The following is a 57,671-nucleotide window of genomic DNA, read 5'->3' as shown; positions in this document are numbered from 1 at the left end:
TTGTTTACTGTTGGTAGTGCTAACTTAAATTCGCTTGGTTTTTTCCAGCTGGCAATTTCATCATCGCTAATGTCATTGATGCGGTATTTACCGTCGTAAAAGTGTAGTTGTGAGTCTGTCTCTTCTTGCTGCGATACATACCAAATACGAAGGGTGTCGGCATTTAACTGCTCAAGTACATTGTTTACAGCGTCAGCGTCAAACTTTGCATAATAATAAGGTGCATTAATAGCGTGATTTAACGGATAGTCTTGCATGCTTTGCGTAAGCGAGCTTACATAATTAAACTCATCACCTTTTTCTAAAAACTTAAACTGGTTATTAAGGGAAGTACGAATTTCGTTGAAGTACTTGCTATCAACGCCTTCTTTTTTAATTAAATCGATGTACTGCATAATAGTCGCAACTATTTCGTCACGATTTTTCATGCCTTCATCTGTAAGCTCTACATTTACATTTAACGAACCATAGTTGCCATATTGATTTGGTGCAGCTGAAGCTGAAAGCTGAGACACCCATCCTTTATCACGAAGAAGTTGCGCTGGGCTGCCCGGCATTTCATTACTTAGTAAATACGCTACAAATCGGTTTGGTTTAAGTGCAAATTCGCTATTATTATTAGCAATGGTGAAATCAAGTTGCAGCTGTTTTACATCTTCATTTGGTGCATAAAACACGCGTTTTCCGCCAGCGTTATCAAAATCAAGTTTTGCAGTCACTGTTGGTTTTTCGATATTTTTATTTTTTATGTCAGCAAAGTATTTTTGCGCTTTTTGCTCCATTTCAGCAATAGGTAAATTAGAAATAAGCGCAACTTTCATAATATTTGAAGAGTAGTATTTATTATAAAAATCAACCGTTTCTTTATGAAGTGAACTGTTTTCTTTATCGCCAAGGGTTTCTAGGTTACCAATTAAAAAGCGATTAGCCGGGTGATCGCCCATCATTTTACGCGCGAGTTTAAATTGTCCAAAAAAGTCCATTTCGCGGCGCATTGACCACTCTGCGTTTACTGCATTTTTTTCTTTATCTGTGTATTCTGGGTATAACTTAGGCGCTTTGAAAAAGTCAGCAAAACGGTCTAGCCCTTCATCAAACGCGTCGTTATTAATTTTAAACATGTAATTAGTAATATCGAGCCACGTGTAAGCATTGTGCGCGCCACCATTTTTGGTCATAAAATCAGAATACCCTTTTGTGTCTGGGTAGCGATCTGTGCCTAAAAACAGCATGTGCTCTAAATAATGCGCCATACCTTGCTGCGACATTGGGTCATGCAGTAAACCAACACCAACGCTTAGTGCCGCTGCTGATTTTTCAGCACCTGGATCTGACACTAAAATTACTTCAATGTCGTTTGCCAGCTTAAGTGTTTTATATTCGCGGTTATCGTTAGGACTTACGACTAACGTATCTGATAGTAAAGAGGCCAGAGGCGCCACTGAAACCGAAGCCGTATTTGAACAACCACTTAAAACTGCAAGTGCGATGGCACTAAAACCAATAATCTTTTTCATTTTTGTTTTCCATTAAAAAGTATTGCGCAAAATAGCGTGCGCCAATTCAAAGCAATATAGTTAAGCTAAACTAACATTTTCAATTAATAACTTTCTACAAAATAACGCTATTTTGTGTAACACATTGTGAAAAATGTCTTCATAATTGGATATTAGTTGGGAGTCTGCCAACCTTGCGAGACTAAAAATCATTCAATATCAAAAAATACGCAAATTCTAAATAATAAGGAAAAACAATGGAAAAAATCATCATACTTGCCATGTTTGCACAAGTTACGCTTTCACTGGTTGTCATGCTCATTATGGGTAAAAGGCGCTTTGCCGCAGCTAAAAATAAACAACTAGATTTAAGTGATTTTAAAACAATGCAGTTAGATAAGGCTGGCGACACTATTAGGGTGGCAGATAGAAACTTTTCGAATCAGTTTGAAATACCAGTGCTTTTTTACGCGGGGTGTTTACTTGCACTGCAACTAAATAGCGCCAGTACACTTGTGGCAATACTGGCCTGTTTATTTGTAGCAAGTCGTATTGTGCATAGCGTTATTCATTTAGGTGAAAACAACGTACGCGCACGTTTTAAAGTGTTTTTACTGGGTTGTGTTTGTGTGTTTTCAATTTGGCTAGCAATGGTTTGGCGAGTACTATTTTAAATAGCAAAGTTTAATAATAGTAATGTGGACGGCTGGTTTAGGCCATCCACATTAACGTTAATTTTAATTATTTAGCACGTTTTAAACGAGGTACCGCAAGTAAAAAAGCACCTAAAAGCCAAATTAACCCGCCGCCAGAACTGCTGCTAGAATCTGTTGATGTGTCAGAATCAATTAACGTATTTTCAGTAACAGTAAGGCCTGCTGCTGAATTAGGATCATCATCCATTACCGCCACATTTTGAATAGTCACTAAGTTAGCACTACTAATTGTTACATCAGTACTTGCACATTGCTCAGCAGTAATATCAACCACGGGTGTTTCACCACAGTGTACTAACGCTGCAATTTTATCTAACGTTGATTGGCTTGCTGCAGTAATTTGTCCAAACACAGTAAAGCCACCATTTTGCGTATCAAGTGCTGCACTATTGTCTGTAATATTAAAAAACCACTGACTTGTTGCGCTATTAGCATCACCCGATAATTTAGCCATCGCAATGGTGCCCTTAACATTAGAAAAAACGGGCTCATTTTCTACAGCAGGCTTTGTAGTAATCGCATCTAGCGAATCAGAAAATGTAAATCCACCACCTTGAATAACAAAGTTACTAACAGAGCGGTGAATTACTGTTTCGTTATATGAATCGTCTTGAACGTAACTTAAAAAATTTGCGACTGTTTTGGGGGTTTGTTGATCAAACAAGTTAATCTCTATGACACCTTGGCTCGTGTTCATTTCAACTATAGTAGCGGTGCTTGTAAAACTTGCTGCAGCAAATGCTGAGCCAAGTAAAAGTTTTTTCATGTTTTATTCCTGTTGTTATATTTTTTAAATAATTAGTTAATGCGTTAACACATTAATGCCATCGGCGACTAAAATCGATTCTAAAGTGTGAGTTGATACAATTAAGACCGTGTTGATAACAAATTAATTACATATGCCATTATTTATATTCTTTTTTGCTATATAAATCTAACTATTTAAAATTAAATCATCTTAAAAGTGTGGTCACTTATTTGTTACCTTAAAAAAAACACAAACAACAGGAATTAACAATGCCACACACTAAACAAACAATTTGCGACTTTGGTTTACACAAAGGTGAACCATACACAAAACTACCGGCGAGCTTTTTAACGTGGATGGTAGGTATAAACCATACTAAGCGGGAATATGCGGATGCAGAGTTAAAGCGTCGCGAAAGTGCCGCCACAAATCGATTAACTGTACCTTCTAAATAAAATGTCAATAAGTACGTTTTTTTAGCATAAAACTAGTTTAAACTACCCGCTTGATAAATTAAGTAGACCTTAATCCATAGGTATTTTATGCGTATAATTATTTTATTTTCGATTATTTTTAGTGTACTTGGATGTACATCTCCTGCTCCTGAATCAACCTCTAACAGTACTCCTACTGAATATTTAACTGTTCTTCATACTAATGATAATCACGGCCGTTTTTGGCAAAACGAAAAAGGCGAATACGGTATGGCCGCTCGCAAAACGTTAATTGACTCTTTACGTAATGACGCCCAAAAGCAAGGTCATGCCGTTTTACTTCTCTCTGGTGGTGACATTAATACCGGTATTCCTGAGTCAGATTTACAAAAAGCAGAACCTGACTTTAAAGGTATGTCGCTGATTGGTTATGATGCAATGGCATTAGGCAATCACGAATTCGATAATCCTATTGATGTTTTGAAGCAACAGCAAAAATGGGTGAACTTTCCTTTTCTATCAGCCAATATATTTGAAAAAGAATCAGGCGAACATGCGTTTGATAGCTATAAAATATTCAAAAAAAATGGCTTAACTATTGCTGTTATTGGATTAACAACAACAGACACAGCTAAAATTGGTAATCCTCAGTATATTGGCCACTTAGAGTTTAAAGACCCTGTTGACGTTACTGCAGAACTAGCTAAAGAAATAAAAGCTAAGTACAACCCTGACATTACCATTGCGCTGACTCATATGGGTCATTATGTTGATGCTAGCTTTGGCATTAATGCACCAGGTGACGTAACACTTGCTCGCTCACTTCCTGCAAACACACTTGATATGATCATTGGCGGTCACTCACAAGAACCTGTGTGTATGAGTGATACAAATGTAAATGACGATAACTTTAAACCTGGCCTTGCCTGTAAGCCAGACCAGCAAAACGGTACTTACATTATGCAAGCCCATGAATGGGGTAAGTATGTTGGTAAAGCTGAGTTTAAGCTTGAAAACGGAAAATTAACGTTACTAGACTACAAACTCATGCCTGTTAATTTGTATGTAGATAAAGTTCAAGCTGATGGCTCTACTAAAGCAGTATTAGCAAACGAGTACATTAAACCAGACCCTAAACTTGAATCTTATTTAGCGGTATACCAAGCTAAAGGCGCTAAACAAATTGAAGGTACCATTGGTGAAGTAGATGCTCGCTTAGAAGGTGACAGAAACAAAGTTCGTTACCAACAAACAAACCTTGCACGTGTAATTATTCAAGCTCAAATGGATGTAGTAAATGCAGACTTTGGATTAATAAGTGGCGGTGGTATTCGCAGCTCAATAGAGGCTGGTAAAGTAAGCTATAAAGATATTTTAAAAGTACATCCTTTTAAAAACCGCATTACTTATATGGATTGGCAAGGCAGTGATTTATGGGATTACTTAAATACAGTAACGAGCTTCCCACCGGATGCTGGTGCTTATTTGCAATACCATAAAATATCGTTTGAGCGTAAAAATAATCAGTTGGTTAATGTTTTGATCAATGGCGAACCGCTTAATAAAAATAAAACATACAGAATGAGTCTAAATAGCTATAACGCATCAGGCGGTGATGGTTATCCTGCACTTACAAATAAAAAAGGCTTTGTAAGTACAGACGAAACAGATGCTAAAGCACTTCAAGACTTTATTTCAAAAAATAGCCCTCTCAAAGCGGCTGAGTTTACCCCTAAATAACCTCTAAGAATAAGAGGAAAGTAATCTAGTTACTTTCCTCTTATTTCAATATTACCCTTTTTAATATTTGCCAGCCCATAACTATGCAAACGAGAACGAGAGCCTTCTCCATAGGCTTTAGGTGGGTAATATAACTCTTTTTCTTCAGGACACTCGCTAAGTACTTCATCTAATGCCGCACGTATCTCACTCAAGGTTTTTTCTAGGCTATTATTAAAATTAGGCCTTTTTCTAACCGTATGACCAAGCTCTACCAACCTATAAAAATACTTGTTAGCGAGCTCTAGAAGCTCCTCAGGTACATCTTTATTATGACTAAGCGCTACATCATCGTTATTTGTACAATACTCTACAAGTGCTAAATAAAAGCATAATGGCTTATTGGCTAAACCCACTTTTTGCTCTGTATTACAACTACTTGATAGTGTTTTATCGTTAAGGTCAACTATAAGCATCAGCGGCGTAGGCTCTGTAATTGACTGATGCTGTGCATTATTAAACTGCTTATTACTTTGTTTAATAAACGCAAATTTTACCCAAAAACTAATCAACACACTTAATACTAAAAATATAAAATAGTAAATAAAATGGCTTAATGTAAAGTGGGTTTGCTGAACGTTAAATACAACTAATACAGGTCCGTTATTAGTGCTCAAACTACGTGTTATTTGGTGTAAGTTTACAGGTGCTAGCATTTCGCCTTTTGGTGCAATAGCAACAACTTTAAGATCGTTCGAATTAATGTAGCTATTTAAGGTTTTAATGTAGCTATTAACCGCATCTTTATTCCCCGAATGCTTTAGCAGCTCATTTGATAAATCAAGTAATGGTAAGTCGAGTGCTATTTGCCTTTCTATCTGCGTTATTTTTTGTTTAGTTACTTGCTGGCTTTTTTGAATTACAGAAATATAAAACACAGAAGATAAAGTTAAAAATAAGCATAGTAAAACAAGTAGTTGTTTATATTTACTCATCACTAACTTCCTCTTTTAAGTTTACTGAGCTAGTACCGCAACTCCAAAACGATTGTGCATTTTGATAATAATGCAAACTTTGATCTTTAGACATATCAAGCAAATTTGCCTGTACTGCACATAATAAATCAGTATTGTTTTGCTGCATTTTTAAATACCATCTTGTTCCAGTAATATTATTACTCAAAGGCGTAATATAGTTTTTTGAAAAACGTTTTTCGTCACTCTCTTTCCAAAACGAAGCAATAATATCTACTTTTCCGTCGGCGAGTAAATCGCGTAATTCGTTATGAGAACTAGCATAAGTGATTTTCAAATTAGCTAAATTTATATCCAGTTCTTTAAACATTTGCTTTGGTAAAATATGCCCTGATCGGCTGGTAGGATAATCAAGCAAACCTATGCGTTTATCTAAAAAATATTGTTTAGTAATTCGAGGTTTTTCTTTAGAAGATATAAAAAAAGCCGTGTAGTCAGAAAAACCAACTACGGGTTGGTAGTTATAGGTCGACTCCGCTTTAAATGCAGCCATAATATTGCTTTTAGCCAAAATTAGGTCAGCAATTCCTTTACCAATAAACTCAAAGCTATCTGCCGTTCTATATCCCCAATACCCTTTTACCGAGCCATATTGCTTAGCTACTACGTTATCAGAGCATAACTTTCGTGTTAATAATTTGGCTATTTTTTTTGATTGTGTAAAAACAATTAATTGGCCTTTATTACTTGTAGCAGTTGTTTGACACTCTGTTGAGGTTTCGATCATAACCGGAAAATGTAAATCATCATTGTATACACTAACTTGACCGCAAACCCACGTAACGACCAACAATAGAAACAAAAATGTAACAATTAACATTTTGTGCAACACAATATTTTTATAATTCAAAGCAATGCCACCCAAAAATAGACGATATAGTGTATTTGAACAATTTCGCTTACCTATTACAACAAGTAATTTTACCTGTTAAATATAAGCGGCTGATTTTAAACGCAATTAAATAAGAAACTATGAATTTTAATAAGTCCTTCCTATCAACATTAAAAATGAGGACAATTGACCGCATTAGCTTATAGCAACCCCATGAAATATTCATTTAGGAAGTTTTAATGCATAACAATATAAAGTACTCGATATCTTCTGCGCTTTTGATTAGTGCGATATTCACAAGCACTAACTCACACGCTTGGGGTCAAAATGGCCACCGTATTGTAGGGCAGATTGCACAATCTCATATAAGCGAAACAACTAAAGCAGCAATTAAACCTTATTTAGATGGTGAGTCACTTGCGCAAATATCAACGTGGCCTGATGAAATGCGCTCTGCTCCTGGCGACTTTTGGCAAAAGCAATCATCTCGTTGGCATTATATTAATGCAGCACCAGGAAAATCTTTCAGCTTCAATCACGATCACACTAAAAACAAAGAATCTGTAAGTAATATCCTAGAAGGCATTCACTATTCAATGCAAACACTCACTGATAAAAATAGCACCTTAGATGCTAAGCAGTTCAGTTTGCGTTTTTTAGTGCATTTAGTAGGCGATAGCCATCAGCCATTTCATGCCGGTCGAGGTGAAGACAGAGGTGGTAACCGTATTAAGGTTTCTTTTTTTAACGAAGAAACAAACCTTCACAGCCTTTGGGATACAAAGTTAGTTGAGAACGAGAACTTGTCGTTTACTGAATACGCTCAATTTATTGATACAAATAACAGCGAATTAATTGCTGAGTATTTACAAAGCTCACCTAAAACTTGGGTTGAAGAATCACACAATTTAGCAACAAAAATTTATAAGTACACCAACGACGAAGTTGGGTACAGCTACATTTATAACAACACTCCAATTGTAAAAACACGCCTACAACAAGCGGGTATTCGACTAGCTGGACTATTAAACGCCTTATTTGACCCTTCTGCAAAAGAGTTAGATACGGCACTAAAAATGACGACTGATAAATAAACAGTATTAAATTTATATAACCTACACACGGGAAATCAACATTATGACTAAGCTTCGCCTTTCGAAATTAACTGGAGCGGTAATTTTAGCTCTAGGTGTTTCTACAAGCGCAATGGCTGCTGATACTTCATCTGCAATGCGTGGTAAAATTACAACGCCATCAGGTGGCAATGCTGCAAACGTTAAAATCAAAGTAGTTCACCAACCAACGGGAACTATTAGCGAACTAACTACAAACGAAAGTGGTACGTTTATCGCTAATGGTTTACGTGTAGGTGGTCCTTACATGGTTATCATCGACTCTGATACGTTTAACGATACGACTGTTGAAAATATCTACTTGAACCTTGGTGAAACTTACCGCTTAAGCTCGCAGCTTGCTCCGCTAAACATCGAAAAGATTGAAGTGTCTGGTTATAAGATTGTTCAACAATCAGGTGGCTCTAGCAGTACATTTGGCTCTGACACTATAGAAAATATGCCAAGCTTTAATCGCGACATTAAAGATATTGCGCGTTTAAACCCACTTGCGAGTATTAACGGTAATGGCGAACTTACGTTTGCAGGTAGTAACCCACGTTCAAATGGTTTAACTGTTGATGGCATCGGCCAAAACGATGATTTTGGTTTAAGTTACGGTGGTTACCCTACTTCACAGCCACCTGTTGCGCTTGATGCTATTGAACAAATTTCTGTTGATGTATCTCCGTTCTCAGCTTCTAAAGGTAACTTTGGTGGCGGTACTATTAATGCAGTAACAAAATCAGGTACGAACGAATTTAAGTTTTCTGGCTTTTATGAAACATCAACTCCTGATATTGCTGGCGATGTAGACAGTATTTCTCAAGTATATGCAGATGGTAGCCCTGTTTTAGATGAAGATGGACACCGTACATACGTTATTGATCAGGTAGAACCAATTCAAACCGAACAGCGCTACGGCTTTAATGTTGGCGGCCCATTAATCGACGATACTTTGTTTTACTTTGTTAACTACAACAAATGGACAAGTGAACTTGATTTAGATTACGGTTTTGAAGGCTCAGGCGCTACAAATGAATACGATGTAACAGAAGATAGTTACAATAACTTTCTAAATATCTTAAGCAATGAATACGGCTTAACCGATTCTCTAGGTGGTGACCCTAAAGATACAAACGAATCATTGCTTGTTAAATTAAGTTGGAATATTAATGATGATCATCGTTTAGATTTCACTTACCAATGGCAAGACGATAAAGACGAAACAAATGTCGGCACTGGCGGTAGTACAGTAAGCTTAGCGTCAAGCCGTTATACTTACGCTACTAAATTCAATAATTTTGCGACAAAATTATATTCAGACTGGAATGAAAACTTCTCAACTGAAATTGGTATCGCTTACAAAGATGTATCATCAAGAAGCTTAACTAACTCTGATATTGGCTTTGTGAAAGTTGAAGAGTACTTCCGTGGTCCAGCTTATGAGTTTGGTACAGATGAATTCCGCCATGCAAATAGCTCATCGACTGAAAACTTAACGCTTACTTTCGATGCCACTTACTTAATGGATGAGCACGAAATTAACTTTGGTATGCAGTATGAATCGCTAAATTTATATAACTTATTTGCATCTAACTCATTAGGTTCTTGGGAATTTGATGACTTCGAAGGTTTTGCAAACCGTGAAGTGGGTAACTTTAGAGGTACATACGACTTTTCTTACAGTAACGCGTACACAAATAACCCAAATGACACTGCATACGATGCGACACGTAACCAATTAGCACTTTATATCGAAGATACTTTTTATGTTGGTGATGATTTAGAAGTAACAGCTGGCGTTCGTTATGAGCGTTTATCATCAGACGATAAACCAACTTTAAACGAAAACTTTTTAAATACTTACGGCTTTAGCAATCAAGAGAATCTTGATGGTTTAGATATAATTTTACCGCGTATTGGCTTTAAATATTATGCAACTGAAGCATTAACCATTAATGGTGGTATAGGTCGATTCCAAGGTGGTATTCCAAACGTTTGGTACAATAACTCTTTCCAAAATGACGGTATTACATTTGTTGAAGCACCACAAAGCGCTATTAATGATTATTACGCCAATAACCAAGCCGATATTACGCAAGTACCTGACGCTATTAAAGACACGTTAGTCCAAGGTGCCGGTAGCACAAACTATGTTGACCCTGATTTTGAGCTTCCATCGAGCATAAGAGCTCAAGTTGGTTTTGAATACGAGTTTGACTCAGAACTACTTGGAGAGGGCTTCAAATGGCAAGCAGAAATTGCTTACCATAAAAAAGAAAACGAAGCTGTATGGCATAACACTGCTTTAAACCCAATTGGTGTTGCTGCTGATGGTGAGCGTGTAATTAACGAAAGTATTTATACTGGCGACCTTGCTGATAACTTTGATATTGCAATGACTAATTCATCTGACGATGGACGTTCAATCATTATTTCTACCGGCATTGCAAAAGAATTTGAAAATGGCCTGTATGTTTCTGCAAGTTATGCACACCAAGACGTAACTGAGGCCTCATCGGGTTCATCTTCTCGTGCTCAAAGTAACTACCAATACAACATTACACGTAACCGTAATGAAGACTTTGCAGATCGTGGTTCATACGAAGTAGAGCACAGCTTTAAAATAAACCTAGCGTATAACACTGAATTTTTCAGTGGTTATGCAACTAAGTTTAACGTGTATTTTGAACGCCGCTCTGGCCGTCCATTTAGCTACACTATGGGCATGTATCAAGATAGTGACTTAGGTGATACACGCGACTTTTACTCAAGCTCAGCTTACCTAGCTTACATTCCAACTGGCGCTGATGATCCAAATGTAAATTGGGATGAGTCTGGTTTATCTTGGAATGAATTAGAAACGCTTCTAAATCGTGCTGGTATCTCAGAACGTGGTGAAATTTTAGGCCGTAACTCAGGTACTCAACCTTGGGTTACTACGATGGATGTAAGTATCAAACAAGAAATCCCAGGTTTTGCTGAAGGTCACAGCGGTGAGGTTTACTTCATGGTTGATAACTTCGCAAACTTACTAAACAGTGATTGGGGTGTTGAAAAACGCTTAGGTTTCTCTGATCAAGCTGTTTATGATTTTGGTGGGTTAGATGATGAAGGTCGTTATATAATTGATGGCAAATTTAATGGTGCTGACGTTCGTAACTACAGTCAATACCAAACTAGCTCATCAGCTTGGCAGGCTAAAGTTGGTATTAGCTACAAGTTTTAAGTCTTAATAGGTAAGTAATAACACATTAAGTTATTTGTTAACAAAACCCATTGCAAAATTGTGATGGGTTTTTTGTTTTTCGCACCCCAATTTCACATGTTTGTCATAAAGCCCACGTAATATATACCCCGATATAGAGTTATTGCTCAAAAAAACACTCAAATAGACAAAAATAGTACTATTTATTAAAAATATATTGCAGTTGTATTTTATTTGTAACGAATAAATAAGGTACACTAGTAACGGATTTTGAATAAATGAACTTTAACTGTTTATTTTGAAAAATTTTAAAATAAAAATATAAAAATTTAATTAATAACTACACGGGAAAATTAAATGAAAACTCAATTACGCAAAACAGCTCTTTCACTTGCTATTGCAGCATGTGTTGGTGTAAGTGGCGCTGCAATGGCTAACGAAACGACCTCTGCAATTAAAGGTCAAGTAATGGGGCCTAACGGCAACCCAGCAGCCGGCACTAAAATAACAATTTTACACGTACCTTCTGGATCAGTAAAAACAACTGAAGTAAATGACGCAGGTTATTTCACAGCTAAAGGCCTGCGAGTTGGCGGTCCTTATAAAGTAATTGTTGATTCAGATGTATATGCAGACCAAGAATTCAATAACATTATTCTTAATATTGGTAACGATTATCCAGTAAACGTTTCTCTTGAGTCACAATCAAGCATGGAACAAATAGTAGTTTCTGGCGCGCCAATTAGTGCTATGTCTGGTGGTACTGGTCCGGCGTCTACATTTACGCTAACTGATCTTGAAAATACACCAGCTATTAACCGTGATTTAAAAGACATTATCCGTATCGACCCACGTATCACAATTGATGATAGCCGTGGTTCAATTAACTGTGGTGGTGGTAACCCTCGCTACAATAGCTTAACGCTAGACGGCGTTCGTATGAACGATAACTTCGGCTTAAGCTCAAATGGTTACCCGACAATAAATGCTCCTTTTTCTTTCGATTCAATTGAACAAGTTTCAGCTGAACTTGCCCCATTTGACGTTCAATACGGTGGTTTTACATCGTGTAACATCAACGCTGTAACTAAATCTGGTGGTAATGAATTACATGGCGGCGTATTCTTCGATTACACAAATGACTCTATGCAGGGTGATTCAATTGAAGGTGAAGATTACGATGCAGGTAATTACACAGAAAAGCGCTACGGCTTTAATGTTGGCTTACCATTAATCGAAGACAAACTATTTTTATTCACCTCATATGAAAAACTTGAGGGTGTACAACAGTTTAACTACGGTGGCCTGACTAGTGGTAGTGTTACTGCTGATGACCTTTCTAGAGTTCAAGCTGCTTCACAATCTCTCTATAACTATGATGCCGGCGGTATGCCTTCGAGTATGCCTATTGAAGATGAAAAAATCTTAGTTAAACTAGATTGGAACATCAATGAAAATCATCGCGCAAACTTGATTTATAACTACAACGATGCATTCACTATATCTCAGTCAGATGCTGATAACGATGAGCTTTCATTATCAAATCACTTTTATGAACAGGGTGCTGAATTTACATCAATTATAGGTTCAATATACTCAGACTGGTCTGATGATTTTTCTACTGAAGTACGCATAGGTAAATCTGAGCTTGATGCTAGAGTGGAGTCTTTAGACGCAGCAAGCAGTTTTGGTGAAATGCAAATCAGTACTGCGAACGGCGGTACAATTTATATTGGTCCAGATGACTCTCGTCAATCTAACGATTTAAACTACGATACAACGACCGCTAAATTTGCGGGTACATACTATCTAGATCAACATACAATAACAGCTGGTTATGAGTATGAAAATCTTGAAGTGTTTAATTTATTCGTACAGCATACAGAAGGTGAATGGCGCTTTGACTCTGTAGAAGACTTCGAAAACGGACAGGCGGCACGTATTTATTACAATAATGCTGCTGCTACAAACGATCCAAATGATGTTGCAGCAAGCTTTGAATATGCACAGCATACATTATACGTTCAAGATGAATACAGCTTTACCGATATCGACGCAAGTCTAACATTTGGCCTTCGCTATGATAAATACACTAGCGATGATAAACCAAACCTTAATAAAAATTATACAGCTCGCTACGGTTTCAGTAACCAAAGTACATTTGATGGTATTGACTTAATTCAACCACGTGTAGGCTTCCAATGGTACGCTACAGATGAACTTGAAGTGCGTGCAGGCGCTGGTTTATTCTCAGGTGGTAACCCAAATGTTTGGTTGTCTAACTCTTACTCGAATGACGGTATTACACAAATTGCCTCTCAAATTCGTGGAGTAGATTTGTTCAACACACCGAATGTAAACGGCGGAGCACCTGGTTACGAAGTACCACAGTCTCAATTTGATACTATAGCTGGAACAGAAATTGGTTCTGGTGACTCTAATGTAAATGCCGTAGACCCTGATTTTGAATTGCCATCAGAGTGGAAATATTCTTTAGGCGCTACTTATACTACCGAAAATGAGTATGTAATCTCACTTGATTACTTATACTCTAAAAAGAAAGATGCTGCTACGCTAATTGACCTTGGTTTAGTTAACTCAGGTCAAACGACATTTGATGGCCGTCCTTTGTATACTGGTAAAGATGATACTCTAAATCCGGGTGATACTCGCTCACGTGACTACTTACTTACAAATGTGAGCGGTGATAGCGGTGATTCATCAGTTATCTCATTAGGCATTAGTAAACAGTACGATAATGGTGTTAACTTTAGCTTTGGTTACGCGTACACAGATTCTGATGATGTGAACCCAATGACGAGTTCGGTTGCTGATTCTAATTATAGTAATTTAGCATTAACAGATCCAGGTAACCCTGGTGTTGCATCATCTGATTACGAAATTCCACATCGTTTTACTATGACTCTTGGTTATAGTCATGAGTTTGTAGATGGTTTTGCTACTCGCTTTAACTTGTTCGGTGAAGCATATAAAGGTTTACCTTACAGCTATGTGTATAACAATAGCGATAATACGTTTGGTGATACTAATAACTACGGTTTTGGCTCTCGTCAACTGTTATACGTACCACTTGAAAACGATCCTAACGTTGTCTACGACATGAGTGCTGCTGAAATCAATGAATTCAATGATTTCATCGCTTCAGAAGGTCTAGAGCGCGGTGAAATTGCTGGACGTAACTCACAAAATGCAGATTGGTTTGTTAAATTTAACTTTAAGTTAACGCAAGAGCTTCCTGGGTTTATGGAAGGTCACAAAGGTGAAGCGTTTTTCGTAATCGATAACCTTACAAACCTGTTAAACGATGACTGGGGCGTACTTAAGAAAGGTTCTTTTGTAGGCAACCGTGTAATTTCAACATCTATTGATGATGATGGTCGCTACGTGTACTCTGGTTTTAACTCTAATAACGTAGGTACAACTACGGAAAATAGCGCATCTGTATGGCAAATGCGTGTAGGTGTTCGTTACACTTTCTAATTCAGAACTGTAACCTAAAACATTTTTTAAAAGCCCACTTTGTGGGCTTTTTTATGCTTTTAATTTGTTATTTAACTTTTCAAAAATATTCACTAGCACTTCGTATTCTTCGTTGGTTAAAGTACTCAGTAATTGTTTTTCCCAATTTAGTGCATCGGGTGTTATTTGCTCATATAGGCTTTGACCTGCTTGGCTCAGCACAAGTAATGCTGCACGTTTGTCTTGCTTATTTAATTCACTTCTCACTAAGCCTTTGTCTATTAGTACTTTTACCGCGCGCGACACTGTCGATTTATCCATATTTGCTTGTGTGCATAAATCCTTTGCGTTGCTCTGACCATACTGCGCTAAATTAGCAAGTATTCGCCACTGGGGAATATTTAAACCGTACTTAGTTTGATAAACCTTGGCAAAATCGTTACTTACATGTGTTGCTATATTCGTTAATTGATAAGGTAAAAACGTTGCTAAATCAATTTTCATTTTTGGTTATCCCTGCTTTGTAAGGTTTACTTTGGTGTTCATTAATATTTACACAGATGCGTAGTTGCACATTTGATATTAGTCTCACTTGAGAGTACCTTAACTGAAATAATAATAATATTAAACCAACCCCCTCTCACAGGAGTCAGTAATGGCGACACAGTTAAGTTATATGACAGGTTTTGGGAATGAATTTGAAACACAAGCGCTACCTGGTGCATTGCCAATAGGACAATTTAGCCCACAAAAGGTTAAATACGATTTATACACCGAGCAATTTAGTTCGACTGCATTTACGGCTCCGCGTGCTTCAAATCGTCGCACTTGGTTTTACCGCCTTCGTCCATCTGTAGTGCAAGGTGATTACCAAGCAATTGATAATGGCCTAATAAGAACAGCCCCAATCACTGAAGCCGTAACACCACCAACAATGCTACGTTGGAATCCTATTGATATGCCTTCACAGCCTACTGATTTTATTGATGGGTTAGTAACGATGGCTGCTAATGGCAGTGCTAATGGGCAATCTGGTATTGGCATTCATGTATATGTCGCTAATCAGTCAATGCAAGGGCGTTACTTTTGCAATGCCGATGGCGAAATGTTGTTTGTCCCTCAGCAAGGTGGGTTATTAATTCACACCGAGTGCGGGAAGTTATGTATTAAACCGGGTGAAATTGCTGTAGTTCCCAGAGGAATTAAGTTCTCTGTTGATTTAATTGACGATACAGCCCGTGGTTATATTTGTGAAAATTATGGCCATGCGTTAGAGCTTGCAGAGCGAGGACCTGTTGGTGCAAACGGTTATGCCAACGACAGAGACTTTCAATACCCTGTAGCGGCCTTTGAAGATAAAGAGGGTGACTTTGAGCTTGTTTCTAAATTTAACGGTAATTTATTTAGCTGTGAAATTAAGCACTCTCCTTTTGATGTGGTTGCATGGACGGGTAATAGTGCACCCTATAAATACGACTTATCGCGTTTCAATGTAATGAATACAGTGAGCTTTGATCACCCCGATCCTTCTATATTCACTGTACTGACCTCTCCTTCTGCTACTGAGGGTATGGCAAATGTCGATTTTGTGATATTTCCACCGCGTTGGATGGTAGCCGAAAATACATTTCGCCCACCGTATTATCACCGCAATATTATGAGTGAATTTATGGGCTTAATTGAAGGTGTGTATGATGCAAAAGAGCATGGTTTTGTACCTGGTGGCGCAAGTTTACACAATTGTATGTCGCCACATGGACCTGAAGCCGACGTATTTGAAAAAGCCTCAAACGCTGAGCTTACACCACAAAAATATGAAAACACATTGGCCTTTATGTTTGAGTCGCGCTATATAATTTCACCGACAAAATATGCATTAGAAGGTAAAGAGCGCCAACCAAATTACACCGATTGCTGGCGTACTATTAAAAAACAATTTACAGGTTCACAGGATTAATTATGAAATTATACAGCTACTTTCGCTCATCAGCGGCTTATAGAGTGCGTATAGCGCTTAACTTAAAAGCAATCGATCATGAACTTGCTATTGTTAACCTTTTAAAATCGGAGCAGCTTGGGAAGGAATACTTAGCAACTAATCCGCAAGGCTTACTACCTGCACTTGAAACCGATGATGGTGTTTTAGCACAATCACTTGCAATACTTGAGTGGCTTGATGAAACTTATCCGCAATCGCCATTAATTACAGGGACTGCGTGGCAAAAGTCGCAAATAAGAAACTTAAGCTTTGCCATTGCTTGCGATATTCATCCTGTTAATAATTTACGCGTGCTGAAGTATTTATCAAACGAATTAGGTGTTGATAACGAGGCTAAAAATAAATGGTATCGACATTGGATAGAAGTGGGTTTTGAAAAAATAGAACTGATGCTAAACAAAAATGATGACTACTGCTTTGGTAACCAACCAACACTTGCTGACATTTGTTTAGTGCCGCAAGTATTTAATGCAATTCGTTTTAACGTAGATATGAGCGCTTATCCAAAAATTGCAGCCATTTACGAGCATTGTAATAAATTAGCTGCATTTAATGACGCTGCACCGCAAAATCAACCCGATGCAAATTAAGCTAATTTAGATTAACTTTGTAGCGCGCTATGAATAACCGTAACGTGCTCAATTAAATCTAAGCCCAGATCAGTTAAATATCCGCCATCTGGGCTATCTATAATCCCTTTTTCAAATAAACGTTGCGCTGCGCTAAGTAAGCTTGGCTCTGCGTCTGAATGTAATTTAATACCCTGCATTTTACTGTCGCGAGGAAACTTTGCTAATAGTGTGAATTCTTCGATCATTGTTTGATTAAATTGCATTGTGTGCACCTTTTTATTGTTCTGTGAATAACTAAGTTTATACTTAAAATCACTTTGTGTACTTTACACTAGCACGTTTTTTAGCTTAATGTATTATTTTTAACCCTCCCTATTTAAAGGCCTCTAATGCGTAACTTTTTAATTCTATGCTTTTGTTTTAGCAGCTTATCGTATTCAATACTTAGTGAAGCAACAACGCTAAAAACCCATTCAATTATTGATGCAAACCAGTTTGTAAATGAAGAAGCTAACTGTTGGTACGACAACAAACGCTATAGCGAAGGGGCATTAATACAAGTTCACTCTTTTACACTTTTGTGTGGTGCTAAAACACCCCAACACAGTAACAGCCAACTCATTTGGCTTAAAATAGATAAGCAAGGTAATGCTATTTACCCAACAGCTCCTAAAACAATCACTGTGAATTAGCGCTAAAAGCTGATTTAAGCTACAATGCATGCAGTTTAAATAAGTAGTATGGCTATGAATAATCAACCTAAAAACCCTTTACATGGGGTAACATTAGAACAAATACTTGTTGAGTTAGAACAACGACTTGGCTGGAGAACACTTGGCGAGCAAGTAAAAATTAAATGTTTTACTGATCAACCCAGCATTAAATCGAGTTTAAAGTTTTTGCGTAAAACGCCTTGGGCTCGCGATAAAGTGGAAGCACTTTATATTCACACTATAAATAACAAACCTATTCGTAGACCAAAAAGTGCACCAAGAGAAACATCTTCTCAAGCGCCTGATACAACAGGGTTTGTTTGGCCATCAATTAAAAAGTGATGTAAAAAAAGGAGCTAATTTAGCTCCTTTTTTGATTATAACTAACGCGATTTATTGCTCTTTGCAAATCACATTTAATGAAGCCGGCTCAATAGTAACAACTAGTTTTTGAGCGGTTTTAACTTCACCATCTAGTACGTACTTAAGCTCTCCTTCGCCTGTAACCTCTACTCTTTTGGCATTTGTATGATGAGAGTTTATAGCTAAGTGTGTTTGCGTTAAGCTACTAAACATCAGCTCTGCAATACTTAGTACTGTGGTTGAATCTTCATTATTTGGTGTTAACCAATTTATATCGAGTAGCCCGTCACTATGATCAGGTTGCCCGCCACCTTGAGCCAATAACGTTGTAAAAGGCGCAGCATTGGCCACAATAAAACTATTAGTACATATTTCTTTTGGCTCATTATCATCGAGTTTTACTTTAAGTAACTGCGATTTTTGCTCGCCAAACGCTTCAAAAAAACCATTTAAATAGGCAAGTTGCCCCGACTTATTTTTCGACTCTCTATCTGCTTTTTCTATCATTGATTGCTCAAAACCAATACCCGCGAGCAGTAGTACTAATTCATTATTACAATAAGCAGTATCTATTATGCTTGTTTGACCATCTATAATTAAGTCACAAGCCTGTTCAACAGGAATAAATTTAGAAGTAATACCCATCAATACATGCGCAAGGGCGTTTGCAGTCCCCATAGGGATGATGCCTAGTTTACATTGTGTATTTACAAGTACGCTTGCAACTTCGGCCACCGTACCATCTCCCCCGCATGCGATAATAATATCCGGATTTTGCGCAATTTCCTGTTTAGCCAGCTCAATACCGTTAACTTCTTTTGTAGTAGTGAGTACTTTCAGATCGTAATAATCCGATAGCCGCGCAACAATTAAGTGCTCTTTTTCTTCCCATAATCGTGTACCAGATACAGGGTTTGCAATTAAAACGGCTTTGTTTTTAATCAGTAATTCGCCTTTTTTATGTCGCTTAGCTAAATGGCGAAGTTGATGCTTATTTAAATTTGCGGTTTCGCGGGTTTCTTTTATTTGTGCAAGTACTTCATGCACATCTGCATTTTTGTTTTGGCTCAGTAAATAAGCCGCCATGACAAAAACAGAGCGCCCACGCCCTAAAGCACAATGAACGACTACGCGATGGTCTTCTTTAATATGGTGATGAATCCAATTAATAGCCTGATTTAACTGAGAATGGGTAGGAATACTATGATCGAGCACCGGAATGTTTAAATAATTAATATTCTCTTGTGTTGAACTCCACTCGAGTCCGTCGAATTCACACGTAACATCTAAAATCGCCGTAATCCCGTTATCTTTTAATGTGTCTATATCTGAGGGAAATAATCGGCAAGCTAAAAATAGGTTTTCGTTTATTTGTTGAATGGGCGGCACTTTATCGCGCTTACGTGACCAGGCATTATAAATTTGCACACCGAATAAAAATGGCACAAACGCCCACCGTATATAAAATGGGATCACCCCATTTTCACGCTTTCTAAATATTTTTGCTGTATTAAAAATATACGCGGTACTCACTAATAAAAGTGACAGCGCAGTCCAATAAAAAACAATAGCAAAATAGACAGAGTTCACTTCCCAACCAATAAAAATAAGCAGTAGTGCTAATAGTAAATAACTAATTGCAGCCCACATAGTCTCTCCTTTGTGAAAATAATGCCGATTTATAATCTTAATTTAAACGGCTTTAAGTAGTCTTTTGCAAATATCACGCCATATAAATGCCATTTAAAATTCAAACGTGAACAATAGGCCATTGATATATATAGTAATTAATAAACTAAAATCTACTACAGACCGCTCTTTGTGCATTTTTTACAAACATGTGAATAAATTATACTTACACGTCTAAATTTCAAACACTGACCGATTATTGCTTGTACTTACGTATAAAGCAGCTAATCTAAAAGGCAATTAAATTTTTTTGCATCCAAATCACACCCTCAACCGTTTACTCAATGATAATAAGAAAAACAGGACCCCTATGGATAACGATGATTTACTCCCTCTTTTGTGCGCAACAGCACAAGGAGACAAAAATGCTTTCTCAAGTTTATATCAACAAACTAGCGGCAAACTTTTTGCTATTAGCTTAAATATGCTCACTAACAGGGCTTATGCAGAAGAGGCACTACAAGACGCTTTTATAAAAATTTGGCATAACGCATCTGAATATAACGCCTCTAAAGGCACCGTTATTAGTTGGATGATAAGTATAGTCAGATATAGAAGTCTTGACTCACTGCGCTATCACAAAGTACGAAAAGAGCAGTCGTTAGGCGATGACGAATATGAAAATGAAAATGAAAATGAAAGTGTTGACGTTAATTACGATGAAGAAACGAAACTGGTCAATTGTATCGAACAGCTTGAGCCGCAACAAAAACAAGCTATTCACTTAGCTTATTATAAGGGGCTGAGTCATAGCGAGTTAGTGGATCATATAGAAACGCCTTTAGGTACAGTTAAAAGCTGGATCAGGCGTGGGCTTATGCAGCTACAAAGGTGTTTAACATTATGAATTATAATAAACCCGAACTATTAGACGCGCTTGCTGGGCAGTACGTGCTTGGCACACTTAGAGGGCTTGCCCGTAAGCGTTTTCAGCGTCTGTTACTTAACTCAAATCAAGCACGTGAAGCAACAATTATGTGGGAGCAAAACCTAAATAACTTGGCCAGTGCTATTACACCACAAACGCCACGTGACGATGTATGGATAAATATACTACAGCGTATTGAAAACCAAATACAACCCACCAAAACGGTGATACATACTAAGCCTTCTATTTGGCGTACATGGTCTTTTGTTGCAACAGCTGCATGTATTGTTTTAGCCTTTTTGATTATTCAACCTTCTACTAATGTTGTTCAAACACAACAAATTGCCTTGGTTCAAAATCAAGACAAGCAATCATTGTGGTTTATTGATGTAAGCGAGCAAGGGCTTTCAATTAAAGCCAGTAGCCAATTGGTTGCCCAAACCAATAAAGATTACGAGCTGTGGATGATTTTAAAAGGGCAAGATACACCTATTTCATTGGGTTTACTGCCCAAGCAAGGTAGCAAGATATTATTAAAAGATAACCGTTTTAACGCAAGTGATATTGCATTACTAGCAGTGAGTTTAGAACCTATTGGTGGTTCACCAAATGGATCACCAACCGAGGTGTTATACACTACAGAACTTATACTCCTGTAGCTCTACTTTTATAGCCTTTTATTAGCTGCTTACATTAAGCAGCTAACCTTTCCTTAAAGTTTTTAACAAAAAATAAAAACATTTTAACTTTTTTGCATCCATACTGAACTCTCACCCGTTATTAACTACGACTTCAATCAAAACTAAAGGACAAAGTCATGAAAGCTTTAACTCCATCAATACTCGCAGTAGTAGTATGCAGTACGTTTATAAGTGCACCAAGTGAAGCGTCTAGCCACAGAGAAGCGCCAAATATAAGCCGTTTCCCGACTTTAGATTCTACCGATTTTTATGTATTTAATAGTTACGAGCAAGGTCGTGACGATTACGTCACATTAATTGCTAATTACATCCCGCTGCAAGATGCATACGGCGGTCCTAATTACTTTGCAATGGACCCAGATGCTACTTACAGCATTCATATAGATAACGACGGCGATGCTGTTGAAGATATTACATTTGCGTTTAACTTTAAAAGCATGCTTCCTAATGATAACCAAGGTGTGCAATTAACTGTTGGACCTGAAGGTAATCAACGCACCGTGTCTGTACCGCTTAAAAATGTAGGCGGTGTATCTGCCGGAGATAACAGCGCTGCAAATTTTAGCGAATCATACACAGTAAGCATGATAAGCGGCGCGCAGCGTACTGGCGAAACAACGCTATTAAATAACACTGCATCAAACTCCAGCACATTTTCTAAACCGCTTGATTATGTGGGTAATAAAACATTTGGTTCAATGAGCGATTATCAAACTTATGCTGACCAATTTGTGTATCAGGTTTCAATTCCTAACTGTGAGAGCATGGCACAAGTTTTTGTAGGACAGCGTAAAGACCCGTTTGTAGTTAACCTAGGTAAAACATTTGATTTAGTAAACTATGTACCTGTAGAAGGTGATAGCGCCCCTGGTGCTGGTGACGGCGGTGGTTTTCCAGGTGGTATAACGCAATCAGCTGATAATGACGACCTTGCAGATAAAAACGTAACATCAATCGCTATCGAAATACCTAAAAGCTGTATTGTCGGTGAAGGTAACGGCGTAATAGGTTCGTGGACAACAGCAAGCTTACCTCAAGCACGTGTATTAAACCCCAATGCTAAATTTGCTAATAATGCGGTAAACGGTGGTGCATTAACTCAGGTTTCACGCCTAGGTAGCCCGCTTGTAAATGAGCTTGTAATTGGCATTAAAGACAAAGACACATTTTCTACTGCGCACCCTAAAGACGATGCACAATTTTTAGATTATGTATCTCACCCAGCACTACCTGAGTTATTAAACATTTTGTTTAAAGATGCTGTTAATACGACCCTTGACGCAAACTTAGAAACTCTGGCACCCACTAACTTCCCGCGTACTGATTTAATCACTGCATTTTTAACGGGTTTTGCAGGCGTTAATCAGCAAGCAACTGTAACACCTTCGGAAATGCTGCGTTTAAATACAGGCATTGCAGCAACAGCGCAAGCTGATCAATCTGCATTTGGTGTAGCGGGTAATGATTTAGCCGGCTTCCCAAATGGTCGTCGCCCGGGTGATGATGTGGTTGATATTGCACTTCGTGTTGTGATGGGTCGTTTATGTCATCCGATTCCTGTAAATGGTGAAGACACTGATTTAGGACTTTGTGCACCAGAGGATGCTAATACAGGCACAGTGCCATTTACAGACGGCGCACCTATTGATGCAACAATGATGGACTCAACATTCCCATACCTTGCAACACCACTTGCTGGCTCTAAATAAGGAGTAAAATAATGCGTAATTTAAAAACTACCCATATTTGTGTTCTCCTCAGTGCATTAACATTGGGAGCATGTAGTAGCGATGATGATAAAAAACAACCTACACCGGTTGTAAACACCGCACCTACAGCAAGCGATGCAATGCTAACAACACAAACTGAAGTAAGCATTACCGATATGCTTAACGCAAGCGATAATGATGGCGACTCACTTACTTACTCGTTAACAAGTGAGCCAATGCTCGGTACTGTTAATGTTGACAGTGATGGTAACTTTACTTATACACCTAATAAAGAAGCAACAGGTTCAGATAGCTTTATGTTTGGTGTTAGTGATGGCGTTAATTCGCAAGTTACTGCAACAGTAAGTATTACGATTGAGGCGCTGCAAGTTGACTTTGCTCAATTTGCAACCGATGCATTTAACCAAGCGCCAAATGCAGAGCCGTTAACTGTTAATGGTCGGGTGTTTACAAACACTGATACCGATGTTGATGGATTAATTTCTACAAGCGGTAACTAACCAAGTCATTAAGCTGACAGGCCATGGATGGCTTTTTTTCAAAGGATATTTATAATGCATTTATCAGTACTTAAACCCCTCACTATTATTGCTATTTGCTTAACCTCTTTCGCGGTGAGTGCGGCTCCTTATACTCCAAAAGATGACGCAGTTATTTCTAACAGTAATTCAACGCTTAGTGCTTCTCTGTCTGTTGAGGAAATAAATACATTAGTCACTAACAGCCAATATGTAGGCCAAACAGAGCGTTTACAGGGGCTACTTAAGACCCGTTTAGCCCAGCTATATAAACAAACACCCTCATCTCAAATTGGTTACTTATATGCTCGTGTTTTACAAAAAGAGCACCTTTTTGACGAAGCAATTAACGTTGCCAACAACGTTTTGATTACCGAGCCAAAGCACAGTAATAGCCATTTGTTACTGGCCAATATATTGATGACCCAAGGTGAATTTACAAAGGCAAAACAACACTGTGTTGCCTTGATTGGTCAAGTAAGTACCATTACTGCTAGCACTTGTGTACTAGACGTACAAAGCCAGCATGAAAGCGTTTTAGACAGCTACCAAACATTAGTTAAAATTATAAACAATAATCAAACTAGTTTAGCTACAAACCATGTTTTAAGTGAAATGAGCTACCGTCTAAGTAACTACAAGCAAGCTTTGTCTCACTTACAAAGCGTAGATTTAGTTCAAGCTCCTGTGAGCCTCATTGTGTTATGGGCCGATATTCAAATTGCGCTAAATCAACCTCAACAAGTATTAAATACATTAAGCGTACTGCTTCCAGATAAAAGTAATTTAGAAGATGCTATTTTACTAAGGCTTTCAATCGCAGAAAAAAAACTAAATAAACGCGATAAAAAATGGCAAAATACAATGGCGCAAAGAGTTACGCTACGAGAGCTTCGTAAAGATTCTTTTCATGCAAGTGACTTAGCTAAATATTACCTTGATGTACAACCAAATCGCGAAAAAGCACTTTACTGGGCTCATATTAATTGGCAGCAGGCTAAAATGAGCACCGATGAGCAATTACTTATTCAAGCAAAAGCGATGCAACGAGATACACTATGAAAACGCCTTATCTATTTATACTCACTTTAATGCTGTGCATTTTTTCAACTTACAGCTTTGCCCATCAACTAAGTACAAGTTATATAACCTTAAATAGCGAAAACAATAACGACACCAGCAAAAATCTATACACGGGTACTTGGCAAATAAATATTGCCGACTTAGAGCACGCAGTGCCTCTGGATTTAGATAAAAACGGCCAAATTTCGTGGACAGAAATAAAAGCAAAACGCAGCTCAATTAATAACTTCATTAAAGAAAATTTAAATATCACGCAAAGCGCGCAAATATGCCCTTTAAAAAGTGAAGGTATCTATCAGCTAGATAACCATTTTAACCAACCTTATTTGGTTATTCCGCTGCAGTTTAGCTGTGATGACAATGAAGCAATCACCCTTTCCTATTCCGCTTTTTTCAAAACTGATGCTAACCATAAATCCATCGTAAATATTAACGGTGTATCTCGTGTATTTAATATCAATGAGGCACAACAAACGTTCAGCTTTGAACAAACAAGTTATTTAAGTACCTTTAATCAATACGTTTACCAAGGTGTTTTACATATTTGGATTGGTATTGATCATATTTTATTTTTAATCGCTTTGTTACTTACCTGTGTTTTAAAACGCAGCAATAAAGCATGGCAAGGTATTAGCTCTAAAAAACACATTATTAAACACACAGCATGGATAGTAACCGCGTTTACGCTTGCGCACTCTATTACGCTTACCGCCACCGCTATGAACCTTGTATCACCAAATAGTCGCTGGGTAGAGCTTGGAATTGCTATATCGGTTTTATTTGCAGCATTAAATAATGTGTGGCCGTTGGTACTTCGTTTAGGTTGGCTTACTTTTGCTTTTGGTTTACTACATGGGATGGGATTTGCGAGCGTACTTGGCGAACTTGGCCTGTCGAGCGACTATCAACTGCTCAGTATATTGGCGTTTAATTTAGGCGTCGAAATCGGTCAACTTAGTATATTACTGATAGCCTTACCAATACTCATTTATGTACGACACTACACTTGGTATAAAAAATGGTTAATGCCAATGGGCTCCGTTGCTATCGCAATTGTTGCACTTCAGTGGTCAATCGAGCGTTTTTAAATAGTATAAATAAAAAAGCTAGCCAAAATATTGGCTAGCTTACTTTTTAGTTATTTACTTTGAGCGTTACTGCGCTTTATCAAATGGCATCAGTAATGTTTTCATCGCAGGGCGAAGCGCTATGAGTACCGTTTCTTCGGTTAGCTCAGGGTAAAGTAACTTTCTAAGTAATAACCCTGCCATCATCGAAAAAATAACATTAATTCGGCTTTCAAGTTCACGCTCATCAATGTCCTTGAGCGCACTTCGCTCGCTTGTTAAAAGCTGCCTCATGCGCCCTCTTGCTTGAATATCGGTTTCACGCAAAAGAGTAGCAACTTTAATATTACGACCCGCTTCTGCCATCATATCTAAATCAATAACACACGAGCCTGTATCCATGTGTCTTTGCACGCCAATATTTAAGCTATCTAAAAGAGCCGCCAAAACATCACCAGGGTGATCTTCAAACTTTTGAAAGATAGAGAACATTTCTTCCATGTCTTTTTCAATAATGCTTTCTATAATCGCTTCTTTGCTTTCAAAGTAATTATAAATATGCCCTGCACTCATCCCTGCCGTTTTAGATATTTCTGCCATACCTGCACCGTGGTAACCTTTACGGCGAAAACACTCTGCAGCAGCTGTTAAAATTTGCTCACGCCTAGCAAGTGCTATCGCGGGATCTGTTTGCCTTTTTGCTTTAGGCTTCATGTTCAACTCCACTACCAAGTCATAAACTCAGTAAAGCAAGAGCTATAAATAGTCTCGCCATATAAATATGTAATGCGGCTTTAAAAGCCGCAAATATTATTTCTCTTCCTGAGTTGTTTCACTGGCTACATTCCATCCGCCACCAAGCGCTTTGTACAAGTTAATTTGACTCGCAAGATACGCTTGCTGACCCGCAATTAACTGCTGCTGCGCGCCGTACCACGTACGCTGAGCATCAAGTACTTGCAAGTAGCTATCTGCGCCTTTTTCGTAACGCATTTTTGATAAATCAAACGTGATTTGTCGACTACTTATAAGCATATCAAGGGCACTTAATTGCTCTTGGTAACCTTCTCTATCAGCAAGTGCATCGGCAACTTCGCGAAACGCATTTTGAATTTTTTGCTGATACGTTGCCACTGCAATTTCTTGATCTGCTTTTGCTACATCAAGATTTGCTTGGTTACGTCCCATATTAAAAATAGGTAAGCTAATTGTCGGCACAAAACTCCATGTCCCAGAGCCTGAATCAAACAAGCCACTTAAGTCACTTGAAGCAGACCCCGCGTTGGCTGTTAAGCTTATGCTTGGATAAAACGCCGCTCGAGCAATACCAATATTGGCATTAGCAGCAAGCATTAAATGCTCAGCGGCTTTAATATCAGGGCGCTGTGATAGCAGATCAGACGGTAAACCAACGGGTACTTCTGGCATACTGATCAAGTTAGTCAGGTCTTTATTAGGCAGTAAATCAGCTGAAACAGATTTACCTACTAATAAATCTAAGGCACTTTTATCACGCTTTAACAAACGTTTGTACGTTGCTATGTCTACTTTTGCCGTAGCAACTGTGCTTTTAAGCTGCTCAAGGGTAATTGAAGACGTCGCACCTAAATCAAAGCTTTTTTGCGTAAGCGATAATGACTCTTGCTGAGAGGTAAGCGTTTCTTTTGCAAGCTCTAGCAGTTGCAAATCAGTTGCATAATTTAGCCACGCATTTGCCAACTCTGAAATTAAAGACACCTGCGTGCTGTATTGGCTAAGCTCTGTAGAGTATAAGTTTTGCAGTGCTTGCGCTGATTGATTGCGTACTTTGCCCCAAATATCTAACTCGTAAGAGGTAATACCCACTGTTGCACTGTATTGCGAGCTAATAGCTGCATCGCCAGTACCTGATAAGTCAGCCGGTAAACGCTGGCGCGTACCAGATGCATTTAAATCAAGGGATGGATACAAAGCAGAGTCTTCAATTTGATATAAACCACGCACACGCTGCACATTAAGCACTGCAATTTGCATGTCTTTGTTATGCTCAAGGCTTTGACTAATTAACGTTTGTAGTTTTTCGTTATTAAAAAACTGCTGCCAATTTAATTGCTGCGCAGCGGTTTTCCCAGTATCTGATGCATAAGCATCAGATACTGGTAGAGCAAGGTCTTTTTGCTCAGGCGCTAATTGGCAACCACTTAGCACCAATAAAGCAATTGCACTTAGGCTGAATGTTTTAATGCTCATTCTGCGCTCTCCTTCGTTGTCTCGTTAGCTTTGCCAGGAAATACACGGCGCACTAACACAAAGAATAACGGTACAAAAACAACAACTAATATTGATGATGCAAGTGTGCCGCCAATAATCGAAATACCTAACGCATTTTGCGCACCAGAACCCGCGCTTGAGGCAATAGCAAGCGGTATAACACCACAAATAAAGGCCATCGAAGTCATAAGTATTGGACGCAAACGTAGGCGAACAGCTGCAATAGCCGCATCAACTAAGCCAAGCCCTTCTTCCATTTTATGAATCGCAAACTCTACAATCAGTATCGCATTTTTAGATGCCAAACCAATGGTTGTCAACAAGCCTACCTGCAAGTAAATATCGTTAGATAAGCCACCGCCAAGCGCTGCCATAATCGCACCAAATATACCCAGTGGCACAATCATCATTACCGCAAACGGTACCGACCAACTTTCATAAAGCGCGGCTAAACATAAAAATACAAACAACAGCGATAAGCCATATAGTAGAGGTGCTTGACCGCTACTAGAGCGCTCTTGGAATGAAATACCGGTCCACTCAGACGAAATACCATTTGGTAATTGTTTAACTAAGCGCTCCATTTCATCCATTGCTTGGCCTGTACTGTAACCTGGCGCTGCACTACCTTGAATTTCCATTGCTGAAAAACCATTGTAACGCTCTAAACGTGGCGAACCATACGTCCAGTAGGCACTAGCAAACGCTGAAAACGGCACCATATCGCCATTATCATTGCGCACATACCACTTATTTAGATCCTCAGGCACCATGCGAGATTGTGCATCACCTTGCATATACACTTTTTTCACTCGACCACGGTCAATAAAGTCATTCACATAACTACTACCCCATGCTGTCGAAAGTGTACTGTTAATATCATTTTGCGACACGCCAAGCGCTTCTGCTTTTGCCAAATCTGTATCAAGTTGTAGCTCTGGCATATCTTCTTGTCCATTTGGACGCACGCCCGCTAAAATTGGACTTTGGCTTGCTAAACCTAATAACTGATTTCGTGCAGCTAAAAGTGCCTCATGGCCAAGGCCTACACGGTCTTGTAAGAAAATATTAAAGCCATTAGCAGTTCCCAGCTCAACAATTGCAGGTGGCGGAAAGGCAAAAACAAAGGCTTCTTTTATCGTTGAAAAGTAGCCCATCGCTTTACCTGCAACACCTTGAACAGATAACTCGTCACGCTGACGCTCATCCCAATGTTTAAGATTTACAAAGGCAATTGCTGAGTTTTGGCCAGAACCTGCAAAACTAAAACCAGTCACGGTAAAGATACCGTTTACTGCTTCAGATTGATCGTTTAAAAAGTGGTTTTCTACCTTTTTAACAACCTCAAGCGTTTGTTGTGTTGTAGAACCCGCTGGTAATGACACTTGGTTAAACAAAATACCTTGGTCTTCGTCAGGCAAAAATGCTGTTGGCAAGCTTGAGAATACATAAACCATACCGCCCACAATCACGCCATAAATAAGTAAGTAGCGTTTAGAGTGAGTAAGCATGCGCCCTACAAAGCTTTGTGCACCTGAATTTGTTTTATCAAAACCACGGTTAAAGCCTGTAAAAAATCGACCAAATAACGTGTCATTGTTATGTACATGGCTTGGTTTTAAAAGCGTTGCACACAATGCTGGCGTTAAAATAAGAGCCACTAAAACAGATAACCCCATCGCCGATACGAGTGTTATAGAAAACTGACGATAAATTATACCGGTAGAGCCACTAAAGAATGCCATTGGAATAAATACCGCAGAAAGCACCATGGCAATACCTACCAGCGCGCCTTTAATTTCATCCATAGATTTACGTGTAGCTTCAAGTGCCGAGAGTTTTTCCTCGGTCATTAAACGCTCAACATTTTCTACAACAACGATTGCATCATCTACCAATAAGCCTATGGCAAGTACCATCGCAAACATCGTTAGCGTATTTATTGAATAACCAAAGGTGTATAAAATACCAAATGTACCTAGTAAAACTACAGGTACGGCAATAGTTGGAATAAGCGTTGCCCTAAAGTTTTGTAGGAACAAATACATCACTACAAAAACAAGTACAACAGCTTCAATTAATGTATGAATAACTTTTTCGATAGATAACGATACGAACGGCGTTGTATCGTAAGGTATTACCGCATCTAACCCTTCAGGGAAAAACGGTTTTAGCTCTTCAATTGCTTTTTTAACGCCCTCTGCGGTATCAAGTGCGTTAGCGCCACTGGCTAATTTAATACCTAAACCTGATGCAGGTTGCCCATCGTAACGAGCAACAACGCGGTAGCTTTCACCGCCAAGCTCTACTTTAGCTACGTCCTCTAGACGTACAAAAGAGCCATCTGGATTGGTTTTAACTAATATTTGTTTAAATTGCTCTGGCGTTTGTAATCGGCTTTGCGCGGTTACTGTTGCATTAAGTTGTTGACCATCAACGGCAGGCATACCGCCAAGTTGACCGGCAGATACTTGTGCATTTTGCGCACTAATTGATGCACTAATATCAGCAGGTGTAAGCTTATAATTTTGTAACTTTGTAGGGTCTAACCAAATACGCATCGCGTACTGAGAACCAAACAGCTGTACTTCACCTACGCCTTCAACACGCGAGACAATGTCTTGCACGTTTGATGAAACATAATCGCCAATATCAATATTAGTCATGCTGCCATCTTTAGACACAAAAGCATAAACCATTAAAAAGTTACGCGCTGATTTTGCAACTACCACACCTTGCCTTTGTACGGCTTCTGGTAATAGTGGAGTTGCTGTAGCTAGTTTATTTTGCACTTGAACTTGTGCAATATCAGGGTCAGTTTCAGCGCTAAACGAAAGTGTAAGCGTAGCAGAACCACTCGACTCAGACGTAGATGACATATAAAGCAAGCCATCAAGCCCTTTCATTTTTTGCTCAATAACTTGCGTTACCGTATCTTCAAGTGTTCGTGCAGATGCACCAGGGTACGTTGCAGTAATACTCACTGCAGGTGGTGCAATTGAAGGATACTGCGAAATAGGTAAACTCCTAATCGCCAAAATACCTGCAAGCATCACTACAATAGCGAGTACCCAAGCAAATATCGGTCTATCGATAAAAAATCGTGACATTAAAACTCTCCGTTATTGAGCTTGATCGGCTTTAGCAGACGATTGAATTTCAGATGGGTTCACAGGTGCACCAGGGCGGATTTTTTGTAAACCTTCAACTATTAACTTATCGCCATCACTTAGGCCATCAGTAACAAGCCAATCAGAACCAATAGTTCTATCTACTTTTAATACGCGGTTTTCTACTGTGTTGTCTTTACTGACAACCATTGCTGTTGGTTCGCCTTTTGAATTACGGCTAACGCCACGTTGCGGAGCTAAAATAGCACCCGCCTTAACACCTTCCACAATAGAAGCTCGGGCATACATGCCAGGCAGTAATAATTTTTCTGGGTTTGAAAATTTAGCACGCAGTGTTACTGAGCCAGTACTTGGATCAACGGTCACTTCAGAAAACTGTAATGTGCCTTTATGAGGATAAATAGAGCCATCTTCCATAATAAGTTCAACGTCAGTTTGACTAGCCGAATCGACAGTTAGAGCACCTGATGATAATGCTTTTTTAAGCTGGGTAAGCTCATTACTTGATTGTGTTAAATCGATATAAATTGGATCTAACTGAGTTACTGTAGCAAGTGCTGTACTTTGATTGGCACTTACAAGTGCACCCACTGTTACGCTTGATTTACTAATTTGACCACTAATAGGAGAAGAGACGTGGCTGTAATCGAGATTAATTTGCGCTGATTTTAACTGCGCTTTAGCTGTTAATAATTCAGCATTAGCTTGCTTATATGCGGCATCTGCTTCATCAAAATCTTGTTGGCTCACGGCTTTAATTTTTAAAAGTTCTTTATAACGCGATGCTTTTGATTTAGAGCTGGCAATGCTTGCCTCTGCGCGCGCTACGCTTGCTTCACTTGCTGCTAAGTCTGCTTCAAATGTAGCAGGGTCTATTTGATACAGTGCTTGGCCTTGTTTAACCTCATTACCTTCAACAAATAAACGAGATTGTACAATACCACTTACTTGTGGACGAATTTCAGCAATTTGAAATGCACTAATGCGACCAGGAAGTTCTTTTTTGAGAGTAAGCGCTTGGCTTTTTACTGTAATTACACCCACTGGGACAGCTTTAGGAGCTGAAGCTTGTGACTGCTCAGCAGCCTGATCACAACCAGTTAAAGCAACAGAACCGACGAGGGCTGACAATACAAATAAAGCGATGCGGGAACGCTGCATGTTAAATACCTTTTAGTTTAGAGTGAACGATCATTCTAAATTAAAATGCGCTGATAATGAATCTTAATAAGGAGAAATTTACACAAACTTACACTATTGAATACAATATACGCCTTAGGTAGCATTTAATGTTAATTTGATGAAAATAGAATCAAAGCTGTTTGAAAATAGAATCAAAGCTGTTTGAAAATAAAGCAATTAAACAGATTGAAATAACCACTCATTTTAAGCACAGAACTTTTAAATAGGCACAAAAAAGCCAAGCAAAAACAGCTTGGCTATTTATATAAACGACTATCTTACTTTTTTAAAGGGGGTTGTCGTTCTGTGGATTAATAACTCTTGAAACTAACAACTGCTCTACCCTAATGCCCTCTACATCAACAACTTCAAACTTAAAGCCTGAAAAAGTTAAATGCTCTGCACGTTTAGGGATTCGCTTCATACTGTAAATTAAAAATCCAGCGACAGTTTCATAGTGCATCTGATCAGGAAATTCTTCTATATCAAGTACCTTTGCTAAATCGGTAATTGGAGTTAACCCATCTACAAGCCATGAATTTTTATCGCGCTCTATAATTAATTCATCACCTTGATGAGTAATTAAATCCCCCATAAACCCTTTCATTAAGTCTTTAACCGTTACAATACCTACCGAAAGCGCGTATTCGTTTACGACAACAGCAAATGGCTTTGCTGCGCTTTTAAACGCATTTAAGGCTTCTGATAGGCTTAATGTTTCCGGTAAGTAAAAAACATCTTTATCAATCAGCTCATCGTTTATATTGGCGGCTTCGCCTTTTAGTACTTGTCGTAAAATATCTTTAGATTCAACAGAGCCATGCAATTTATCTAAATTTCCTGACACTACTAAAAAGTGATTATGAGGGTGGTCAATAATTTTGGTCGCAATATCATGGCTAGATTCGTTCAAATCAAAATAGACAATTTGGTCGCGTGGCGTCATTACGCTTGATAAAAACCGCGCTTCTAGGTCAAACACATTACCAATGAGTTCATACTCTTGCTTTTGCAAACTACCATATGCAGCACCCGCTTCCATCATGGCAACAATGTCCTCAGTTGTAACGTTGTCTTCTCGCTCAGCGGGTACTTTAAATAAGCGCAGCACAAAGTTAGTTACCCCATTAAAAAACATCACTAGCGGAGTTAAGGCAAAGGTTACCCAGCGCATTATTGTAACGACTCTAACAGCGACAGCTTCTGGCATGATCATCGCTAAACGTTTTGGCATTAAATCGGCGAACAAGATAAACAGAGATGTAATAGTAAAAAATGAGAATAAAAAGCTAATTTTTTCTAAGTGTGCACCTTGATAAAAAAGCACTAAAACACTTTCAACATAAGGCGATAAAGCCTGCTCGCCCACAATACCACCCAAAATCGCAATCGCGTTGAGTGCAATTTGGATCATGGCAAAAAAAGCCCCTGGATTTTCTTGTAGCTTTAATACCGCTGCTGCTTTTATATTTCCTTCATCTGCCATTACCCGCAGTTTTATTTTACGCGACGCTGCAATTGCTATTTCTGACATAGCAAACAACGCACTGATCAAGATCAATAAGCTAATCCCGATTAAATCACCCATTTAACGCTCCAATAAGTTAGCGCTTTTTTAAACAAAAAGCAGCTGGATTATAATCGGTTTTTTAAACGCAGCAATTTATATTTACGAAATATATTTAAGCTATTAATTTTCAATTATTTAAGAGGTAAAACAGTGAGTTTAAAGTGCTTAAATTTTATTAAAGGCAACTTTTAATTGAGAAACTAAAGCCGGATCCATATTTATATTACAGGCAAAAAATAACGGAGACTGAGTTGTGTTTAAATCAAGTAATGGTTCTAGTAACTCAAGCTTAGGCTCTGTTTTAACTCGATAGTTAAATTGCTTCTTGTTGAGGATAACAAAATCAAGTATATGGTGACGAGTGCTTATGAGTTTATCTATTTTATCTAGGCTATCGATGAGTAATAAATGCTTACTTTCACTAAAGCCCCTTTCAAGCAAATAATGATGACTAAAGTTATCACGCAGTACTGCTATTTTGTATTTTTTAGCATCATTGAGGGTGTTTAACTTTATACCTCTGGATTTTAGACCATAAATGGCAGAGTCAAAGCTTTCCAGTTCGCCTACCCAGTTAAACTTACTTTCTCTATTAGGTAATCGAACAATCGAAAATATACAGGTGTTTTTATCGCGTAGCGCTGCATTGTAGGATATGGCCCAACTATGCGCCAACATAGTGTAGTTTATACCTGTACCTTCTAGCGCTTTATGAACTTTATCGACAGAGCGGCCAACGAGTTTGTTATCTTCATTAATATACTGAAAGTCCGGAAATACTTCCGTTACTATTGTAATTTCAGCTGCATCAACTTTAATACAGCTAATGAACAATAAAAAGATCAACAATTTCATCTAGCGAGGCCTCAACTAACTCATTATATGTATTTAATAAATATAGCTGAGGCTTTATGAACTGCTAGTTTTTAGTCATGTGATGCACACTTATACGCTGATAGTGCTAGTATTTATAGCTTCTACAGCTTACTTGTTCATTGCACTAATTAAAAAGGCTGAAATTTTAGCGCCTTCTCTAAGTGTAGTTTCTGAGCTTGATTGGCCAACTAAAGAGCTGTCGGTAAATGGCGCTATCTCCATCATATCTGCACCCGTAATAGGAAACTCATCCGCAATGGCTGATAAAATATCAAGCGCATGCTGAGGCGTTAAACCGTGATGCTCTGGCGTACCTGTGGCAGATGCAAACTCTGCATCAAGTGCATCAATATCAAAGCTTACGTATATTTCATCAACGTTATCGGCTTTTAACTGTGCAATAGCGTCGGCAGCAACCGCTGCTGCGCCGCGTTCAATGATTTCATGTGCCCAGTGCTGTTTAACACCAAAAGTATTTTCCCAATGCGCTTTAGGCTTGCCACTTGAGCGTATACCAAATTGTATTAAATGATGCGGCGCCGGTAAAAACTCTAATATATGTGTACACCACGAGCCAAAACATAAATCAATACCTAAGCGCTCCACAAGTAAATCGGTATGCGCGTCAAAGTGAATAATAGCCGTGCGCTTACCTTGCTCACGTTTTGCTTTTAAGTACGCTTTAGTAAGTGGGTAACTAATTGAGTGATCGCCACCAATACCAAATAATCCTTTATCTTTAAACGTTGCGTAAAAACTGTCGCACACATCTTCAGTGATTGATAACGGGCTTACGTAATAATCGTTATCTTCATCACCATATAAGGCTCTTTGGCAATTAGAAATGGTTGCATCATTTAGGTATTTGTCATGAAGTAAATGTGGGATTACACGTACATCACCTAAATCAAACGAATGACACTGAGGTTGCTGATCAATTAAAGCTGAGCGCACAAACAGTGGCCCCCAGTTTGCTCCGCGTAATATCCCACCGCCACAGTCTGAACTAATACCTAACATAACGGCTTTATGTGGTGAGTTTGGTAATTCGTTTAAAGACTCGCGCCACAAGTTATCAACGTTTTCAGTTTGTCCGTAAAGTTTATTACGCAGTGCGGCTTTGCGCTCTTTTGCAGTATTTACTGTGTATACGCCATCGCCCGGTGCGCACAAACAGTGCTCAACTTTGTTTTTAAATGCTTCAAATTGTGTGCTCATAATAAACTCCTTCGGTTTTTATTCTGTACGTAGCTAATTACTTTTGAGTAGTTATGCAAAATCACTAAAAATGCCTAAACTTCAAATAAATGCCACTTTGCTAAATAAGTCAGTGCTTAATATAAGTAAACACGTTAGTTTTTACGTGTTCACTACAAATTTAAGTCATTGAATTTATTTAATATTAATGAAAATTTGTAATCATTCATTTAATCGTAGTTACGCGCTTGAGTGATACTTATTATGTCTGCTTGAACATGTCAACAGCGCAACAAGGCTACGTATATAAGTACTTGAGTGAATATTCATAGTTGGTGAATAAATCAAATTAGCCCTTAAAATTATTAAGGCTTTATTGGAAGAGTTAAGATAAAACGGACAATCGTCCTGTACTTGATAAACGTTTCTAGCAATCATGCTAGATTGACAACAAATTATTATAAAAGGCTTAGCTATGGAAAAGGTATTTCACTTAGGACTATGTATTGACGATCTTAAAGGTGCAAAACTTGCGATTGTACCGGGCGATCCAGATCGTGCAGCACGTATTTCACAATTCCTAGACAACCCAACCTGCCTTGCTCAAACTCGCGAGTTTCATGTTTATTTAGGTCAATTAAACGGCCACTCTGTGGTTATATGTTCTACAGGTATTGGTGGTCCATCTACGTCGATTGCAGTAGAAGAATTAGCACAACTTGGCGTGCGTAAATTTTTACGTATTGGTACAACCGGTGCAATTCAGCCACACATTAACGAAGGCGAAATTTTAATTAGCCAAGCGTCTGTACGTTTAGATGGAGCTAGCCAACATTTTGCACCACTTAGCTACCCTGCTGTATCTGACTTTTATGCAACACAAGCTATGGTACAAGCATGTAAAAACCTAAATATCGATTTTCATATTGGTATTACTGCATCAAGCGATACATTCTACCCAGGGCAAGAGCGTTACGATACGCACTCTGGTTACGTTCCTAAATCACTACAAGGTAGCTGCGAAGAGTGGCAAAAATTGGGCGTGATGAACTACGAAATGGAATCGGCAACATTATTTACTATGTGTGCAGCCCTTGGATTACAAGCAGCATGTGTAGCTGGCGTACTTGTTAACCGTACTCGCCAAGAAATACCAAATGTAGACCACGGTGAAATTGAGCGTAAATCTGTAGCAGTAGTATTAGAAGCAGCTAAAGTATTACTTGATTAATACAGGTTATAGCAGTCAGTGAGTGAGTTAATTCGATAGAATGGCTCGCTTTAATAAAGCACAGCTCCGGCTGTGCTTTATTGTATGCAAGCCACTATTTAAGTGGTGCGCTAATTACTTTAAGTGCTGGTAAATGCGTAAAACTGGCAAGTACAGCTTTTGCCACTTGCGACTGGTTTTCACGACCCGCTGTTTCGAGCAATGTAATTCCCTTCACCGTACTTTCGTTAAAGCTAAGCCCAGCTAAAAAGAACTGGCTTAGTGCACTTTGTAGTGGCGATAAACTTGGACTGTAAGCTGCATTTTCGGCGTAACTTCCGTAAAAGTCACCATCACTAAATGTACTTATTTTTACGGCGCTAAAGTTGTGGCTGTAAGGCACATACGCATTAAGTGCAAAACGCGCAAGGGTTTCATCAAGGTCTTCAGCGCTAAAATTACCTTGCTGTGGTTTTGGGTTAAACAAGCTAAATTCGTTACCTAAATCGGTAGGTCCAAATGAATGCGGCAGTAATTCAGCAAGTTTAAATTGCTGATCAGGAAGTAAAATATCAAACTCTTTCGCATCAGCGAGTTCGTTCATAAACTGGCGACAATACCCACAAGGCGCATCGCTAATAGCAATTTTAACTATTTTTTTAGCGCCGTTTAACCATGCGTTATTTATAGCCGATTGCTCTGCATGAACCACTAAACTCAATGCTTGATGATCAAACTCTACATTTGCACCAAAGTAAAAGTTTACCTCACGCTTTTCATCAAGTGCTTTAACAATTGCGCCTACATGAAAATCTGACACTGGCGCAACAGCATACTCAGAAGCTAAAGGTACTAAACCTTGTAGTAATACATCATCAGACACATTGAGTTGCGCGCATAACGCTTTAATATTATTAGAATTTAATATGCCACGTTGTGATTTTAATTGACTACGTAATGACGCTGTTTGCGCTACGCTTAATGTGAAGTGCGAATTTGTAAGTGCTGTATCTTGCTGTACAGTAAAAGTTGCTGAAGCCATAATATTTTTTAATTATTCAATGGCTAAGTAGTTTAAAAGGTTAGGATGTTAAATACCAGCCTATTTAACGCAAAAAAAGGGAGCACATCGCGTGCTCCCTTTTAATACCAATAGGTATACCTAACAAAATAAAGTGTTAGCCGGTATTACGCATACCTGCAGCTATACCTGTCATCGTGATCATTAACGCATTATCAATGTCACCTTCGTTTCGTTTTTCCTCTGAGCGAGCACGGCGTAAAAGCTCAACCTGTAATAGGTTAAGTGGATCGGTGTACGGATTACGTAAACTAATCGACTCCTTAATCCAAGGTTGTTCGGCGAGTAGGCTTTTTTGTGGGCTAAGTGATTGCACCAAGCTAATCGCTTCTTGAAGCTCTTTACGAAGTGTTACACCCAATGGTTTGTACATATCTTCCACCAGCGCATTATCGTAATGCTCACTCAACCAGCAATCGGCTTTACTAAATACCATTTCTAGCATTTCTAGGCGCGATCTAAAGAATGGCCACTGTAGGCTCATTTCGTTTAGGGTTTCTGCGCCGTACTTATTAAGCGCAGCTTTTAAGCCAGTTAACGCACCTAACCATGCAGGAAGCATTAAACGGTTTTGGCTCCACGCAAAAATCCATGGAATAGCACGCAGGCTTTCAACACCACCATTAGGATTACGTTTTGCAGGACGCGATCCAAGCGGCAACTTAGACAGCTCAAGCTCAGGCGTTGCCATTCTAAAGTAAGGTACAAAGTTTTCATCGTGGCGAACTACATTACGGTAATGTTCACATGACTCCTCACTTATTAGCTTCATTACTTCGCGCCACTGCGGTTTTGGTTCCGGCGGCGGTAATAAGTTACTTTGTAGTACTGCGCCTGCGTAAATATTTAAGCTTTGCAGTGCTACATCAGGTAAACCAAATTTAAAGCGGATCATCTCGCCTTGCTCGGTTACACGTAAACCACCTTTTAACGAACCTGGCGGTTGTGAATGCAGCGCTTGTGCAGCAGGTGCGCCACCACGCCCTACTGTGCCACCACGTCCGTGGAATAAAATAAGTTCAATACCACGCTCATCAGCAAGCTGCACTAGTTTATCCATAGCTTCGTACTGCGCCCAACCTGCTGCCATCATGCCGGCATCTTTAGCAGAATCAGAGTAACCAATCATTACATTTTGGGTGTTTTTAATGTGCCCGCGATACCAAACATTATCAAGTAATGTAGTAATTACATCACTGCCTGCGTTTAAATCGTCGAGTGTTTCAAATAACGGTGCTACTGGTAAATCAAAGCTACAGCCGCTTTCTTTTAGCAATAATTGTACTGCTAAAATGTCTGATGCTGTTCGCGCCATCGAAATAATATACAAGCCAAATGTTTGTTCGTCTTGCTTAGCAATAACGTCAAAGGTGTCTAGCACTTCTTGAACATCAGGGCTTGGTTGCCAATGTTTTGGAATAAGCGGTCTGCGAGAGTTAAGTTCAGTAAGTAAAAAAGCTTGTTTATCTTGCTCTTGCCATTGGTTGTAGTCGCCTAAACCTAAATAACGAGTCAGCTCAGAAAAAACATCGCTGTGACGAGACGAGTCTTGGCGCACATCGAGTTTAGCTAAACGCAAGCCAAAGCTATTAATACGGTACAGTAAATCAAGCAATAAGCCATCAGCAACTACTTTCATATTACACTTTAATAACGAGCGGTAGCAAACCTCTATAGGATGCTTAAGCTGATTAATATCGGTAATTAAATCTTGTGAATCGCTACGCTTATTTTTAATTTTAGCGCCCAAGTGAGCCACGGTCTCTGCAACTTGGTTTTTAAGCTTTTTGATCACCGCTCTGTATGGTTCAAAGTCTTGACCTGCCAACTCAATAAGCTCATCACTGGCATCTGACATAGAGAGTTCAGCGCATAACGTTTTTAAATCTTGAATATATAAGTTAAGCGCCATCCAACGACCGTGGTCAAGCACTTCTGCTGTAACCTGCGATGTTACAAATGGATTTCCATCACGGTCTCCACCCATCCAAGATGTGAACTCAATCGGGCTGTAATCTTTTGGTAGCTCTAAACTTAATTGCTCTTTAACATTGGCTGAAAATTCACGTAAAAAACGCGGAACAGCGTGCCAAAGACTGTTTTCGATTACCGCATAACCCCATTTAGCTTCATCAACTGGCGTTGGGCGAGAGCGACGAATGTCGTCAGTATGCCAAGCCTGGCTAATAAGCTGTTCAATACGATTTAAAATAGCATCTCGCTCTAGCGGTAAGTTATCTTTTCGCTCTAATGACGCTAAGCAATCACTTAGTTCAACATGTTTGTTAATAATAGTACGGCGCGTCACCTCGGTTGGGTGGGCGGTTAATACTAAGTTTATGTGGAGTTTTGAGAGTGTTTCGGCCAAATGATTACTATCTAGCTGGCCTTGTTCTGCTTTTGTAACTAACGTTTTTAATGTTTGAGTGAGAGGGTTTTGTTGACCAAGGCCAACGTCATTAAAACGCGAAACGGTATGAAATTGTTCTGCTACATTAGCAAGGTTTAAAAAATGATTAAATGAACGGGCAACCGGCAAAAGCTCTTCATCACTAAGCGCATGTAAAACATCTATTAGCGCTTGTCTGTCGTCTTCATTACCACTGCGAGATGATTTAGATAAAGCCCGAATTTCTTCTACTTTATCTAAAATAGCTTGGCCTTGAGCATCCTTAATAGTTTGTCCTAGTAATTGCCCAAGTAAATTTACATTACCTCGCAAGGCGGCATATTGTTCACTCATTTCTCATTCTCCTTTGTTTCGTAGGACACTATTAATATCATCATGAAGAGATATTTAATAGATCCATTTGCAATGTCTTGTCGTAAAAAAGTATATATAAAATAATCACAAAGCAATTACATGATCATTTTTTACGATGGAAACTGCCCTCTTTGCAGCACCGAAATGCAGCAACTAAAACACGCAGACTCTAAAAATCTAATTACGCTTGAAGATCTTAACGCGAGCGACTTTAGTGAACGCTACTCGTATATTGATAAAGACAAAGCAATGAACTACCTGCAAGCCCAAAGGCAATCAGGTGAAATGATTTACGGGCTTGATGTAACGTACGAAGCATGGAAAATAGTGGGTAAACACAGCTGGTTGAAAATTTTTCGCTTGCCAATAATTCGCTTTTTCGCTGACTGCGGATACCTGTTATTTGCTAAGTATAGGCACCCCATCAGTCGCTTTTTAATGCCAAATACTCAGTGCAGTAACGGCGAATGTGGACTAAAAGCAAAAGGTGATAAATGAAAACCATTGTTTTATTCGGCGCAAGCAGTGCCATAGCAAATGCATATATAGAACATCTACAAATAAACACGCCTACTCATCAGATAGTTTGTATTAGTTCAAAAAGTATTGAATCTGACTCAAGTGTTGTCCACCTGCATACTGACTACACAAAACAAAGTTTAGCGCGCGTTACTAATTACCTAAAAGAGCAAAGTGCCGATATACAACAAGTTATTATATTCAATGGTACACTGCACAACGAAACCCATATGCCCGAAAAAAAGCTGGAGGATTTAGACGCTGAGTATTTTAGCCAACTTCTCAATTCAAACACCCTAACTCCCCTACTTTGCTTGCAGAGTATTTTGCCGCTCTTAACACATAAAACGCACTGTACTATTACAGCACTCAGTGCGCGTGTGGGCAGCATTAACGACAATAAATTAGGCGGTTGGTATACGTATCGCGCCTCTAAGGCTGCTCTTAACATGCTATTTAAAACCGCAGCGATTGAGCTTTCACGCCGAGCTAAAAATACCAAGCTCGTTTTATTTCACCCAGGGACTACTGATACTGCGCTTTCAAAGCCATTTCAAAAAAACGTACCCGCTGGAAAACTCTTTACAGCTGAATTTGTAGCTAAGCAGCTATTTACACTTACTTTTAATAACCTTCATTTAGAACTCAATGGTGAGCCTGCCTACTTAGATTGGCAAGGCGAAACCATACCGTGGTAAGGACCTTTAATGCATTTTACTAAAGAGCGCATAAACGCACTTGAAAAACACACTCGTACTCATTTAATTAATTCGCTTTCGGGTTTTAAAAGCGCCAACTTAATTGGCACGCAAGACACACAAGGCAATACTAATCTCGCCATTGTTAGCTCTGTTATTCATTTAGGGGCTCACCCGCCGCTAGTTGGCATGATAATGCGCCCAAATAGCGTGCCTCGACATACGTTCGAAAACATAATCGAAACCGGTAGTTACACCATTAACCAGGTTAATAAAGCTATTTATAAGCAAGCTCATCAAACATCAGCCCGCTACGACAAAGGCGAGTCAGAATTTGCAGCGACAGGTTTAACGCCCGAATACTTAAACGACTTTGCAGCGCCTTTTGTTAAAGAAAGCCGCTTAAAGTACTCGGTTAAATTTGTAGAAAACCAACATTTAGCCATCAATGGCACAGAGCTTGTAATAGGTGAAATCACTGATGTGTATTTAGATGAAGTAGCACTTCAAAGTGATGGCTTTTTAGATTTACAGGCTATTGAAACGGTGGCAGTAACCGGGCTTGATAGCTACCACACAAGTAATAAACTCACGCGTTTACCTTACGCTAAAAAATAATATGCCATTTTAAGAGGCTATAAACTAATAGCCTCTTATCGCATAACATTGAATTTTACCTTGGTATTAATCACACTAGCTAAAAATCCAAGGAGAAAAATATGACCACCATCGGTATTGGTACACAATCAAGCGAGCAAGCGCTGGCAAGCCTAAGTAACATGACGCAAACGCTGACCCCTATCGCAGCTGACGAACATTTAGAGCGCATAGCCAAGGCTCAAGCGTATATGCTAGCAAACAACATAGATGCAATTTATTTAAACGCTGGCACCAACCTTACCTACTTTACAGGCATGAAATGGTACGCGAGCGAACGTATGGTTGGCGCGATATTACCCGCCCTTGGTGAAGTACAATACATTGCGCCTTATTTCGAAATTGGTTCACTAAACGGGTTTAAAGTAATAGGTGGGCCTATTCATGGGTGGCAAGAGCACGAAAATCCTTATGCACTTTTTGTCGAAGTATTAAAAAAGTTAAACATTAATGAAAACGCAACTATTGGCATTGATGAAAGCGCACAATTTTTTATATTCGACGGCATTAATAAAGCACAAACGGGTTTAAACCTCATAAACGCCCAACCTGTAACGGCGCATTGCCGTATGCATAAGTCAGTTCATGAGCTTAGCTTAATGCAACGCGCGATGGACATGACCTTAGCCGTACATCAAGCCACAGCAAGCATGCTTTATGAGGGAATAACCACCACCGAAGTAGAAGCTTTTATTAAGCAAGCACATCAAAAAGTAGGTGCACCAGGTAACTATTTTTGTATTGTTTTATTTGGTGTTGCAACGTCTTTCCCGCACGGTGTTAAAGATGCCCAAATACTTAAAAAAGGCGATATGGTACTAATTGATACCGGCTGTAAAGTACACGATTACCTATCAGATATAACCCGTACCTATGTATTTGGCGAACCAACAATGCGCCAACGTATGTTTTGGGATCATGAAAAAGCAGCGCAAATGGCGGCATTTAATGCAGCTAAAATTGGTGCTACGTGCGAAGACGTAGACGCGGGCGCCCGTAACTATTTAGCGGCGCAAGGGCTAGGCCCGCAATACCAAACACCGGGTTGCCCACACCGAACTGGCCACGGCATTGGGCTAGACATTCATGAATGGCCATACTTAGTTGGCGGTGATAAAACCCCACTTGCCCCAGGCATGTGCTTTAGTAACGAACCAATGTTAGTTATACCCGATGAATTTGGCGTACGCTTAGAAGATCATTTTTACATGACCGACAACGGCCCTCATTGGTTTACACAACCAAGTTATAGTATTGACGACCCATTCGGGCTTAACGCTTAAAACTGAATACCTTCAAGAGCAGCTGCTTAGCTGCTCTTTTTAGTTTGGTATTGATAAAGTGCAGTTCATCCCAATATCCCCTGTTATACCAAAGCAATCCTCAAAAGGATAAATATGAAAAACTTTAAAATTGATATCGTTTCAGACGTAATGTGCCCTTGGTGTGTAGTGGGTTATAAAAACCTAGAAACTGCACTAGAGCAATTCAAAGACGAAATGAGCGCAGATATTACGTGGCATCCTTTTGAACTAAATCCAGATATGCCAATTGAAGGTCAAGACTTAAACGAACACTTAATGCAAAAGTACAACCTAACAGAAGAGCAAGGCGACGAAAATCGTAAAAACATGCTCGAAGCTGGTCAACGTGCTGGGTTTACCTTTAATTTTGATGGCAAACGCATCATGATCAACAGCTTTGATTTGCATCGTTTATTAATGTGGGCACGTGAAGAAGGTAAGCAAACGAAGCTAAAACTCGCCTTTTTTGAAGCGCACTTCACCGATTTAAAATACTTAAACCAAGAAGATGCTCTGCTTGATGTAGTAGCAAGTGTTGGCCTTGATAAAGAAGAGGCACGTAGTATTTTACACTCAGATAAATACGTACAAGACGTACGCCAAGAGCAAGACAACTTTAAACAAATGGGCATTACGTCAGTACCTACGTTTATCATAAACGATAAGTATGCACTTACTGGCGGACAACCAAGCGACTCATTCATTCAAGCACTAAAACAAATTAGTGAAGAAGAAGCCAAGCAAGACGCTTAATACACAAATAAAGTTTAAAATTAAGAAAGGCTGCCCAATGCAGCCATGTTTCATTTAAAGGTCCAGCGTAAATTCACGCTTTACTATCTATGTAAGCCGATTTTTTTATAAGCTTTCATCACAAACCTCTTCCAATAAAACCTTATCACCTGCGCTACTATAAAAGCGCTGGCACTAAACGTGCATTGTCTATTATGTGTCCTTAGAGAGTGTGCTGCGCGCTATTTTGTTTCAAGTGCCACGTAAATATTACAAGGTGCTATTAACTTCTTTCATACCGCTATTCACTCTCACTATTACTTAAGGGTTAACTAGTAACTAAATACGCATAAGGAGCAAGCATGGCTAAGTCAGCAACATTATACAGAATGGTAACCAATGAGCATATTTGCCCATTTGGACTCAAATCAAAAGATTTACTTAAGCGAAAAGGCTATAGGGTAGATGATAAACCGCTGACTTCGCGCGAAGAAACCGATGAGTTCCAACAAAAGCACAATGTTGATACCACACCGCAAACATTTATCGATAACGAGCGCATTGGCGGATATGACGACCTGCGCGCTTACTTTAATAAATCAGAGCCTGGTCAACAAGGTACTACTTATACCCCCGTCACGGCCATTTTTGCTGTCACGCTATTACTTGCTTTTGCATTTAGCTACTCCACTGGCTTTGCAATTTTTTCTACGCAGACGGTTATGCTGTTTGTCGCGCTAACAATGGGCGTACTGGCTATTCAAAAATTACGCGACTTATACAGCTTTAGTAATTCTTTTATAACCTATGATTTATTTGCTATGAAAGTAGTTAGGTATGCTTATGTGTATCCATTTTTAGAAGCATTTGTAAGTATTGGCATGATTGCAGGGCTTTCAGCTTATATTGTTGCACCAATTTCTTTATTTATTGGGGGTGTTGGCGCCGTGTCGGTGATTAAGGCTGTCTACATAGACAGACGAGAGCTTAAGTGTGCCTGCGTTGGCGGTGATAGTAATGTACCACTGGGGTTTGTCTCTCTGACCGAAAACCTGTTTATGATTGCTGCGGGTATCTGGATGTTGATAAAATAAAAAGGCTTAATACTTAAAAGGTTGCATAGTGCAGCCTTTTTCTATACAGCGAAGGTTACTTCTTTACTTAAAAGTAAACTAAGTACGATAAAGTACTTTAATTACATGCCAGCCAAATTTTGTTTTAACTAGGTGTGGCTCTAAAATTGCGCCTTTAAATGCAATTTTGTCAAACTGTGGAACCATTTGTCCGCGTCTAAATTCACCTAAGTCACCGCCTTTTTTACCCGATGGGCATGACGAATACTTTTTAGCTAAGGTCTGAAACTTCGCACCTTTACCTAATTGCTTAATAATATCTTCTGCAATTTCTTTGTGCTTAACCAAAATGTGAAGTGCATGTGCTGTGTTTGCCATGAAAAAAGCCTTTTATACCGTTAGCTAAAATTAAACGCGGCGATTTTAACACAACCCTATAAACCTAGCATCTACTTATACTGCAGTGTATTAACGCCTAATTTATAAATAATGTTTAGCATCCTCTGGGTTGGGAATTCTGCAATACTGATATTTTCCAAACAAGGTATAGCGGTTTAAAGCAACCCTATCGTATAACCAGTTATTAAACCTATTTGGCAAAATACTAAATACAGTTGCTAGCTTATATGGGTAACCTAGCTGCTTAACAACATTAAAAAAAGCATGGCTTTGTGTAAATGCTTTACCATTTTCAACAAGTACCATTGAAGCGTATTCACTGGTTGAAAAACCAAAGTGTGTTAACAACAGTTCTCCTTTTGGAGATTGCACGCTGCATAATTTAAAAATAGTAGTTTTATCGTGAGCAATAATAAAGTTACACCACGCGCTGCAAAGCTTACATTGCGCATCAAATAAAATAATTTTTTGGTTTTGCATTAATATAGCTGCATCATCGCTCATAACACTTTCCTTAAATTAAGTAATAAATTACTGCTGCACCGGCTTTTTTTGTAACTTGCGCTGCAAAGTACGTCTATGCATATTAAGTTGCCGCGCGGTAACCGACACATTGCCATTATTACTGTGTAATACTTGTTGAATATGCTCCCACTCTAAGCGCTCCGGCGACATAACCGCATCATCAATAACATTCGATGCCGATGACACAGGATCGGTGTTAAGCGCTTTTAATAATGTTGCCATATCAACCGGCTTAGTAAGGTAATCGTTTGCGCCTAAACGCATTGCCTCTACTGCGGTTGCTATACTTGCAAACCCGGTTAGTAAAACAATATGAGCTTGGGGGAGCAAACTACGCAGCGGCTTTATGAGTGTAAGTCCGTTATCGTCGCCTAGTTTCATGTCTAATAAAACAAAGTCGGGCAATAATTTACGCGCAGCAAGTAACGCATCACTTTGGTTATGCGCCACCTCACAGGCAAAGCTTTGTTTAGTTAAGCGCCTTGCCAGTGTGCTGGCTAAATTAATGTCGTCTTCAATTATAAGTAACTTCATGAGGCGTTATTCTCAATGTTTACAATAGCGAGTTTAACTTTGGCGACAGCGCCGCCATCTGCATGGTTAAACAAGGTAAGTGAGCCATTTAAACGCTCAAAAGTAACATTTGATAAAAGCACCGCAAGCCCCATTCCTTGATCGCTTGGCATAAGTTGACCACCCAGCTCTGCTAATTGCGATGATGAAAAGCCACGGCCAAAATCACGAATTAACAAATAAACGCATTCGCTATGTAAGTTATCTTGCTGCCAACTCAGCTCTAATTGAGTTTTACCTTGTTTTTGATTAGCAAGCGCGGCGTTTTGCAATAAATTTAAAATAGCAGGCAATAACATCGCATCACTCAATAGCGTTGCCGCAATAGGTGGCGTAATCCATTTAATGTACTGATCAGGGTATTGCAGTAAAAGCGTATCTGTAATTTGCGTTTGCAGTTGCTTTACGGTGGTATACTCTTGTGAATTTTTAAGGCGTAATTGCTCTGAGAGTTTTCTAAAGTCGTTAAGCTGCGTACTACACTGAGTAAGCGGCGCTTGCATGTGCTTAACAATTGGGTTGTTTGGTTGCTCTTCTAATAACTCTTCAAACAGTAACTGTAAGTTTGCAATTGGGGTCGCTAGTTGATGGGTGATTTGTGCAGCAGCCCCATCAAGGGTAACTAGCTGTTCATTACGCAATTGTTTTTCACGCACGTTTGCAATAATTCGCTCTCGCTCTTTAAGTGCCCTGCTCATTGCGCCAATAACAAGTGCAATTACGCTGGCACTTAAAACAAAATTAACCCACATGCCAATAAAATGACCACTCATATTCATTTGATGCATACTGTGATCGGGCATCTTTATAAGTAGCAAACTGTATGCGGCAATGGCTAATACCGCAATATAAGCTAATCCTTTTTCTCGCAGCGTAACAGCAGCTATCATTATCGGGAGCAATAACAGCGAAACAAATGCATTAGTTGCACCGCCGCTTAGCGATAGTAAAACCGTTAAAAATAATACGTCTGCAGTTAGCTGCATCAACATACCCAAAGGTTTAGCACGGCTTACATTTCGATAAGCAAATAGGCTAATAAGCTGAAACACAGCCTCAACGGCAATAACAATAAGTAAAGGCAGTAATGCAATTTGATGTTCTAGTAAAAAATAAACGCTAAGTACCGCAATTAATTGCACGGCAATAGCGCCGCTTCGCAGCATTAATAGTCGACTAATGGTGGGGTCTGTACGCATTAACAAGAGGTAATTGCCCAATCAAATGTTTAATAAGGTTATTTTAACGGTTATATGATTTTTAATCATCATCCATCGAAATTGAAAACGGTGCACAAGGCGTTCCTTGATGAAACACCATTTTCCATTGTTCGTTAGTTTGACGCCAAAGCGACATACGCAATGAATAATTAAATTCACTGCGAGCAGAGCGCCTGTAAGCAGCTTGATAACTAAGTTGCACTACATCATCGCTCAGCATTCGACCCTTAAAATGCTGATTATAAAACTGTGGCACAACCTCGGTAGGTAAGCGGGTAAGTACTTGGTATTTATTAAATGTAGTGCCGTTGGCTGCAATTTCGATAAATTCATCATCGAGTAAAGCATCTAATGCGCGCCCAGATTGGCGAATCTCTGGGTCTAGTAACTGGCGCTCAGCGTCAATCAAATGATTAAACAACGACACTTTTATTTTGCTGCTCATAACCTTCCCTATTGTTTATAAACTTGCCCGGCTTTCATAACAAATTGCACGTTTTTAAGTACGTCGATATTTTTAAGCGGTGAGCCATTCACACTGATAATATCTGCTTGCTTACCAACACTCAAGTCGCCAATGAGTGCGCTTTGCCCCAGTAATTTAGCTGCATGTATGGTTGCTGACTTAATAGCTTGGGCTTCGCTCATACCATTGTTTACCATTAAACTAAATTCGTTAGCATTGAGCCCATGACGCGACACACCTGAGTCTGTTCCAAAGGCTATATTAACCTTGTTTTTCAGTGCAAGTTTAAACGAAGCCTGCATTTTTGGAGTCACTTCACGCACTTTGTCGGCTATTGCCGGTGGCATATTTGGATTTGTAAGCACCTCTTCGCTTACCGTTGCACCCGCTAAAAGCGTCGGTACTAAATAAGATCCCGTTTTTTTAAATAACTTTATTGCCTCTTTATCTAAATAAGAGCCATGCTCAATAGAATCTACACCGGCTTTTAAGGCCGCTTTTATACCTTGTGTACCGTGCGCATGCGCTGTAACTTTACGCCCTAAGTGGTGAGCAGTATCAACAATTGCAATCAGCTCTGCATCTGTAAGTTGTTGGTTAACCCCTGCGGCGGTATTACTCAATACTCCACCCGTGGCAGTAACTTTAATTACATCAGCGCCACTTTTTATTACCTCGCGTACCGCACGGCTACAATCATCCGCGCCATTACAAATACCTATCCCACCTGTAACCGCATCTGTAATGTCTTTTCGATAACCGTGCATATCTGCGTGTCCACCGGTAGGCGATATTGTATTACCCGCTGCAAAAATACGAGGGCCGTTAATATCATTTCTCTCGATAGCGCGTTTTAGCGGAAATATAACTTTATGATCGCTACCTAAATCTCGCACTGATGTAAAACCCGCATCGAGCGTACGTTGCAAATATTTAATTGAGCGCAAAGCATAATCGGCATCATATTCTGTTGCCCAGCGGTGAGGGTTTGCTTTAGCATCTCGCTCAAACGTAACGTGAACATGCATATCAATAAAACCAGGCATTACAAATTGATTTTTAAGATTGATAATATCGGCATCAGATAGGTTAAGTTCTGCTTTTGTGAGATAGCCGTCTTTAATGGCTGTTATTGTATTATCTGTTATGACTAACGTTTGCTCTGTTTTTACTTTTTGCTCCTCGAATGCAAGTAAACTGCCCGCATATATAATTTTATGCTGTTGAGCAAAAGCCCCGTTTGCAATTAATGCCAGCGCGATTGAAGTGAATGTTGTTATTAGTGTTGTTTTCATACTTGCTCCTTTTTTATACTAGCATTACCTTAAATAACCCGTAATTGCGAATATTTACGATACAAAGCATGCTATAAACTAGTCTTGAAAGCCGTTTTTTGGTATAACTCCCCCATTAGTAATACATGTCAGACCACCTTAAGAGAACATACTATGCCTTACGCACATATCACTGGTTGGGGTAAATGCATTCCACCAGCAAGCATTAGCAACGATGAAATTAGTGAAATAGTTGATACCACCGACGAGTGGATAACCACGCGTACAGGCATTAAATCTCGCCGAGTGAGCCATGTAAGTACCGCCGAGCTGGCAACCGTTGCTGCTAAGCATGCTATTGCGTGCGCGGGCGTTGATCCTAAAGATATTGATTTAGTGATATTAGCCACTTGTACACCTTCTACTGTTGTGGCAAATACCGCCTCACAAGTGCAAAAAAATATTAGTGCAACTGGCGCTGCCGCAATGGATACAAACGCGGCATGTTCGGGCTTTTTATATGCATTGCAAGCTGCTACAGCACAAATTCAAGCGGGTATGATCAAAAAAGCAGTGGTCATTGCCGCTGAGCGTATGACCTGGTACGTAAACTGGGCACGCCGTGACAGCGCTGTATTATTTGGCGATGGTGCAGGTGCGGTCGTACTTGAAGCAGCAGATACACCAGCGGGTCTACTTGGTACTAAAACCGGTTGTGACAGTGAAGACCGCGATATTTTACACATCACTAACTTTGGTAGCGATTTAAATAAATATGAGCCAATTGGTCCATCTGATTTATTATTTGAAGGTCGTGAAATTTTCAAACGTGCTGTCAAAGGCATGAGCGAAGCGTGCGACGACGTACTTAAACAAGCCGATTTGAGCCTTGATGACATTAATGTACTCGTTCCACACCAAGCTAACTTACGTATTATTCAGGCTATTCAACATCGTTTAAAAGTACCTGACGAAAAAGTAATGGTTAACATTGGTGAGTATGGTAATACCTCTGCTGCCACTATTGCTATTGCGTTATGTGAAGCCGTTGAGCAAGGGTTAATTAAACCGCATTCAAATATTATGTCTGCTGCATTTGGTGCAGGCCTAACATGGGCTGCAAGTTACATAAAATGGGGCGAGCGCGTAACGCCTATTAGTGTAAGCGATGCTGCTTTACCACCATGTGATAAAACTGGTTTAGAGCTTGTAGCACCGGCCGTTAAAGCATGTAAAGAAGCCGAGCCTAGCTAACACAACATGTAATAAGCCACATTTAAAATGCACTTATTTAAGTGCGTTTTTGCTTTTTAAGGAATTAAATTTGAAACTTTTAGGTATTCATCACGCTGCTATAATTTGTAGTGACTATGCACGTTCTAAACACTTTTATAGCAATGTACTTAAACTTAACGTTATTAATGAGCACTTTAGAGCTGATCGTAATTCATATAAATTAGATTTAGCCATGCCCGATGGTAGCCAAATAGAGCTATTTTCGTTTGATGGTTCGCCCGAAAGACCCAGCTATCCCGAAGCACAAGGCTTAAGACATTTAGCTTTTAAGGTAGCGGATGTACAGATTGCAAAAACGTATTTAGAGTCGTGCGACGCAAAAGTTGAGGATATTAGAGTGGATGAAATAACCGGCAAAAAGTTTACCTTTTTTGCCGATCCAGATAACTTGCCACTTGAGCTTTATGAGGTTTAAAGCTCATAAAGCTCAAGTTTTTACTATTGAATCAAAAACTTACTTATTAAAACGATTTTGTAAGTAGTTAAATACAGCACGAATACCTAATGCTTCACCACCCGTTGGACGACCTGGTAATGCACGTAAGTTCCATGCCATTACATCAAAGTGTACCCACGGTGTTGTTGGTTCAACAAATTCTTTTAAGTAAAGCGCTGCGGTAATAGCACCACCAAACGGTGTGCTTGCGCAATTTGCCATATCGGCTACATCACTTTTTAGTAAGCTTTTGTATTGCTCAAACAACGGAAGTTGCCAAACAGGGTCATGTACACTTAAACCGGCGTCAATAATGCCATTTGCTACATCGCGCTCTGTTGAGAAAAAGCCCGGAAGCTCCGTGCCCAGTGCAACACGACATGCACCCGTGAGAGTAGCAAAATCAATAATTAGCTCAGGATTATCGTTTTGCGCTTCGCTTAATGCATCACACAATACTAAGCGGCCTTCAGCGTCTGTATTATCAATTTCGACCATAATACCTTTGCGCGTTTTAATAACATCGCCTGGGCGAAATGCATTGCGCGATACTGCATTTTCAACCGCTGGTACAAGTACACGTAATCTAATTGGTAAGTTAGCTGCCATAATAAGCTGCGCTAGTGCAATTACATGCGCCGCGCCGCCCATGTCTTTTTTCATGTTACGCATACCAGAGCTTGGTTTTAAATCAAGTCCGCCTGAGTCAAAACATACGCCCTTACCGACTAGCGTAATTAATGGAGCATCTGTCGCGCCCCATTTTAAATCAAGTAAACGCGGTTTATTTTCGCTTGCACGACCCACCATATGAATAGTCGGGTAGTTTTGCTCTAGTAACTCATCGCCAACCCACTGTGAAAATTCGCCATTGTAAGTTGCAGCTAAATCTTCCATAACTTGCGATAAATGTTGCGGCATCATATCTACCGCTGGAGTATTAACTAAATCACGTGCAAGTGTAATGGCATCAGCTTGTTGGCTAATGCGTTCATATAACGCTTTATCGCTAATGGCTAATTGCGCCTTTGCCGTTGGCTTTTCTTTATATTCACTAAATTCGTAACCACCAAGTACAAACCCTAAAGCAACCTGCTCTACAAAAGCGCTGTCGCCTTGAATTTGATAAGTACCTGTAGGAAGTGTATTTGCTAAATTACCCGCAGCCCAAAAATCATCGCTGCTTTGCATTAGACAAAATACCTGGCTTAACTCGCCCGTTTTAGCATCAGGAATTAAAGCAACACCTTGCTTTTCAAAACCTGTATTAGTTAACCAATTTTGTATAAATGCAGGCTGCTGTGCTTGCCAGTCAGATAATTCGTTTTTAAGAATAAAAGATAAAGGAATACCAGAAGATGTATGACGTAGTAATGCACTCATTAAAAAGCTCATATAATATAAAAATGGTACTTAAGAGCATATCAATAAGCGCACCTAAAAGGTATCGCTAATTTGAAGGGATTTTAGCTACTTTTTTAAGCTATTTTTAGATTCTTGCTTTTGATTTTCTTGATCTATTTTAGCATCTAGTTCTTTAATAGATTTGTTCATATTAAACGAACTTGGCAGTACATCAACTCCTACCAAACTCCCTAATTTAACAACTAAAGGAATTGTAAGCGGAGCAAAAGGTAATACAGCAAATACACCGAGCCCTAACCCTTTTAAAATATCAACAAATTGCTCATTTGCGCGTTTTAACTCTTCTTTACTTGTGTGGCCTTGAGTGTAACGCCTATAAATAGAGAGCATTTCTTTAGTTTCTTGTTTTTCTTGGGCGAGTGCGATTTTAAGCGCCACCATAGCACGGCGAAAACGCAGCTGTTGGCGTTTTTTACTAATTTTAACTACCCGCCAAGGTGCACGGTGAATAACTTTATATAATCGCATAACTTTTATTTTCACACAGCAGCACAGGTTCACAAAGAATAATTTACTTTCAACACCCTTTAACTTACCCTTTGCACCAAATTAGTATTAAATACATACAACAATGCAGAATATAACAAATCAATTACCGCAAAAACCTGAAAAACCAAAATCGGATGAATGTTGCGGTGGTGGCAGTTGCTGTCCCTGCGTATGGGATGAATACAAAGAAAAATTAGCAGCTTGGCGGTACGCACAAAACATTGAAAACCCCACAAAAAAAGATACAAATAAATAACATTTAAATGCAGTTAGCGCATTAATATTCCCCTCAACAGCCTTATTTGCACTTATTTAGTTCATTTTAGTTTTACTTTGCACCACTGTTGCATTTTTTCTTAAATTGAATCTTTTTGTTATCAAACGGTTAATTAGTAATTGCCCTTCCTGTTTTTTATCTATAGTCTGTAGATAGGACTTCACAAAAAGTAAGCTTAATTGATTAGGCTTTTGAGCTAAAACCTCAAACTTATGTGAAACAAAAAATTAAGTTAAAAACAAATGATGTGAAATTCACATCAAAAATAAGAATTATTCTAACTGGGGAAAATTAGAATGAAATTAAAAAGTAATGCGCTAAACCAAGCAATCAAATTTGCTTTAGCTACAACCACTGCAGGGTTATTTATTTCTGGATCTGCTATTGCGGCAGACGAGCAGGAACAAACTAAAGTAAATAAAAACGTTGAGAAAATTGCCGTAGTAGGTACGCGTTCAGCTCCACGTTCAATAGGTGACTCACCGGTTCCAATCGACATTATTGGCGGCGAAGAGCTTGAAAAGTCAGGTAACACTGACATGCTTGAACTTTTAAAAGGTGCAGTACCATCGTTTAACGTACACCAAAACCCTATCAGTGATGCGGCTTCTCTTGTTCGTCCAGCTAACTTACGTGGTTTACCGTCAGACAGCACATTGGTTCTTTTAAACGGCAAACGTCGTCACCGTGCTTCTGTAATCGCATTTTTAGGCGGTGGTATTAACGATGGCGCGCAAGGCGCAGATATTTCAGTTATTCCAAGCATTGCGATTAAACAAGTAGAAGTACTTCGCGATGGCGCGGCTGCGCAGTATGGTTCTGATGCAATCGCCGGTGTAATGAATTTCCAACTAAAAGACGCTTCAGAAGGTGGTAAATTAGAAATCCGCCATGGTCAATTTTATGAAGGTGATGGCGATACAACACAAGTGTCGGGTAACGTAGGTTTACCGTTTACCGACAATGGTTTTGCTAATTTAAGCTTTCAATATAAAACAGCTGATGCAACAAGCCGTTCAGTTCAACGTGCCGATGCTGCAGCACTTTCAGCTGCCGGTGTGCCTGAAGTATCTTCTCTTGCACAAGTATGGGGTGCACCAGAAGTAGATGACGATATTACTATTTTTGGTAATGTGGGTTTAGAGCTAACAAACGACTCTGAATTTTACATGTTTGGTAACTACTCTGAACGTGATGTACGTGGCGGTTTTTATTACCGTAATCCGCAAACACGTTCTGGTGTTTACTCAAATGATGGTGGCGAAACATTACTTGTTGCCGACACAACACCTGATATGAGTGCAAACTGTCCAACTATCACAATAACAGACGGCAATGTACTAGATGATCCTGCTTACATAAATGGTGTAGCAAACAACCCAGATTGTTTTGCCTTTAATGAGATGCTTCCAGGTGGTTTTACACCTAACTTTGGCGGCAACATTACTGATACTTCTTTAACTATTGGTACTAAAGGTCGATTCACTGGTGGCTTCTTAAAAGATACTTACTATGACTTAAGCGGTACTGTTGGCTTAAATGAATCACGTTACTTTATTTACGACACGGTTAATGCCTCTTTAGGTGCAGATACACCACGAGACTTCAGCCCGGGTAAATACGAACAGCTAGAGAAAAACTTTAACTTTGATTTATCAAAAGGTATCGACTTTGGTTTAGCTTATGATGTAAACATTGCCGGTGGTTTTGAGTGGCATGAAGAAACATTTACTATCGTCTCTGGTGATGAAGCATCTTACACAGCAGGCCCTTTAACAGAACAAGGCTTTGGTATTGGCTCTAACGGCTTTCCTGGTTTTAAACCATCACAAGCGGGTGAATTTTCTCGCCGTAACTATGCAGCATATGTTGATGTTGAAGCACCGTTTACTGAAGACTTTTTAATGGGCGTAGCACTTCGATTTGAAGACTACGACAGCTTTGGCACTACCACTAACTACAAAGTAATGGCTCAATACCATTTAACTGAAGATTTAAATATTCGTGGTTCTGTAAGCAGTGGTTTTCGTGCACCAACGGTTGGTCAAGCTAACGTAAGTAATGTACAAACAAGTTTAGATGGCGGTGTATTACAAGATTCAGCGCTTCTTCCACCCACAAACCCAATTGCAGTGCAATTAGGTGGTACAGAGCTTGAGCCGGAAGAATCACAAAGTTATACGCTTGGTGCTGTATACACAATTGGCGAATTATTTTTAACGCTTGATTACTACAACATCCAAGTAGATGACCGTATTAGCCAATCAGATAAAATCAACTTAAGCCAAGCAGACAAAGATACCCTTGCAGCAGCAGGAGTACCTAATGTACAAGGTCTTGCTCAAGTAAGCTTTTTTACAAACGACTTTGACACAACAACACAAGGTATCGATTTAGTTGCAAACTATACAGCTGAATTAATGGGCGGTAGCTCTACATTTAGCCTTGCATATAACTGGAATGATACTGAAGTAACTAAATTTAGTGAAATTACAGGTGCGTTTAAAGTTAAGCGTTTAGAAGAAGATTTACCTAATCATCGTGCAACGTTCACATTGTCTCAACAATGGGAATCAGTTTCTGCATTTGCTCGTGCAAACTACTACGGCGAATACCAAGGTGTTCACGTTGATTATGATGCAACAGCTAAAACAGCAGATGCTGCAGTCACTATTGATGCTGAAGTAACTTACTTCTTAAATGAATCAGTTAGCTTCTCTGTAGGTGCTCAAAACTTATTCGACCAAGATGCTGAAAAACTTGATTTTGCAGATGCAACGGGCATCCCTAATAACAACTGGGGTGGTCAGTTCTACGAAACATCTCCGTTTGGTATTAACGGTGGCTTTTACTACGCTAAAGCAACATATACTTTTTAAACTATTTTCATGAAGAACCAAAGGCGAAATGTTAAAGACATTTCGCCTTTTTAATTTTATAGTTAATAAAAATAATAATGAAC

General features: G+C 39.2%; 51 protein-coding genes (1 of these 51 only partly in view). 27 read left to right on the top strand and 24 right to left on the bottom strand.

The window, feature by feature from the left end; translation table 11 throughout:
- Positions 1–1,517 carry the 5' portion of an insulinase family protein gene (locus H5116_RS13095; RefSeq protein WP_182716353.1) on the bottom strand. It extends 1,366 nt beyond the left edge of the window, so only the first 1,517 of its 2,883 coding nucleotides appear in the window; the start codon lies at positions 1,515–1,517; its stop codon lies off the left edge, out of view.
- A gap of 236 nt (positions 1,518–1,753) precedes the next feature.
- On the opposite strand from H5116_RS13095, the gene H5116_RS13090 reads away from it, so the two are divergent.
- Complete coding sequence (locus H5116_RS13090) at positions 1,754–2,170, top strand: MAPEG family protein (protein WP_182716352.1); 417 nt, start codon at positions 1,754–1,756, stop codon at positions 2,168–2,170.
- Positions 2,171–2,237: 67 nt separating this feature from the next.
- Here the strand turns inward: H5116_RS13090 and H5116_RS13085 are convergent, their stop codons facing one another.
- Positions 2,238–2,978, bottom strand: a complete 741-nt coding sequence (locus tag H5116_RS13085) for a peptidylprolyl isomerase (protein WP_182716351.1) — start codon at positions 2,976–2,978, stop codon at positions 2,238–2,240.
- A gap of 251 nt (positions 2,979–3,229) precedes the next feature.
- On the opposite strand from H5116_RS13085, the gene H5116_RS13080 reads away from it, so the two are divergent.
- Complete coding sequence (locus tag H5116_RS13080) at positions 3,230–3,415, top strand: hypothetical protein (RefSeq protein ID WP_024594581.1); 186 nt, start codon at positions 3,230–3,232, stop codon at positions 3,413–3,415.
- Positions 3,416–3,502: 87 nt separating this feature from the next.
- Positions 3,503–5,134 carry a bifunctional UDP-sugar hydrolase/5'-nucleotidase UshA gene (ushA, locus tag H5116_RS13075; RefSeq protein ID WP_182716350.1) on the top strand — a complete coding sequence of 544 codons (1,632 nt, stop codon included), beginning with the start codon at positions 3,503–3,505 and terminating at the stop codon, positions 5,132–5,134.
- 29 nt (positions 5,135–5,163) lie between these two features.
- Here ushA and H5116_RS13070 read toward each other — a convergent pair whose 3' ends face one another.
- Together H5116_RS13070 and H5116_RS13065 are read right to left on the bottom strand one after the other, a co-directional pair.
- A complete protein-coding gene (locus tag H5116_RS13070; RefSeq protein WP_182716349.1) occupies positions 5,164–6,108 on the bottom strand; it encodes a hypothetical protein in 945 nt (314 codons plus the stop codon).
- Entirely contained in the window at positions 6,101–6,967 is an 867-nt protein-coding gene (locus tag H5116_RS13065; RefSeq protein WP_182716348.1) for a hypothetical protein, read from the bottom strand. The genes H5116_RS13070 and H5116_RS13065 overlap by 8 nt, the downstream gene beginning before the upstream one ends.
- Positions 6,968–7,218: 251 nt before the next feature.
- Here H5116_RS13065 and H5116_RS13060 point away from each other — a divergent pair, with 251 nt between their 5' ends.
- From H5116_RS13060 to H5116_RS13050, 3 genes are all read left to right on the top strand, one after another.
- Complete coding sequence (locus tag H5116_RS13060; protein WP_182716347.1) at positions 7,219–8,073, top strand: S1/P1 nuclease; 855 nt, start codon at positions 7,219–7,221, stop codon at positions 8,071–8,073.
- 43 nt (positions 8,074–8,116) lie between these two features.
- Entirely contained in the window at positions 8,117–11,323 is a 3,207-nt protein-coding gene (locus tag H5116_RS13055) for a TonB-dependent receptor (protein WP_182716346.1), read from the top strand.
- Positions 11,324–11,659: 336 nt separating this feature from the next.
- On the top strand, positions 11,660–14,803 hold the full coding sequence (locus H5116_RS13050; RefSeq protein WP_182716345.1) for a TonB-dependent receptor: 3,144 nt from the start codon (positions 11,660–11,662) through the stop codon (positions 14,801–14,803).
- Between the two features lie 51 nt (positions 14,804–14,854).
- Here H5116_RS13050 and H5116_RS13045 read toward each other — a convergent pair whose 3' ends face one another.
- On the bottom strand, positions 14,855–15,286 hold the full coding sequence (locus tag H5116_RS13045) for a MarR family winged helix-turn-helix transcriptional regulator (RefSeq protein ID WP_076925651.1): 432 nt from the start codon (positions 15,284–15,286) through the stop codon (positions 14,855–14,857).
- Between the two features lie 151 nt (positions 15,287–15,437).
- On the opposite strand from H5116_RS13045, the gene hmgA reads away from it, so the two are divergent.
- Complete coding sequence (gene hmgA, locus H5116_RS13040) at positions 15,438–16,739, top strand: homogentisate 1,2-dioxygenase (RefSeq protein WP_182716344.1); 1,302 nt, start codon at positions 15,438–15,440, stop codon at positions 16,737–16,739.
- Positions 16,740–16,741: 2 nt separating this feature from the next.
- Positions 16,742–17,371 (top strand): maleylacetoacetate isomerase, encoded by a 630-nt coding sequence (maiA, locus tag H5116_RS13035; RefSeq protein WP_182716343.1) that lies wholly within the window; start codon positions 16,742–16,744, stop codon positions 17,369–17,371.
- 11 nt (positions 17,372–17,382) lie between these two features.
- Here maiA and H5116_RS13030 read toward each other — a convergent pair whose 3' ends face one another.
- Entirely contained in the window at positions 17,383–17,616 is a 234-nt protein-coding gene (locus H5116_RS13030) for a TIGR02647 family protein (protein ID WP_007375551.1), read from the bottom strand.
- 126 nt (positions 17,617–17,742) lie between these two features.
- On the opposite strand from H5116_RS13030, the gene H5116_RS13025 reads away from it, so the two are divergent.
- Positions 17,743–18,045, top strand: a complete 303-nt coding sequence (locus H5116_RS13025) for a DUF1496 domain-containing protein (protein ID WP_002959040.1) — start codon at positions 17,743–17,745, stop codon at positions 18,043–18,045.
- A gap of 54 nt (positions 18,046–18,099) precedes the next feature.
- Positions 18,100–18,408 carry a VF530 family DNA-binding protein gene (locus H5116_RS13020; protein ID WP_024591820.1) on the top strand — a complete coding sequence of 103 codons (309 nt, stop codon included), beginning with the start codon at positions 18,100–18,102 and terminating at the stop codon, positions 18,406–18,408.
- A gap of 51 nt (positions 18,409–18,459) precedes the next feature.
- Here the strand turns inward: H5116_RS13020 and H5116_RS13015 are convergent, their stop codons facing one another.
- On the bottom strand, positions 18,460–20,079 hold the full coding sequence (locus H5116_RS13015; RefSeq protein WP_182716342.1) for a diacylglycerol kinase family protein: 1,620 nt from the start codon (positions 20,077–20,079) through the stop codon (positions 18,460–18,462).
- A gap of 349 nt (positions 20,080–20,428) precedes the next feature.
- On the opposite strand from H5116_RS13015, the gene H5116_RS13010 reads away from it, so the two are divergent.
- The 6 genes from H5116_RS13010 (at position 20,429) to H5116_RS12985 (ending at position 26,106) form a co-directional block, all read left to right on the top strand.
- Entirely contained in the window at positions 20,429–20,965 is a 537-nt protein-coding gene (locus tag H5116_RS13010) for a sigma-70 family RNA polymerase sigma factor (RefSeq protein WP_182716341.1), read from the top strand.
- The gene (locus H5116_RS13005; RefSeq protein ID WP_182716340.1) at positions 20,962–21,645 is read left to right on the top strand and encodes an anti-sigma factor domain-containing protein; all 684 of its coding nucleotides are present in this window, start codon (positions 20,962–20,964) and stop codon (positions 21,643–21,645) included. Before H5116_RS13010 ends, H5116_RS13005 begins: the two co-directional genes overlap by 4 nt.
- A gap of 158 nt (positions 21,646–21,803) precedes the next feature.
- A complete protein-coding gene (locus H5116_RS13000; RefSeq protein WP_182712336.1) occupies positions 21,804–23,396 on the top strand; it encodes a DUF4331 domain-containing protein in 1,593 nt (530 codons plus the stop codon).
- Between the two features lie 11 nt (positions 23,397–23,407).
- Positions 23,408–23,917 (top strand): Ig-like domain-containing protein, encoded by a 510-nt coding sequence (locus H5116_RS12995; RefSeq protein WP_024600513.1) that lies wholly within the window; start codon positions 23,408–23,410, stop codon positions 23,915–23,917.
- Positions 23,918–23,971: 54 nt separating this feature from the next.
- Positions 23,972–24,997, top strand: a complete 1,026-nt coding sequence (locus H5116_RS12990) for a hypothetical protein (RefSeq protein ID WP_182716339.1) — start codon at positions 23,972–23,974, stop codon at positions 24,995–24,997.
- Positions 24,994–26,106 (top strand): HupE/UreJ family protein, encoded by a 1,113-nt coding sequence (locus H5116_RS12985; RefSeq protein ID WP_154902906.1) that lies wholly within the window; start codon positions 24,994–24,996, stop codon positions 26,104–26,106. The genes H5116_RS12990 and H5116_RS12985 overlap by 4 nt, the downstream gene beginning before the upstream one ends.
- 66 nt (positions 26,107–26,172) lie before the next feature.
- Here H5116_RS12985 and H5116_RS12980 read toward each other — a convergent pair whose 3' ends face one another.
- The 7 genes from H5116_RS12980 to H5116_RS12950 form a co-directional block, all read right to left on the bottom strand.
- A complete protein-coding gene (locus H5116_RS12980; RefSeq protein ID WP_182716338.1) occupies positions 26,173–26,799 on the bottom strand; it encodes a TetR/AcrR family transcriptional regulator in 627 nt (208 codons plus the stop codon).
- 96 nt (positions 26,800–26,895) lie between these two features.
- The gene (locus H5116_RS12975; protein ID WP_182716337.1) at positions 26,896–28,314 is read right to left on the bottom strand and encodes an efflux transporter outer membrane subunit; all 1,419 of its coding nucleotides are present in this window, start codon (positions 28,312–28,314) and stop codon (positions 26,896–26,898) included.
- Positions 28,311–31,445, bottom strand: coding sequence for an efflux RND transporter permease subunit (locus H5116_RS12970; RefSeq protein WP_182716336.1), 3,135 nt, complete (start codon positions 31,443–31,445; stop codon positions 28,311–28,313). The genes H5116_RS12975 and H5116_RS12970 overlap by 4 nt, the downstream gene beginning before the upstream one ends.
- Positions 31,446–31,457: 12 nt before the next feature.
- Positions 31,458–32,627, bottom strand: coding sequence for an efflux RND transporter periplasmic adaptor subunit (locus tag H5116_RS12965; RefSeq protein WP_182716335.1), 1,170 nt, complete (start codon positions 32,625–32,627; stop codon positions 31,458–31,460).
- A gap of 307 nt (positions 32,628–32,934) precedes the next feature.
- Positions 32,935–34,236 carry a hemolysin family protein gene (locus tag H5116_RS12960; RefSeq protein WP_002959027.1) on the bottom strand — a complete coding sequence of 434 codons (1,302 nt, stop codon included), beginning with the start codon at positions 34,234–34,236 and terminating at the stop codon, positions 32,935–32,937.
- 147 nt (positions 34,237–34,383) lie between these two features.
- The gene (locus tag H5116_RS12955; RefSeq protein ID WP_039488472.1) at positions 34,384–35,073 is read right to left on the bottom strand and encodes a transporter substrate-binding domain-containing protein; all 690 of its coding nucleotides are present in this window, start codon (positions 35,071–35,073) and stop codon (positions 34,384–34,386) included.
- Between the two features lie 129 nt (positions 35,074–35,202).
- Positions 35,203–36,312 (bottom strand): arginase family protein, encoded by a 1,110-nt coding sequence (locus H5116_RS12950; RefSeq protein WP_182716334.1) that lies wholly within the window; start codon positions 36,310–36,312, stop codon positions 35,203–35,205.
- A 454-nt stretch (positions 36,313–36,766) separates the two neighbouring features.
- Here H5116_RS12950 and udp point away from each other — a divergent pair, with 454 nt between their 5' ends.
- Positions 36,767–37,522 carry a uridine phosphorylase gene (gene udp, locus H5116_RS12945; RefSeq protein ID WP_007375563.1) on the top strand — a complete coding sequence of 252 codons (756 nt, stop codon included), beginning with the start codon at positions 36,767–36,769 and terminating at the stop codon, positions 37,520–37,522.
- A 94-nt stretch (positions 37,523–37,616) separates the two neighbouring features.
- On the opposite strand, the gene cdd is transcribed toward udp, so the two are convergent.
- Complete coding sequence (gene cdd / locus H5116_RS12940; protein ID WP_182716333.1) at positions 37,617–38,543, bottom strand: cytidine deaminase; 927 nt, start codon at positions 38,541–38,543, stop codon at positions 37,617–37,619.
- A gap of 136 nt (positions 38,544–38,679) precedes the next feature.
- A complete protein-coding gene (gene ppc, locus H5116_RS12935) occupies positions 38,680–41,325 on the bottom strand; it encodes a phosphoenolpyruvate carboxylase (RefSeq protein ID WP_154902911.1) in 2,646 nt (881 codons plus the stop codon).
- A gap of 120 nt (positions 41,326–41,445) precedes the next feature.
- On the opposite strand from ppc, the gene H5116_RS12930 reads away from it, so the two are divergent.
- The 6 genes from H5116_RS12930 to H5116_RS12905 all read left to right on the top strand — a co-directional run bounded on the left by H5116_RS12930 (position 41,446) and on the right by H5116_RS12905 (position 46,350).
- Complete coding sequence (locus H5116_RS12930) at positions 41,446–41,844, top strand: thiol-disulfide oxidoreductase DCC family protein (RefSeq protein ID WP_182716332.1); 399 nt, start codon at positions 41,446–41,448, stop codon at positions 41,842–41,844.
- Positions 41,841–42,563, top strand: a complete 723-nt coding sequence (locus H5116_RS12925) for an SDR family NAD(P)-dependent oxidoreductase (RefSeq protein WP_154902913.1) — start codon at positions 41,841–41,843, stop codon at positions 42,561–42,563. Before H5116_RS12930 ends, H5116_RS12925 begins: the two co-directional genes overlap by 4 nt.
- 9 nt (positions 42,564–42,572) lie before the next feature.
- A complete protein-coding gene (locus H5116_RS12920) occupies positions 42,573–43,181 on the top strand; it encodes a flavin reductase family protein (protein WP_182716331.1) in 609 nt (202 codons plus the stop codon).
- 101 nt (positions 43,182–43,282) lie between these two features.
- Positions 43,283–44,503, top strand: coding sequence for a Xaa-Pro peptidase family protein (locus H5116_RS12915; protein ID WP_182716330.1), 1,221 nt, complete (start codon positions 43,283–43,285; stop codon positions 44,501–44,503).
- Between the two features lie 114 nt (positions 44,504–44,617).
- Positions 44,618–45,277: a DsbA family oxidoreductase gene (locus tag H5116_RS12910; RefSeq protein WP_182716329.1), complete on the top strand. Its 660-nt coding sequence runs from the start codon at positions 44,618–44,620 to the stop codon at positions 45,275–45,277.
- 341 nt (positions 45,278–45,618) lie between these two features.
- Positions 45,619–46,350 (top strand): MauE/DoxX family redox-associated membrane protein, encoded by a 732-nt coding sequence (locus H5116_RS12905; protein WP_182716328.1) that lies wholly within the window; start codon positions 45,619–45,621, stop codon positions 46,348–46,350.
- Between the two features lie 78 nt (positions 46,351–46,428).
- Here the strand turns inward: H5116_RS12905 and H5116_RS12900 are convergent, their stop codons facing one another.
- From H5116_RS12900 to H5116_RS12875, 6 genes are all read right to left on the bottom strand, one after another.
- On the bottom strand, positions 46,429–46,707 hold the full coding sequence (locus H5116_RS12900; protein WP_002959014.1) for a peptidylprolyl isomerase: 279 nt from the start codon (positions 46,705–46,707) through the stop codon (positions 46,429–46,431).
- Between the two features lie 102 nt (positions 46,708–46,809).
- Complete coding sequence (locus tag H5116_RS12895) at positions 46,810–47,232, bottom strand: thiol-disulfide oxidoreductase DCC family protein (protein ID WP_182716327.1); 423 nt, start codon at positions 47,230–47,232, stop codon at positions 46,810–46,812.
- Positions 47,233–47,259: 27 nt separating this feature from the next.
- Complete coding sequence (locus H5116_RS12890; protein WP_154902919.1) at positions 47,260–47,787, bottom strand: response regulator transcription factor; 528 nt, start codon at positions 47,785–47,787, stop codon at positions 47,260–47,262.
- Complete coding sequence (locus tag H5116_RS12885) at positions 47,784–49,025, bottom strand: sensor histidine kinase (protein WP_182716326.1); 1,242 nt, start codon at positions 49,023–49,025, stop codon at positions 47,784–47,786. The genes H5116_RS12890 and H5116_RS12885 overlap by 4 nt, the downstream gene beginning before the upstream one ends.
- Positions 49,026–49,086: 61 nt before the next feature.
- Entirely contained in the window at positions 49,087–49,491 is a 405-nt protein-coding gene (locus H5116_RS12880) for a DUF4440 domain-containing protein (RefSeq protein ID WP_182716325.1), read from the bottom strand.
- An 8-nt stretch (positions 49,492–49,499) separates the two neighbouring features.
- A complete protein-coding gene (locus tag H5116_RS12875; protein ID WP_182716324.1) occupies positions 49,500–50,807 on the bottom strand; it encodes an amidohydrolase family protein in 1,308 nt (435 codons plus the stop codon).
- Positions 50,808–50,960: 153 nt separating this feature from the next.
- Between H5116_RS12875 and H5116_RS12870 the strand changes: the two genes are divergently transcribed.
- Both H5116_RS12870 and H5116_RS12865 read left to right on the top strand, forming a co-directional pair.
- Positions 50,961–52,040, top strand: a complete 1,080-nt coding sequence (locus tag H5116_RS12870) for a ketoacyl-ACP synthase III (protein WP_182716323.1) — start codon at positions 50,961–50,963, stop codon at positions 52,038–52,040.
- 70 nt (positions 52,041–52,110) lie between these two features.
- A complete protein-coding gene (locus H5116_RS12865) occupies positions 52,111–52,497 on the top strand; it encodes a VOC family protein (RefSeq protein ID WP_182716322.1) in 387 nt (128 codons plus the stop codon).
- 39 nt (positions 52,498–52,536) lie between these two features.
- Here the strand turns inward: H5116_RS12865 and H5116_RS12860 are convergent, their stop codons facing one another.
- Both H5116_RS12860 and H5116_RS12855 read right to left on the bottom strand, forming a co-directional pair.
- Positions 52,537–53,901, bottom strand: coding sequence for a M17 family metallopeptidase (locus tag H5116_RS12860; protein WP_154902923.1), 1,365 nt, complete (start codon positions 53,899–53,901; stop codon positions 52,537–52,539).
- A gap of 87 nt (positions 53,902–53,988) precedes the next feature.
- On the bottom strand, positions 53,989–54,411 hold the full coding sequence (locus tag H5116_RS12855) for a hypothetical protein (RefSeq protein ID WP_002959004.1): 423 nt from the start codon (positions 54,409–54,411) through the stop codon (positions 53,989–53,991).
- Between the two features lie 103 nt (positions 54,412–54,514).
- Between H5116_RS12855 and H5116_RS12850 the strand changes: the two genes are divergently transcribed.
- A complete protein-coding gene (locus H5116_RS12850) occupies positions 54,515–54,688 on the top strand; it encodes an oxidoreductase-like domain-containing protein (RefSeq protein WP_154902924.1) in 174 nt (57 codons plus the stop codon).
- 317 nt (positions 54,689–55,005) lie between these two features.
- The gene (locus H5116_RS12845) at positions 55,006–57,588 is read left to right on the top strand and encodes a TonB-dependent siderophore receptor (protein WP_182716321.1); all 2,583 of its coding nucleotides are present in this window, start codon (positions 55,006–55,008) and stop codon (positions 57,586–57,588) included.
- Positions 57,589–57,671: the final 83 nt, after the last annotated feature.

It is taken from the genome of Pseudoalteromonas sp. SG45-2 (genome assembly GCF_014164115.1).
Classification (GTDB): domain Bacteria; phylum Pseudomonadota; class Gammaproteobacteria; order Enterobacterales; family Alteromonadaceae; genus Pseudoalteromonas; species Pseudoalteromonas distincta.
The sequence above is the reverse complement of the archived record's forward strand: the minus strand, read 5'-3'. Positions and strand labels throughout refer to the sequence as shown.

Bases quoted from the DNA above. Each gene is read 5' to 3' on its own strand.
- H5116_RS12950 (WP_182716334.1), bottom strand. From the start codon at position 36,312: ATGAGCACACAATTTGAAGCATTTAAAAACAAAGTTGAGCACTGTTTG.
- H5116_RS13090 (WP_182716352.1), top strand. From the start codon at position 1,754: ATGGAAAAAATCATCATACTTGCCATGTTTGCACAAGTTACGCTTTCA.
- H5116_RS13030 (WP_007375551.1), bottom strand. From the start codon at position 17,616: ATGCAATTTAATCAAACAATGATCGAAGAATTCACACTATTAGCAAAG.
- H5116_RS12920 (WP_182716331.1), top strand. From the start codon at position 42,573: ATGCATTTTACTAAAGAGCGCATAAACGCACTTGAAAAACACACTCGT.
- H5116_RS13015 (WP_182716342.1), bottom strand. From the start codon at position 20,079: ATGTGGGCTGCAATTAGTTATTTACTATTAGCACTACTGCTTATTTTT.
- H5116_RS13070 (WP_182716349.1), bottom strand. From the start codon at position 6,108: ATGAGTAAATATAAACAACTACTTGTTTTACTATGCTTATTTTTAACT.
- H5116_RS12885 (WP_182716326.1), bottom strand. From the start codon at position 49,025: ATGCGTACAGACCCCACCATTAGTCGACTATTAATGCTGCGAAGCGGC.
- H5116_RS13055 (WP_182716346.1), top strand. From the start codon at position 8,117: ATGACTAAGCTTCGCCTTTCGAAATTAACTGGAGCGGTAATTTTAGCT.
- H5116_RS13080 (WP_024594581.1), top strand. From the start codon at position 3,230: ATGCCACACACTAAACAAACAATTTGCGACTTTGGTTTACACAAAGGT.
- H5116_RS12930 (WP_182716332.1), top strand. From the start codon at position 41,446: ATGATCATTTTTTACGATGGAAACTGCCCTCTTTGCAGCACCGAAATG.
- H5116_RS12980 (WP_182716338.1), bottom strand. From the start codon at position 26,799: ATGAAGCCTAAAGCAAAAAGGCAAACAGATCCCGCGATAGCACTTGCT.
- H5116_RS12900 (WP_002959014.1), bottom strand. From the start codon at position 46,707: ATGGCAAACACAGCACATGCACTTCACATTTTGGTTAAGCACAAAGAA.
- H5116_RS13025 (WP_002959040.1), top strand. From the start codon at position 17,743: ATGCGTAACTTTTTAATTCTATGCTTTTGTTTTAGCAGCTTATCGTAT.
- H5116_RS12890 (WP_154902919.1), bottom strand. From the start codon at position 47,787: ATGAAGTTACTTATAATTGAAGACGACATTAATTTAGCCAGCACACTG.
- H5116_RS12895 (WP_182716327.1), bottom strand. From the start codon at position 47,232: ATGAGCGATGATGCAGCTATATTAATGCAAAACCAAAAAATTATTTTA.
- H5116_RS12855 (WP_002959004.1), bottom strand. From the start codon at position 54,411: ATGCGATTATATAAAGTTATTCACCGTGCACCTTGGCGGGTAGTTAAA.
- H5116_RS12905 (WP_182716328.1), top strand. From the start codon at position 45,619: ATGGCTAAGTCAGCAACATTATACAGAATGGTAACCAATGAGCATATT.
- H5116_RS12880 (WP_182716325.1), bottom strand. From the start codon at position 49,491: ATGAGCAGCAAAATAAAAGTGTCGTTGTTTAATCATTTGATTGACGCT.
- H5116_RS12910 (WP_182716329.1), top strand. From the start codon at position 44,618: ATGAAAAACTTTAAAATTGATATCGTTTCAGACGTAATGTGCCCTTGG.
- H5116_RS12960 (WP_002959027.1), bottom strand. From the start codon at position 34,236: ATGGGTGATTTAATCGGGATTAGCTTATTGATCTTGATCAGTGCGTTG.
- H5116_RS12995 (WP_024600513.1), top strand. From the start codon at position 23,408: ATGCGTAATTTAAAAACTACCCATATTTGTGTTCTCCTCAGTGCATTA.
- H5116_RS13010 (WP_182716341.1), top strand. From the start codon at position 20,429: ATGGATAACGATGATTTACTCCCTCTTTTGTGCGCAACAGCACAAGGA.
- H5116_RS12985 (WP_154902906.1), top strand. From the start codon at position 24,994: ATGAAAACGCCTTATCTATTTATACTCACTTTAATGCTGTGCATTTTT.
- H5116_RS12990 (WP_182716339.1), top strand. From the start codon at position 23,972: ATGCATTTATCAGTACTTAAACCCCTCACTATTATTGCTATTTGCTTA.
- H5116_RS12845 (WP_182716321.1), top strand. From the start codon at position 55,006: ATGAAATTAAAAAGTAATGCGCTAAACCAAGCAATCAAATTTGCTTTA.
- H5116_RS12925 (WP_154902913.1), top strand. From the start codon at position 41,841: ATGAAAACCATTGTTTTATTCGGCGCAAGCAGTGCCATAGCAAATGCA.
- H5116_RS12970 (WP_182716336.1), bottom strand. From the start codon at position 31,445: ATGTCACGATTTTTTATCGATAGACCGATATTTGCTTGGGTACTCGCT.
- H5116_RS13085 (WP_182716351.1), bottom strand. From the start codon at position 2,978: ATGAAAAAACTTTTACTTGGCTCAGCATTTGCTGCAGCAAGTTTTACA.
- H5116_RS12870 (WP_182716323.1), top strand. From the start codon at position 50,961: ATGCCTTACGCACATATCACTGGTTGGGGTAAATGCATTCCACCAGCA.
- H5116_RS13000 (WP_182712336.1), top strand. From the start codon at position 21,804: ATGAAAGCTTTAACTCCATCAATACTCGCAGTAGTAGTATGCAGTACG.
- H5116_RS12850 (WP_154902924.1), top strand. From the start codon at position 54,515: ATGCAGAATATAACAAATCAATTACCGCAAAAACCTGAAAAACCAAAA.
- H5116_RS12965 (WP_182716335.1), bottom strand. From the start codon at position 32,627: ATGCAGCGTTCCCGCATCGCTTTATTTGTATTGTCAGCCCTCGTCGGT.
- H5116_RS12875 (WP_182716324.1), bottom strand. From the start codon at position 50,807: ATGAAAACAACACTAATAACAACATTCACTTCAATCGCGCTGGCATTA.
- H5116_RS13060 (WP_182716347.1), top strand. From the start codon at position 7,219: ATGCATAACAATATAAAGTACTCGATATCTTCTGCGCTTTTGATTAGT.
- H5116_RS12975 (WP_182716337.1), bottom strand. From the start codon at position 28,314: ATGAGCATTAAAACATTCAGCCTAAGTGCAATTGCTTTATTGGTGCTA.
- H5116_RS13065 (WP_182716348.1), bottom strand. From the start codon at position 6,967: ATGTTAATTGTTACATTTTTGTTTCTATTGTTGGTCGTTACGTGGGTT.
- H5116_RS13020 (WP_024591820.1), top strand. From the start codon at position 18,100: ATGAATAATCAACCTAAAAACCCTTTACATGGGGTAACATTAGAACAA.
- ppc (WP_154902911.1), bottom strand. From the start codon at position 41,325: ATGAGTGAACAATATGCCGCCTTGCGAGGTAATGTAAATTTACTTGGG.
- cdd (WP_182716333.1), bottom strand. From the start codon at position 38,543: ATGGCTTCAGCAACTTTTACTGTACAGCAAGATACAGCACTTACAAAT.
- hmgA (WP_182716344.1), top strand. From the start codon at position 15,438: ATGGCGACACAGTTAAGTTATATGACAGGTTTTGGGAATGAATTTGAA.
- H5116_RS13045 (WP_076925651.1), bottom strand. From the start codon at position 15,286: ATGAAAATTGATTTAGCAACGTTTTTACCTTATCAATTAACGAATATA.
- ushA (WP_182716350.1), top strand. From the start codon at position 3,503: ATGCGTATAATTATTTTATTTTCGATTATTTTTAGTGTACTTGGATGT.
- H5116_RS12915 (WP_182716330.1), top strand. From the start codon at position 43,283: ATGACCACCATCGGTATTGGTACACAATCAAGCGAGCAAGCGCTGGCA.
- H5116_RS13005 (WP_182716340.1), top strand. From the start codon at position 20,962: ATGAATTATAATAAACCCGAACTATTAGACGCGCTTGCTGGGCAGTAC.
- H5116_RS12955 (WP_039488472.1), bottom strand. From the start codon at position 35,073: ATGAAATTGTTGATCTTTTTATTGTTCATTAGCTGTATTAAAGTTGAT.
- H5116_RS13050 (WP_182716345.1), top strand. From the start codon at position 11,660: ATGAAAACTCAATTACGCAAAACAGCTCTTTCACTTGCTATTGCAGCA.
- H5116_RS12860 (WP_154902923.1), bottom strand. From the start codon at position 53,901: ATGAGTGCATTACTACGTCATACATCTTCTGGTATTCCTTTATCTTTT.
- udp (WP_007375563.1), top strand. From the start codon at position 36,767: ATGGAAAAGGTATTTCACTTAGGACTATGTATTGACGATCTTAAAGGT.
- maiA (WP_182716343.1), top strand. From the start codon at position 16,742: ATGAAATTATACAGCTACTTTCGCTCATCAGCGGCTTATAGAGTGCGT.